General features: G+C 31.0%; 61 protein-coding genes, 2 tRNA genes and 2 riboswitches (1 of these 65 running past the window's edge). Of the genes, 50 read left to right on the forward strand and 13 right to left on the reverse strand.

The genetic code is table 11. The features are described 5' to 3' along the window. The 3 genes from M915_RS00005 to pyrE all read left to right on the forward strand — a co-directional run. On the forward strand, positions 1–915 hold a 915-nt coding region (locus M915_RS00005; protein WP_036728121.1), incomplete at its 5' end, for a stalk domain-containing protein. 103 nt (positions 916–1,018) lie between these two features. Next, on the forward strand, positions 1,019–1,720 hold the full coding sequence (pyrF, locus tag M915_RS00010; RefSeq protein WP_036728123.1) for an orotidine-5'-phosphate decarboxylase: 702 nt from the start codon (positions 1,019–1,021) through the stop codon (positions 1,718–1,720). A gap of 3 nt (positions 1,721–1,723) precedes the next feature. Continuing rightward, positions 1,724–2,353, forward strand: a complete 630-nt coding sequence (gene pyrE, locus M915_RS00015; RefSeq protein WP_036728126.1) for an orotate phosphoribosyltransferase — start codon at positions 1,724–1,726, stop codon at positions 2,351–2,353. A gap of 40 nt (positions 2,354–2,393) precedes the next feature. Here the strand turns inward: pyrE and M915_RS00020 are convergent, their stop codons facing one another. Continuing rightward, positions 2,394–3,251, reverse strand: coding sequence for a putative ABC transporter permease (locus M915_RS00020; protein WP_051259751.1), 858 nt, complete (start codon positions 3,249–3,251; stop codon positions 2,394–2,396). Between the two features lie 105 nt (positions 3,252–3,356). Here M915_RS00020 and M915_RS07340 point away from each other — a divergent pair, with 105 nt between their 5' ends. The 12 genes from M915_RS07340 to M915_RS00080 all read left to right on the forward strand — a co-directional run bounded on the left by M915_RS07340 (position 3,357) and on the right by M915_RS00080 (position 14,775). Beyond that, positions 3,357–3,746 carry a YkvA family protein gene (locus tag M915_RS07340; protein ID WP_081689711.1) on the forward strand — a complete coding sequence of 130 codons (390 nt, stop codon included), beginning with the start codon at positions 3,357–3,359 and terminating at the stop codon, positions 3,744–3,746. Continuing rightward, positions 3,733–4,341, forward strand: coding sequence for a DNA-3-methyladenine glycosylase (locus M915_RS00030; RefSeq protein WP_036728128.1), 609 nt, complete (start codon positions 3,733–3,735; stop codon positions 4,339–4,341). Before M915_RS07340 ends, M915_RS00030 begins: the two co-directional genes overlap by 14 nt. Before the next feature lie 98 nt (positions 4,342–4,439). Then, positions 4,440–5,261 (forward strand): energy-coupling factor transporter ATPase, encoded by an 822-nt coding sequence (locus M915_RS00035; protein ID WP_036728131.1) that lies wholly within the window; start codon positions 4,440–4,442, stop codon positions 5,259–5,261. After that, positions 5,252–6,118: an energy-coupling factor transporter ATPase gene (locus M915_RS00040; RefSeq protein ID WP_009222578.1), complete on the forward strand. Its 867-nt coding sequence runs from the start codon at positions 5,252–5,254 to the stop codon at positions 6,116–6,118. The genes M915_RS00035 and M915_RS00040 overlap by 10 nt, the downstream gene beginning before the upstream one ends. Further along, positions 6,111–6,908: an energy-coupling factor transporter transmembrane component T family protein gene (locus tag M915_RS00045; protein ID WP_009222577.1), complete on the forward strand. Its 798-nt coding sequence runs from the start codon at positions 6,111–6,113 to the stop codon at positions 6,906–6,908. Before M915_RS00040 ends, M915_RS00045 begins: the two co-directional genes overlap by 8 nt. After that, positions 6,905–7,636 carry a tRNA pseudouridine(38-40) synthase TruA gene (gene truA, locus M915_RS00050; protein WP_036728138.1) on the forward strand — a complete coding sequence of 244 codons (732 nt, stop codon included), beginning with the start codon at positions 6,905–6,907 and terminating at the stop codon, positions 7,634–7,636. Before M915_RS00045 ends, truA begins: the two co-directional genes overlap by 4 nt. Before the next feature lie 282 nt (positions 7,637–7,918). Then, entirely contained in the window at positions 7,919–9,718 is a 1,800-nt protein-coding gene (locus M915_RS00055; protein WP_036728142.1) for a DUF4153 domain-containing protein, read from the forward strand. Between the two features lie 71 nt (positions 9,719–9,789). Then, a complete protein-coding gene (locus M915_RS00060; protein WP_036728145.1) occupies positions 9,790–10,485 on the forward strand; it encodes a tRNA1(Val) (adenine(37)-N6)-methyltransferase in 696 nt (231 codons plus the stop codon). Further along, positions 10,486–11,298, forward strand: a complete 813-nt coding sequence (gene rsmI, locus M915_RS00065; protein ID WP_036728147.1) for a 16S rRNA (cytidine(1402)-2'-O)-methyltransferase — start codon at positions 10,486–10,488, stop codon at positions 11,296–11,298. After that, positions 11,291–12,235: a DNA double-strand break repair nuclease NurA gene (locus M915_RS00070; RefSeq protein ID WP_036728152.1), complete on the forward strand. Its 945-nt coding sequence runs from the start codon at positions 11,291–11,293 to the stop codon at positions 12,233–12,235. The genes rsmI and M915_RS00070 overlap by 8 nt, the downstream gene beginning before the upstream one ends. Further along, complete coding sequence (locus tag M915_RS00075; RefSeq protein WP_036728154.1) at positions 12,232–14,076, forward strand: ATP-binding protein; 1,845 nt, start codon at positions 12,232–12,234, stop codon at positions 14,074–14,076. The genes M915_RS00070 and M915_RS00075 overlap by 4 nt, the downstream gene beginning before the upstream one ends. 9 nt (positions 14,077–14,085) lie before the next feature. Continuing rightward, positions 14,086–14,775 carry a DNA alkylation repair protein gene (locus M915_RS00080; RefSeq protein ID WP_036728156.1) on the forward strand — a complete coding sequence of 230 codons (690 nt, stop codon included), beginning with the start codon at positions 14,086–14,088 and terminating at the stop codon, positions 14,773–14,775. Positions 14,776–14,853: 78 nt separating this feature from the next. Here the strand turns inward: M915_RS00080 and M915_RS00085 are convergent, their stop codons facing one another. The 5 genes from M915_RS00085 to M915_RS00105 all read right to left on the reverse strand — a co-directional run bounded on the left by M915_RS00085 (position 14,854) and on the right by M915_RS00105 (position 18,908). Then, positions 14,854–16,374 carry a helicase HerA-like domain-containing protein gene (locus tag M915_RS00085; RefSeq protein ID WP_036728298.1) on the reverse strand — a complete coding sequence of 507 codons (1,521 nt, stop codon included), beginning with the start codon at positions 16,372–16,374 and terminating at the stop codon, positions 14,854–14,856. A gap of 89 nt (positions 16,375–16,463) precedes the next feature. Beyond that, positions 16,464–17,282, reverse strand: coding sequence for a 2-amino-4-hydroxy-6-hydroxymethyldihydropteridine diphosphokinase (gene folK, locus M915_RS00090; protein WP_009222568.1), 819 nt, complete (start codon positions 17,280–17,282; stop codon positions 16,464–16,466). A gap of 10 nt (positions 17,283–17,292) precedes the next feature. Further along, positions 17,293–17,769: an HD domain-containing protein gene (locus M915_RS00095; protein WP_036728159.1), complete on the reverse strand. Its 477-nt coding sequence runs from the start codon at positions 17,767–17,769 to the stop codon at positions 17,293–17,295. Next, positions 17,766–18,320, reverse strand: a complete 555-nt coding sequence (gene folE, locus M915_RS00100) for a GTP cyclohydrolase I FolE (protein ID WP_036728300.1) — start codon at positions 18,318–18,320, stop codon at positions 17,766–17,768. Before folE ends, M915_RS00095 begins: the two co-directional genes overlap by 4 nt. A gap of 57 nt (positions 18,321–18,377) precedes the next feature. Then, positions 18,378–18,471: riboswitch (THF riboswitch) on the reverse strand. A 77-nt stretch (positions 18,472–18,548) separates the two neighbouring features. Continuing rightward, positions 18,549–18,908, reverse strand: coding sequence for a hypothetical protein (locus tag M915_RS00105; protein WP_009222565.1), 360 nt, complete (start codon positions 18,906–18,908; stop codon positions 18,549–18,551). Positions 18,909–19,044: 136 nt separating this feature from the next. Between M915_RS00105 and trhA the strand changes: the two genes are divergently transcribed. From trhA to secA, 11 genes are all read left to right on the forward strand, one after another. Further along, the gene (gene trhA / locus M915_RS00110) at positions 19,045–19,692 is read left to right on the forward strand and encodes a PAQR family membrane homeostasis protein TrhA (RefSeq protein WP_235043740.1); all 648 of its coding nucleotides are present in this window, start codon (positions 19,045–19,047) and stop codon (positions 19,690–19,692) included. A 55-nt stretch (positions 19,693–19,747) separates the two neighbouring features. Further along, positions 19,748–20,218: a glutathione peroxidase gene (locus M915_RS00115; protein WP_036728165.1), complete on the forward strand. Its 471-nt coding sequence runs from the start codon at positions 19,748–19,750 to the stop codon at positions 20,216–20,218. 103 nt (positions 20,219–20,321) lie between these two features. Beyond that, complete coding sequence (locus M915_RS00120; protein ID WP_036728166.1) at positions 20,322–21,143, forward strand: purine-nucleoside phosphorylase; 822 nt, start codon at positions 20,322–20,324, stop codon at positions 21,141–21,143. A gap of 9 nt (positions 21,144–21,152) precedes the next feature. Next, positions 21,153–22,205, forward strand: a complete 1,053-nt coding sequence (locus M915_RS00125; protein WP_036728169.1) for an S-methyl-5-thioribose-1-phosphate isomerase — start codon at positions 21,153–21,155, stop codon at positions 22,203–22,205. A gap of 11 nt (positions 22,206–22,216) precedes the next feature. Further along, the gene (locus tag M915_RS00130) at positions 22,217–22,858 is read left to right on the forward strand and encodes an L-fuculose-phosphate aldolase (protein WP_036728170.1); all 642 of its coding nucleotides are present in this window, start codon (positions 22,217–22,219) and stop codon (positions 22,856–22,858) included. 46 nt (positions 22,859–22,904) lie between these two features. Then, positions 22,905–23,387 carry an LURP-one-related/scramblase family protein gene (locus tag M915_RS00135; RefSeq protein ID WP_009222559.1) on the forward strand — a complete coding sequence of 161 codons (483 nt, stop codon included), beginning with the start codon at positions 22,905–22,907 and terminating at the stop codon, positions 23,385–23,387. A gap of 87 nt (positions 23,388–23,474) precedes the next feature. Then, positions 23,475–24,179, forward strand: a complete 705-nt coding sequence (locus M915_RS00140; RefSeq protein WP_036728172.1) for a hypothetical protein — start codon at positions 23,475–23,477, stop codon at positions 24,177–24,179. 93 nt (positions 24,180–24,272) lie between these two features. Further along, entirely contained in the window at positions 24,273–24,815 is a 543-nt protein-coding gene (locus M915_RS00145) for a GNAT family N-acetyltransferase (protein WP_036728181.1), read from the forward strand. Positions 24,816–25,109: 294 nt separating this feature from the next. Beyond that, entirely contained in the window at positions 25,110–25,370 is a 261-nt protein-coding gene (locus tag M915_RS00150; protein ID WP_235043741.1) for a hypothetical protein, read from the forward strand. A 58-nt stretch (positions 25,371–25,428) separates the two neighbouring features. Then, complete coding sequence (locus M915_RS00155; protein WP_036728182.1) at positions 25,429–26,112, forward strand: DUF4357 domain-containing protein; 684 nt, start codon at positions 25,429–25,431, stop codon at positions 26,110–26,112. A 549-nt stretch (positions 26,113–26,661) separates the two neighbouring features. Then, complete coding sequence (gene secA, locus M915_RS00160) at positions 26,662–29,400, forward strand: preprotein translocase subunit SecA (protein WP_036728183.1); 2,739 nt, start codon at positions 26,662–26,664, stop codon at positions 29,398–29,400. A gap of 28 nt (positions 29,401–29,428) precedes the next feature. Here secA and M915_RS00165 read toward each other — a convergent pair whose 3' ends face one another. Further along, on the reverse strand, positions 29,429–31,108 hold the full coding sequence (locus M915_RS00165; protein ID WP_036728184.1) for a M3 family oligoendopeptidase: 1,680 nt from the start codon (positions 31,106–31,108) through the stop codon (positions 29,429–29,431). A 263-nt stretch (positions 31,109–31,371) separates the two neighbouring features. Between M915_RS00165 and M915_RS00170 the strand changes: the two genes are divergently transcribed. Genes M915_RS00170 through M915_RS00190 form a run of 5 tightly spaced genes read left to right on the forward strand, consistent with a single transcriptional unit; the run spans position 31,372 to position 37,103 of the window. Next, on the forward strand, positions 31,372–32,376 hold the full coding sequence (locus M915_RS00170) for an ABC transporter ATP-binding protein (RefSeq protein ID WP_036728187.1): 1,005 nt from the start codon (positions 31,372–31,374) through the stop codon (positions 32,374–32,376). Continuing rightward, a complete protein-coding gene (locus tag M915_RS00175; RefSeq protein ID WP_036728189.1) occupies positions 32,376–33,317 on the forward strand; it encodes an ATP-binding cassette domain-containing protein in 942 nt (313 codons plus the stop codon). The genes M915_RS00170 and M915_RS00175 overlap by 1 nt, the downstream gene beginning before the upstream one ends. Beyond that, entirely contained in the window at positions 33,317–34,279 is a 963-nt protein-coding gene (opp4B, locus tag M915_RS00180; RefSeq protein WP_009222544.1) for an oligopeptide ABC transporter permease, read from the forward strand. The genes M915_RS00175 and opp4B overlap by 1 nt, the downstream gene beginning before the upstream one ends. A gap of 15 nt (positions 34,280–34,294) precedes the next feature. Beyond that, positions 34,295–35,215: an ABC transporter permease gene (locus tag M915_RS00185; RefSeq protein ID WP_009222543.1), complete on the forward strand. Its 921-nt coding sequence runs from the start codon at positions 34,295–34,297 to the stop codon at positions 35,213–35,215. Between the two features lie 55 nt (positions 35,216–35,270). Continuing rightward, entirely contained in the window at positions 35,271–37,103 is a 1,833-nt protein-coding gene (locus tag M915_RS00190) for an oligopeptide ABC transporter substrate-binding protein (RefSeq protein WP_036728304.1), read from the forward strand. 164 nt (positions 37,104–37,267) lie between these two features. On the opposite strand, the gene M915_RS00195 is transcribed toward M915_RS00190, so the two are convergent. Further along, positions 37,268–38,443 carry a tRNA(Met) cytidine acetate ligase gene (locus tag M915_RS00195; protein WP_036728191.1) on the reverse strand — a complete coding sequence of 392 codons (1,176 nt, stop codon included), beginning with the start codon at positions 38,441–38,443 and terminating at the stop codon, positions 37,268–37,270. A 77-nt stretch (positions 38,444–38,520) separates the two neighbouring features. Here M915_RS00195 and M915_RS00200 point away from each other — a divergent pair, with 77 nt between their 5' ends. From M915_RS00200 to M915_RS00255, 11 genes are all read left to right on the forward strand, one after another. Beyond that, a complete protein-coding gene (locus tag M915_RS00200) occupies positions 38,521–39,723 on the forward strand; it encodes an acetate kinase (protein WP_036728196.1) in 1,203 nt (400 codons plus the stop codon). A 110-nt stretch (positions 39,724–39,833) separates the two neighbouring features. Beyond that, positions 39,834–40,358: a YceD family protein gene (locus tag M915_RS00205; protein ID WP_036728198.1), complete on the forward strand. Its 525-nt coding sequence runs from the start codon at positions 39,834–39,836 to the stop codon at positions 40,356–40,358. Positions 40,359–40,360: 2 nt separating this feature from the next. Further along, on the forward strand, positions 40,361–40,540 hold the full coding sequence (rpmF, locus tag M915_RS00210; protein WP_009222539.1) for a 50S ribosomal protein L32: 180 nt from the start codon (positions 40,361–40,363) through the stop codon (positions 40,538–40,540). A gap of 176 nt (positions 40,541–40,716) precedes the next feature. Continuing rightward, a complete protein-coding gene (locus M915_RS00215) occupies positions 40,717–41,457 on the forward strand; it encodes a YebC/PmpR family DNA-binding transcriptional regulator (protein ID WP_009222538.1) in 741 nt (246 codons plus the stop codon). Further along, complete coding sequence (locus M915_RS00220) at positions 41,458–42,060, forward strand: flavodoxin family protein (RefSeq protein WP_051259754.1); 603 nt, start codon at positions 41,458–41,460, stop codon at positions 42,058–42,060. Continuing rightward, the gene (deoC, locus tag M915_RS00225; protein ID WP_036728309.1) at positions 42,056–42,712 is read left to right on the forward strand and encodes a deoxyribose-phosphate aldolase; all 657 of its coding nucleotides are present in this window, start codon (positions 42,056–42,058) and stop codon (positions 42,710–42,712) included. Before M915_RS00220 ends, deoC begins: the two co-directional genes overlap by 5 nt. After that, a complete protein-coding gene (lgt, locus tag M915_RS00230; RefSeq protein ID WP_036728204.1) occupies positions 42,702–43,439 on the forward strand; it encodes a prolipoprotein diacylglyceryl transferase in 738 nt (245 codons plus the stop codon). Before deoC ends, lgt begins: the two co-directional genes overlap by 11 nt. A 46-nt stretch (positions 43,440–43,485) precedes the next feature. Next, positions 43,486–44,232: a metallophosphoesterase gene (locus tag M915_RS00235; RefSeq protein ID WP_051259755.1), complete on the forward strand. Its 747-nt coding sequence runs from the start codon at positions 43,486–43,488 to the stop codon at positions 44,230–44,232. 106 nt (positions 44,233–44,338) lie between these two features. Beyond that, positions 44,339–45,733: a L,D-transpeptidase family protein gene (locus M915_RS00240; RefSeq protein ID WP_036728208.1), complete on the forward strand. Its 1,395-nt coding sequence runs from the start codon at positions 44,339–44,341 to the stop codon at positions 45,731–45,733. 14 nt (positions 45,734–45,747) lie between these two features. Continuing rightward, positions 45,748–46,464: a TraX family protein gene (locus tag M915_RS00245; protein ID WP_036728211.1), complete on the forward strand. Its 717-nt coding sequence runs from the start codon at positions 45,748–45,750 to the stop codon at positions 46,462–46,464. Positions 46,465–46,504: 40 nt separating this feature from the next. Further along, a riboswitch (FMN riboswitch) is annotated at positions 46,505–46,621 on the forward strand. A gap of 71 nt (positions 46,622–46,692) precedes the next feature. After that, positions 46,693–47,301, forward strand: coding sequence for an ECF transporter S component (locus tag M915_RS00255; protein WP_009222531.1), 609 nt, complete (start codon positions 46,693–46,695; stop codon positions 47,299–47,301). Positions 47,302–47,396: 95 nt separating this feature from the next. Here the strand turns inward: M915_RS00255 and M915_RS00260 are convergent. From M915_RS00260 to M915_RS00280, 5 genes are all read right to left on the reverse strand, one after another. Next, positions 47,397–47,473 (reverse strand) — tRNA-Ile (locus M915_RS00260). Positions 47,474–47,504: 31 nt separating this feature from the next. Continuing rightward, positions 47,505–47,579 (reverse strand) — tRNA-Trp (locus M915_RS00265). 64 nt (positions 47,580–47,643) lie between these two features. After that, positions 47,644–48,234, reverse strand: a complete 591-nt coding sequence (locus M915_RS00270; protein WP_036728215.1) for a helix-hairpin-helix domain-containing protein — start codon at positions 48,232–48,234, stop codon at positions 47,644–47,646. A 27-nt stretch (positions 48,235–48,261) separates the two neighbouring features. Continuing rightward, on the reverse strand, positions 48,262–48,957 hold the full coding sequence (deoD, locus tag M915_RS00275) for a purine-nucleoside phosphorylase (protein ID WP_036728217.1): 696 nt from the start codon (positions 48,955–48,957) through the stop codon (positions 48,262–48,264). 53 nt (positions 48,958–49,010) lie between these two features. Then, on the reverse strand, positions 49,011–49,934 hold the full coding sequence (locus M915_RS00280; RefSeq protein ID WP_036728220.1) for a ribonuclease H-like domain-containing protein: 924 nt from the start codon (positions 49,932–49,934) through the stop codon (positions 49,011–49,013). Between the two features lie 110 nt (positions 49,935–50,044). Here M915_RS00280 and M915_RS00285 point away from each other — a divergent pair, with 110 nt between their 5' ends. From M915_RS00285 to M915_RS07260, 8 genes are all read left to right on the forward strand, one after another. After that, the gene (locus tag M915_RS00285) at positions 50,045–51,190 is read left to right on the forward strand and encodes a cysteine desulfurase family protein (protein WP_036728230.1); all 1,146 of its coding nucleotides are present in this window, start codon (positions 50,045–50,047) and stop codon (positions 51,188–51,190) included. 4 nt (positions 51,191–51,194) lie between these two features. Next, positions 51,195–52,370, forward strand: coding sequence for a tRNA uracil 4-sulfurtransferase ThiI (gene thiI / locus M915_RS00290; protein WP_036728232.1), 1,176 nt, complete (start codon positions 51,195–51,197; stop codon positions 52,368–52,370). Position 52,371: 1 nt separating this feature from the next. Next, complete coding sequence (locus M915_RS00295; RefSeq protein WP_009222525.1) at positions 52,372–52,926, forward strand: LemA family protein; 555 nt, start codon at positions 52,372–52,374, stop codon at positions 52,924–52,926. Between the two features lie 11 nt (positions 52,927–52,937). Further along, on the forward strand, positions 52,938–53,795 hold the full coding sequence (locus M915_RS00300) for a TPM domain-containing protein (RefSeq protein WP_036728234.1): 858 nt from the start codon (positions 52,938–52,940) through the stop codon (positions 53,793–53,795). A gap of 298 nt (positions 53,796–54,093) precedes the next feature. Then, complete coding sequence (gene cmk / locus M915_RS00305; protein ID WP_036728246.1) at positions 54,094–54,744, forward strand: (d)CMP kinase; 651 nt, start codon at positions 54,094–54,096, stop codon at positions 54,742–54,744. Beyond that, entirely contained in the window at positions 54,734–55,312 is a 579-nt protein-coding gene (locus M915_RS00310) for a lysophospholipid acyltransferase family protein (protein ID WP_036728249.1), read from the forward strand. Before cmk ends, M915_RS00310 begins: the two co-directional genes overlap by 11 nt. Beyond that, complete coding sequence (locus M915_RS00315; protein WP_051259756.1) at positions 55,302–57,344, forward strand: bifunctional 4-hydroxy-3-methylbut-2-enyl diphosphate reductase/30S ribosomal protein S1; 2,043 nt, start codon at positions 55,302–55,304, stop codon at positions 57,342–57,344. The genes M915_RS00310 and M915_RS00315 overlap by 11 nt, the downstream gene beginning before the upstream one ends. Positions 57,345–57,480: 136 nt before the next feature. Next, positions 57,481–57,671 carry the beginning of an S-layer homology domain-containing protein gene (locus M915_RS07260; protein WP_051259757.1) on the forward strand. The gene runs 988 nt beyond the window's last position, so only the first 191 of its 1,179 coding nucleotides appear in the window; the start codon lies at positions 57,481–57,483; its stop codon lies off the right edge, out of view.

Consider the following 57,671-nt stretch of genomic DNA (forward strand, 5'->3'; position numbering starts at 1 on the left):
TCAGACAGCTATGGTAACTATAATATCAGTTTCAGCAGTTCTTACCAAGGATCTTTAAGCGGAATATATGCAACAGTTGCAGATTATAACGGATACAATAATGGATATAACAATGGATACGGAAATTACAAAAACCTATATTTAGTTGCGACAAAGAGTGGATATACTTCAGATAAGTATTATCTAAGCGGAGTTAATAATAATACTTCTTATGAAACAGCTAAGGAAGCAAAGGTAACTAATGCAAATCCGAATACATCATTTATTAACGGATATAATGTAAATGCAGGAGCTTCAGTTTCTGTTAAGGATAGTTCAGGAACAACACTTGGAACTGCAACTGCAGATGCAAACGGATATTTTGTAATTTATACAAATAGAGCATTGAAATCCGAAGAAACTTTAACATTTACAACTCATGTAAGTAATTCAAGTAAAGATGCAATTTCAACTTATAAAGTAGGTTCGGATACAACAAAGACAACGACTACATCAACTAAATTCAAGAGTGAATTTACTATTGGAAGCAGCAAGATAGAAAAAACAGTAGACGGAGTATCAACTCTAAAATATATGGATGTTGTGCCATACATTAAAGACGGCAGAACAATGATGCCGGTTCGTTATGTAGCAGAAGCTCTTGGATATACAGTAACTTATAACAAAACTACAAGAATGGCATCTTTTACAAATGGAAGTAATGTAGTTCTAATCAATATTGACTCTGATGAATTCTATGTAAATGGAGAAAAACATACTTTTACAGTAAAACCTGAAATAAAAGATGGAAGAACAATGCTTCCTATTTCTGAAGTAGGAAAGGCTCTTGGCTTGACTCACGGAAATAAAGGGGAAGGAAAAAATATTGAGTGGGATGCTGAAAATAAAACAGTAACAATTCAAAAAGATAAATAAAAAAATACCACAGAGAAATCTGTGGTTATTTTTTGCATAAAAATATAAAAGTATGTCAAAATTAGTTTCAAATATGGTAAAATCAATATAAAGGAGGCAGAATATGAATAGAGATGTAATAATAGCATTGGATTTTGAATCTAAAGCAAAAACACTTGATTTTCTTGATATGTTTGAAGATAAACTTTATGTAAAAGTTGGGATGGAACTTTTTTATAAAGAAGGTCCTTCAATTATAGAAGAAATAAAAAAAAGAGGACATAAGATTTTCTTGGATTTAAAGCTTCACGATATTCCAAATACAGTTGCCAAGGCGACAATTTCAATTATGAGTTTAAATACAGATATGATAAATTATCATATTGCAGGTGGAAGAGAAATGCTTAAAGGTGCGGTTGATGAAGCAAAAAAAATAAATAAAGATGTAGTTACACTTGGAATTACTATGCTTACATCAACTTCAGATGAAATGATGCACGATGAAATTTTAATTGATAATAAATATTCTGTAAAAGACACTGTAATTAAGTATGCCATGATTGGAAAAGAAAGCGGGCTTACAGGTGTAGTATGCTCTGCTCTTGAAGTTCCCAAAATAAAAGAAATATTGGGAGATGAATTTATTTGTGTAACTCCGGGAATAAGATTAAAAACAAACAGCAGTGACGATCAAAAAAGAGTTGTAACACCTGAAGATGCAAGAGAGCTCGGCAGTGATTACATAGTGGTAGGTCGTCCTATAACTAAAGCTGAAAATCCTGTTTCAGTATACAAGGAAATTAGAAAAATGTTTTTAGGAGAATAGTTTATGAAAGAAGTAGCAAAGATTTTACTTGATATTAAAGCTGTGACTTTGTCACCGAGAGCACCATATACTTGGGCATCGGGAATAAAATCCCCGATATACTGTGATAACAGACTTACTCTTTCCTATCCGAAGGAGAGAAAAGTTGTTGAAGAAGGTCTTAAAAAATTAGTTGAAGAAAAATTTCCGCAGGCTGAATACATTATGGGAACTGCAACAGCCGGAATACCTCATGCCGCAATAATAGCATCTGAATTAAATCTTCCTATGGGATTTGTCCGTTCATCAAATAAAGATCACGGAAAACAGAATAAAATAGAGGGAAAGATTATTGAGGGAGCAAAAACTGTAGTAGTTGAAGATTTATTTTCAACAGGAGGCTCTTCAATTGAGGCGGCTCTTGCTTTAAAAAGTGCAGGTTTTGATGTTTTGGGAATAGTTTCAATATTCACATATAATTTACACGACGCGGAGGAAAATTTTAAGAAAAATAATATAGTCCACTACTCATTGACAAATTTTGAAGAACTTTCAGATGTAGCTAATGAAATCAATTATATTGATGATGAAGAATTGAAAATGTTAGAGGCATGGAGAAAAAATCCGAAAGATGAAAGTTGGATAAATAAATAAAAAATAAAAGCTCCTTTTATATTTAAAGGGAGCTTTTACTCTATCTAATATCAGTTTTGGTTTTTTCTATAAATTCTTTTAAACGACTATGTTCACGTTTTAAGTTTGGAAATGCATTTAAAAGTCTCTTATGCCTTGGAAGATTAAACAGATTTGCTTTTAAAAGTTTATTATATTTATCTTTAATTCTGTCAAGTTCTCTATATTTTTCATTTTTATAATTTTTAAGCATTAGATCTACAGCAGGTTTATTTTCTGAAATAAATTCGATATCTTCTTTAATTTCAGTTGTTCTGATTTCAACATTTTCTATATTTTTAACCAATTTGCTGCTTATGTCATTTGAAATCACCTTTAGATTTGCTGCAATTTTATCAAGCTCGTAAAAGTGCTTTCTGAGTTTTAAAACCGTAAGTGCAGTTTCAGTAAGATCAATTAAAAATAAAATTATAATTATTGATGTAATTAAATTTGGAATTATAATCGGCAGACTCCAAAAATAATTTGAAGCATTTAAAATTATAGGGAAAATTATATAGCACATTAAAAGTCCGCCTATACCCCACATAATAGAATATTTGAGACAGATATATCCTTTGAAATTAAAAGGTTTGTCTGAATAGTCCCACCATTTCTTTTTAAATATCATTTCCAATATAATACCTGTAATCAATTCGACAAATGTTGCTGTTAACATAATTTCAAAAAATACAAGCATAAAATTTTTTTGAGGATATATAAAAATCAATATCAACATCAATCCGACGCCATATATTGGACATATCGGTCCGTTAAGGACTCCCGCATTCACATAATTTTTTGAATCAATGTATGTATAACTCACCTCAGTCATCCAACCTAAAAAAGCAAATATGAAAAAAAGCAATGTTTTTATCATGATTACCTCCTAAAATCAATTATAATATTATATAAATAATATCATATATTTGCTGTGAATAAAAATTTTTCTTTGGGGAATAGATATGTTGAGGTGATAGTTGTTATGAAAATACCTTTAAAAATATTATTGAGATTAAAAAAATCCGCAGAGAGAATTTATAATGACAAAGATAAATTTTCTGAATTACTTGAAAAAATTAAACACAGTAGATTGAACATAGATGAATTTTCAAAGATAAAATTTGAGCTTATTCTATTAATTTCAATGTGTTATGATTTTATAAGGGGAAGATATAAAAATATAAGAAAATCCGATATGCTGCTTATAATATGCGCATTCATATATCTTTTAAATCCGATGGATATAATACCTGATATGTTATTGGGAATAGGATTTTTGGATGATTTGACAATATTGACATATTTGATTTCAAAAATAAGATTGCAAATAAAAAATTATGAGAAATGGAAGATGGAAAATGAAGTTAAATAGGAATTTCTATAATAGAGATACGGATAAAGTTGCAAGGGAACTTTTGGGAAAAATTTTGGTTAGAAAATATAATGGAGTTACACTTGAAGCCAAAATAGTTGAAACGGAAGCATATCTTGGTTTTGATGACAGAGCCTCACATACATTTAACGGAAGAAGAACATTAAGAAATGAGGTTATGTATGGAAGAGCAGGACATTTGTATGTATATTTTACATATGGAATGTATAATCTTGTAAATGTGGTTACAAATAAAGTCGGATTAGGAGAGGCTGTACTTATAAGAGCGGTTGAACCTGTTAAAAATATAGATGAATTTTCAAAAAACAGATTTGGAAAAAAATTTAAAGAGCTTTCAAATTATCAAAAGAAAAATTTAACCAACGGTCCGGGAAAACTCACTATAGCCATGAAAATAGATAGAAATGATTATGGAAAAGATCTTTTAGGTAATGAAATATACATAAAAGACGGATATAACTTTGATTTTAAAACAATAAGTTCAAAACGCATAGGAATAGACTATGCGATGGAGGCTAAAGATTTTTTGCTTAGATATTATATTGAGGATAATGAATTTGTTTCAGTTAAATAATTTATTTCAGAGGATAAAATTTTATTAAATTAATAAATGTATTGAAAACTTTATTTGCTTGTAATAAACTATTAATTTAGAGGAATAAGGGGTAAATTATGATAGAAATAAAAAATGTAAGTTTCAAATATGATGAAACGGAAAATTCTGAATATATAATTGAAAATTTAAATCTAAACATAGAAAAAGGAGAATTTGTAGCTATACTCGGACATAATGGTAGCGGCAAGAGCACACTTGCAAAACTTATAAATGGACTTTTGTTACCTTCTGACGGAGATGTTTTTGTAGATGGAATGAACACTAAAGATGACGAAAATCTATGGAAGATAAGGTCTCTTGCAGGTATGGTATTTCAAAATCCTGACAACCAATTGGTTGCAACCGTTGTAGAGGAAGATGTTGCATTCGGACCTGAAAATTTAGGTGTGCCGTCAGATGAAATAAAAAAGAGGGTGGATTTTTCTCTTGAGGCTGTTGGAATGAACGATTACAGAAAAAATGCTCCTCATATGCTCTCGGGAGGTCAAAAGCAAAGAGTTGCAATAGCGGGAATACTTGCAATGACACCGGATTATATAATTTTAGATGAGCCAACTGCTATGCTTGATCCTGTTGGAAGAAAAGAAGTAATGGAAACTATATTGATGTTGAATAAGACACAAAATAAAACTATAGTATTAATTACTCACTATATGGATGAGGCGGCGAAAAGCGACAGACTCATAGTTATGGAAAAGGGGAAAGTTGTACTTGACGGAACTCCTAAAAAGGTGTTTTCAAATGTTAACGAAGTAAAAAAAATAGGGCTTGATGTTCCACAAGTTACGGAACTTGCTTGGGAATTAAAAAATAGCGGATTTGATATAAATAATGAAATTTTAAGTATAGATGAATTAGTAGGTGAAATATGGCATTAGTTGAGATAAAAAATTTAACTCATGTATATGGAATGGGAACAGCATTTGAAAAAAATGCCATAGAAAATATAAATTTAAACATAGAAAAAGGAGATTTCATTGGACTTATAGGGCATACCGGTTCAGGAAAATCAACACTCATACAACATTTAAACGGACTTATAAAGCCTACTGACGGCAGTATAATAATTGACGGTAAAAATATTTCTGATAAGAATGTTTCTTTAAGAGAAGTCAGACAAAAAGTCGGTTTGGTATTTCAATATCCGGAATATCAATTATTTGAGGAAACTATCGGTAAAGATATTGCATTTGGACCGATAAATCAGGGACTAAATGAAAAAGAAGTAGAGTGTAGAGTTAAAGATGCAATGGAATCTGTTGGACTTGATTATGAATATTTTAAGGATAAATCTCCATTTGAACTTTCCGGAGGTCAAAAGAGGAGAGTTGCAATAGCGGGAGTACTTGCAATGCAACCTGAAATTTTGATTTTAGATGAGCCGACTGCAGGTCTTGATCCTGCAGGTAGAGATGAAATTTTAGGAGAAATAGAAAAAATATATCATGACAGAGAAATTACAATATTAGTTGTTTCTCACAGTATGGAGGATATGGCAAGTATTGCAAAGCGAATAATTGTCATGAGCAAGGGACATGTTATGATGGATGATACCCCAAGAGAGATTTTTAAGAGAGAAGATGAACTTGTAAGTATAGGACTTGGAGTTCCTCAGATAACTTCTTTTATGAGAGAACTTAAAAAGAGGGGTGCGGATATAAATTCGGACTGTATAACTGTTGAAGAGGCGAAATTAGAATTAGAAAAGTTTTTAAGGAGTAAGAGAAATGCTTAAAGATATAACTGTCGGTCAATATTATCCCAGTAATTCAGTAATACACAAATTAGATCCGAGAACAAAAATAATAGTTATGCTGCTATTCATAGTGGGAATATTTTTTGTCAACAGCTATACTCCATATTTATTAGTGGGTGCATATTTATTTATGGTTATAAAATTATCACATGTACCGTTTTCAATGGTGCTAAGAGGAGTAAAACCGTTAAAATGGATATTGATAATAACATTTGTGGTCAATGTATTGTTTATGCCCGGGGATATTTTATATAAAATAGGTTTTATAAAAATTACAAGTCAGGGTATTCATATGGCAATAAAAATGGCAATAAGACTTATGTTGTTGGTAATGGGGACAAGTATGCTCACATTTACAACATCGCCTATTGAAATGACAGATGGAATAGAAGAACTTCTAAAGCCTATGAAAAAAATTGGTGTTCCGGCGCATGAAATAGCAATGATGATGACAATAGCTCTTAGATTCATTCCAACACTTGTTGAAGAAACAGATAAAATAATGAAAGCACAAATGGCAAGAGGAGCGGATTTTGAATCGGGTAATGTATTAAATAGAGCAAAAAATTTGGTTCCTTTGTTAGTTCCGCTATTTATAAATTCATTCAGAAGAGCGGATGAACTTGCAACGGCAATGGAAGCAAGGTGTTATAGAGGTGGAGAGGGAAGAACAAAATTTAAAGAGCTTTCTTATAAAAAAATAGATAGTATTGCATTTGCACTTAATCTTGCTTTAATTATAGTTTTAGTTATATGGAGATATATATGAATATTAAACTCATAGTTAGCTATGATGGCAGCAGCTATCATGGATTTCAAATACAACCTCAAGCAAGTACTGTTGAAGGCGTTCTGAAAAATGCAATAGAGGATACTGTAAAGCATGAAATAAAATTATATACAGCGGGACGAACAGACAGTGGAGTACATGCTATGGGTCAGTGTGTGAATTTTTACTCTGAAACTACAATTAATATTGGAAATTTGCCGAAAGTAATAAATTTTCATTTACCGGACGATATATCAGTTGTCGGTGCAAGTTATGTGGATGACGATTTTCATGCAAGATATTCCGCTAAGGGAAAATATTATAGATATGTGATATATAGAGGGAAATATAGAAATCCTCTATATAGAAATAGAGCTATGCACTTCCCCTATGAATTGAATCTTAAAAAAATGCAAAGTACACTTAATTATTTAATAGGGGAAAATGATTATAAGACATTTATGGGAAGACACGCCATAGTTAAAGACACTATAAGAAGGATAGATAAAATTGAAGTTGTTGAAGATGGAGATTTTATATATATAGATTTTTACGGCAAGAGTTTTTTGAAGAATATGGTCAGGATAATTGTCGGGACGGCGGTGGAAATTGCAAGAGGAAGATTTGAAGAAGAATATATGAAGTATGCGTTAAATAAAAAACATAGAAAGGCTGCGGGGCCTACTGCACCAAGCTATGGTTTATATTTGATGAAAATATATTATTGAGCCTTTACAGGCTCGTTTTTTATTTCATAAATTCTGTCAGATGGTTAATTCCGTTGTAAATATAAATTTCTATTCAAATAGAAAAGTAAAAATCACATGTTTATAATTTTGGACAAATTGTCTATTTTATGCTTGATTATGATTTAGATAATGTATTTTTGTTTAGAAAATGGTAAAAAAATATATAAAATACTTAGAAAATAGTTACAATGTGGTAAAAAAGATATTTTTTAATTGTTAAATATTACGTTTTGGTTTAAAATATTCTAAGATGGAGGTTTTATGAAAGTTATATATAAATTTAAAGATACAATAAATAAATCTTTTTATTCCATAAAAAGATTTCCGATAGCTATGCTTTGTATTTTGCTAAGTGCACTATTTTTTATAATTGGTGTAAACAAGGGAAGTTTTCCCACCGGGGCAGATAATGTAGGACTTGACTTGACATATACAAAAATAGGATATTTTTTATTAATGTCTTCGGCAACTTTTATATTTCTAAAATTATTTTCGGAGTCACTTTCAGCTAATGTAAGGAATGAAGAAGAATTAAAGAGATTTAGATTATTTAAGATTTTTGCATATGTTATAAATTTTCCGTTTTTATATGGAATTTATGAAAGAGTATTGTTTTCAGACAATGGACTGTTTTTATATGAGATAGGATACACTTACTTTGGGCTACTTTTATTTTTTGTAGTATCCTGTGCATATATATCCAAATTATTTTATCATAAGGATTATATAGCTTATGCATTAAAGATTATAAGTTCAGGAATAATATCAGTTTTTTATTCTTTGGTATTATTTTTTGGAATGAGTGTCATATATTATTCTTTTAAACATTTATTTGGCATTTCAATTTCTTTAGAAGTCTATTTTAATACCGCAATTTTGATATTTTTACCGTTTAATTGCGGAATATTCCTTTCAGGATTACCAAGGTGCAGAGATTCTTTTGATAACTATGAAATATCAAAACCGATTAAAATATTATTAGCATATATTTTAATTCCGATATTTACAGTATATGCCATAATAATTTATTTGTATTTTGCAAAGATTATTTTTATACGAGAAATTCCTTCGGGAATTGTGACAAATTTAGTATTATGGTTTTCAATACTTACTACAATTTTGTTGTTTATACTTGGAAAAATAAGAGATATATTTTTTGTAAATTGCTTTAGAAAAGTTTTTCCGATTGCAATGATTCCGCTTCTCGGTATGATGTTTTATTCAATAGGTATTAGAGTATATCAATATGGAGTAACTGAGAACAGATATTTTGTAATAGTTGGCGGAATATTTTGTCTTATATCAATGTTGTACTACATTTTTTACAATAAAAATTCAAATATAACAATTCCGGTTGTATTAAGTGCATTGATATTGTTATCATCAGTAGGACCTGTATCTGCATATAATGTTACGGCGTCAAATCAAAATGCCAGATTGAATAAACTTTTGTATGAAAATAATATGCTTAAGGGAGATAAAATAATTCCAAATTCAAATGTAGAAGAAGATGCAAAAGAAGAAATAATTGAAATTGTGAAGTATATGTCTAACAATCATAGAACATGGGAGTTAAAATACATTCCTAATGATTTTACGTTTGACAATGAAAATATTGAAAAGGTATTTGGATTTAAGCTTGATAATATTGAACAGGCAATAGAAAACGATGAAATATTTTATTATGAGCCTAATTCCACGTCAATTAATATTGAAGGATATACCAAATTAATGCAATTTGAATTCTATTCATCTGAGCCAAATACAAGTTCAATAGGAAGTTATGAAGCTACTTTAGATAACGGAAAAGTAACAATCAGATATATTAACAAGGACAATAAATTTGATTTAACTACATTTAATGTGAAGGATGTATTTGAAAAATTAAAAGCAATTAAAAAATCAAATGAAATAGTGGATCCTGAGGACCTTTCTATAGAAGGAAGAGAACAGGGAATAAATTATAAGATAATTTTTGTTGATTTGAGTCTTACAGGAATACAACAAAAAGATAGTTATTATTATTTAAAATTTTATTTGATGGCAGGAAAGGCAAATTAAGGGAAGTTTAATACTTCTCTTTTTTTATATAGTTGTATTTATAATATATAATTTTATGGTAAAATAATTTTATGAAAAGAGATTATGTACCCGGAACAAAATATATAATTTATCAAGATGAAAATAGTTTTAAATATGGCACTGATTCATTAATATTATCATCATTTGCAAAAGTAAAAGGCGTTTGTGCGGATTTTGGTAGCGGAACAGGAATTTTGTGTTTAAGGCTTATTGATAAAGCAACAAAATTTATAAATTTTGAAATAAATGAAAATGCAGTAAAGCTTTTAAATAAGTCCATAATAGAAAATCATCTTGATGATAAAATAATAAATTACAATATTGATATATCGGATGTTAAAAATTTTGTTTTACATCAGAGTGTGGATACAATAGTAATAAATCCTCCATACTACAATAGCGGAATGAGAGCCGGCAATGATACTATTGCAAAAGCAAGACATAGCGAGAGATTAGATGATTTTGTGAATGCAGCTAAGTATATGCTTAAAAATGGAGGAACTATCTATATTGTAATAGCGGTTGAAAGAATGATAGATTTGTTTATACTTCTTAGAGATGCAAGTATTGAACCTAAAAAAATTAGATTTGTAAAAAAGAATTTTAATTCAAAAGCGAGTTTAATTTTAGTAAAGGCAGTTAAACAAGCTAAATGTGGATTTAACATAGAACAAGACTTAGTATTGTATGAAAATGATAAAATTTCACATGACTTTGAAAAAATATATAATAACGAGGAGATATAGATGATATATTTTTGTCCTACACCAATCGGAAATTTAAAGGATATAACGGAGAGAACACTTGAAGTATTAAATTCAGTAGATATAATTGCGGCAGAAGATACAAGAGTTACCTTAAAACTTTTAAATAGTTATGGAATCAAAAAAAAGTTGATAAGTTATCATAAGTTTAACGAAGTTTCTCAATCTGAAAATATAGTTGAGCTTTCAAAAGATAATGATATAGCTGTTGTAACTGATGCAGGACTTCCCGGAATAAGTGATCCGGGAGAGGTGCTTGTAAAAAAACTTATAGAAGAAAAAATTGAATTTAAAGTTTTACCGGGTGCCAATGCTGCACTTACTGCACTTGTTTTATCAGGACTTGATACTGAACACTTTATTTTTTACGGTTTTTTGAATTCAAAGTCAAGCTTGAGAAAAAAAGAACTTGAAAATATAAAGGATTTAAAATTCACATTAATTTTTTATGAAGCACCACATAGATTAAAGGCAATGTTAGATGATTTATATGAAATATTTGAAGATAGAAAAATTTCAATTTCAAGAGAACTTACAAAAATGTATGAAACTACATATAGAGGATCATTGGAGAGTATATTAAATAATTTTGATGATATAACTTTAAAAGGGGAATTTGTAATTGTTGTAGAGGGATTTTGTAAGAAAAATGAAGGAATTGATATAAAGTCAATACTTGAAGCTAAAATTCAGTCGGGAGTTAAGAAATCTCAGGCTGTAAAAGATGTTTCAAAGGAATATAATTTATCTAAAAATGAAGTTTATAAAATTAGTTTAGAGGTTTTTAATGAGTAATTTAAAAGATATTGAAACTGAAATAAAAAATATTAATACATTGCTTAAAAATAAATATGAAGAAATTTTTTCTATGGATATGAATCAGTTCAGGACGGAAATTTTAAATAAGGCAGGAAAAATAAAAACTCTCAAGAAACTTTCAAGCGATGAGCTTTTAAAATTTGGACTTGTAGTTGGAGTAGACGGTTCTACAAACAGAGTTGGGGGAGCGTATCCGCACTATATAGAATTATTCCAAGCTCTTGCAAAACCGACGGTAGGAGAAAGAATTTTTTTAAATGAATGTTATACTCCGATGATAGACGGAATTATTGACAATAGGGAATTTGAAAATAAGAATAGAGATAAGATGCTTGCCGATATTGAACTTAAAGCTGCATTAAAATCAATAGAACAGCATAGACCTAAGATTTTGATGATGGACGGAGGTCTTATACGATATAAAATAAATAATAGTGACGGATATAATGAACTTATTGAAAATGCTGAAAAAAATGACGTTATTTTAGTCGGAGTTATTAAAGATTTAAAGACTAATATAATTTCACGTTCTGTAAATAGAGCCGAAAATATCTATGATAGAGAAATTTTATATGGCAGACTTTTAAAAGGAGAAATTTTTGAAGTTTTTGATGCATATAATAATAAGTTTCAGGAGGGAGGACTTGTGAGTGCATTTCTCAGAACTTCAAACTCTGCTATGATGGTAGGACTTGATTTAATAGAAAGTCAAAGAGAATATTTGACGGATATTGCAAATTTGGTATATACATTGACTCCGGAGAATTCAAGAGGAGTTCCTTTATGGCTTGATATTGTTGATAGTGAGGTTAAAATAACAGATGCTATAATAAAAGCTATGCTTGAAGAATATTTAGACAGAGATATATATGAAAGATTTTTTATATCGGAAAGAGATAGGAGAAGTTTATGAAAGTAGTTGGAATTACAACAGGACAAGAAGTATATATAGGTTCAAAAGATAGAAACTTTAGGATGAATGAGTTTTTAATCGTTGAAGATGAAGTTCAAGGAGATTTAGTAGGAGAAATAGTTGAAGCTAAAACTTTTAACAGATATATCCCGCTTAATATTGGTGGAGATTTCATTGATAATTCAGTTATTGAAAGTCTTAGAATTATGGGATATGACGTAAATGATGAAACTATATATATAGGTAGACTTCGTCTGTTAAAGGAAGCATTATATCCTGTGCTTACAGGTAGCAGTGTTAGGGTTCCGAAGTTTTCTGAAGTTAAAAAATTAATTATATCTACAAGTCCAAGTGACGGACTTTTGCTTGGGGTAATCAGAAATACGGATTCACTTACAGATGATATGAATGATGAGTATAAGAATTTAGTTGAAACATTTGAGTACGGAAAATTTTTAAATCAAAAAGATGTACCATATGTGTTTGATTATAAGTCAATGCACGAATATCCTCATATTGGAGTTTTTGGAGGATCAGGTTCCGGAAAGAGTTTCGGACTTAGAGTTGTTCTTGAAGAAATCATGCAAAAAAATATTCCTACAATTGTTCTTGATCCGCATTATGAAATGTCATTTAGTCAAAAATCAAGCGGAAATATCGTAAGAGATTATAATGATAAATTTTCGGCTTTGCAGATAGGTGTCGATATTGGAATAAAATTTGAAGAACTTACAGTTGCCGATATTAAAAATCTTTTGAATACGTCAAGTCAGCTTACTGATTCTATGAATAACACAGTAGATACAATTTTTGTAAGGGGGAACAATTATTTCAGCTTTTTTAATAAGCTAAAATATTTAATAGAAGCTCAAGAAGTTGGTTCAATTGAAAAAATTGATGAGAAGATTTTCTATGCAGAACAGGAAGAAAAAGAAGAATGGGAAGAAAAAAGAAAAATATTTTTAAAATATGATAAAACTTGTCCAATACAATCTGTAAAAGGAGTTATGTGGCGTCTTGCTAAATTATATAATGAGGGGATTTTTAATAGAGATATAACAGAACTTGTAGATGGACTTAAATCAGGTAACCTTATGGTTATACAAGGATCTACAAGGATTATACAAGTATTTTCTACATACTTATTGAATAAGTTGTATTATGAGAGAAGAGAATATAGAGAATCTGTATACAGAGCGGAAACGGCAGAATTTTTTCCGCCATTTATAATTGTTACGGATGAAGCACATAATTTCGCTCCAAAAGGATATGATACGCCTTCAAAATCTATTTTAAGGGAGATAGCACAAGAGGGGAGAAAATACGGTGTATTTTTAATTCTTGCGACACAGAGGCCGACTCTTTTAGATGAAACTATAACTGCACAATTAAATACAAAATTTATTTTTAGAACTGTAAGGGCATCCGATATTGATACTATTAGAGAAGAAACTGATATTTCTACCGATGAATCAAAAAGATTGCCATATCTCACAACCGGTGATGTATTTATATCATCTGCTAAAATGGGAAGAACTTCTTATGTCAGAATAAGAGCGGCACATACTCAATCACCTCATAAGGAAAATCCGTTTGATGAACTTTCAAGTATAAAACTGAAAGATAATGCTAAATTTTTAAATTATGTAAAAGAATATATGCCTATATCCACATCGGTAGACAGCCTTTCAATAATTAGGAGTATTTATGAAAAATATTCAGTAAATTATACAGTAGATCAATTTAATTTAAAATTGAAAGAACTTGAAAATTGTGGACTTATTGAAGTTGAAGAGACGTTTTTAGGTTCACAATATAAACTTAAAGATGGAGAAAATTAGGAGATATTTATGGATATAAATAAATATATAATGGACGAGCTTTTTAAAAATCAAGATTTAGAATATAGAGAATTTAATTCAAAATTGATTCCGAATGTGAATAAAGATACAATGATAGGTGTTAGAACCCCTATACTTAGAAATATTTCAAAACATATTTTAAAAAACTATAATTATGATGATTTTTTAAATAGTATTCCGCACAAATATTTTGAAGAAAATAATTTGCACGGATTTTTGATTGAAAGAGAGAACAATTTTGAAAAAGCGATTAAACTGATAGATGATTTTTTACCTGTTGTAGATAATTGGGCGACCTGTGATTTATTTTCTCCGGTAATTTTTAAAAAATATCCTGAAAAATCTTATGCGGAAATTCTAAGGTGGCTTGAGAGTGAACATACTTATACAAAGAGATTTGCTATAGTATCTCTAATGTCAAAATATCTTGATGAAAGATTTGAAACTGATATGTTATATAAGGTTGCAGAAATAAAATCGGATGAATACTATATAAATATGGCAATAGCATGGTATTTAAGTTTTGCACTTGTAAAGCAATATGATGTGGCAATTAAATTGATAGAAGAGAAGTCATTAGATAAGTTTGTTCAAAACAAGTCGATACAAAAAGCGGTTGAAAGTAGAAGAATAAGTGATGATAGAAAATTGTATCTAAAATCACTTAAAATTAAATAATATGCAAGAATTAAATAATAGATAATAAAGACAAATTCATTTAATTGAAACAAATTAAAAAGCAGCTTTAAGCTGCTTTTATCTTTTTTTAGTTATTGATCCGAAGAGACCTCTTGCTATTTCACGACCTATTGAGCGAGTCATTGTATTGAGGAATGAATCTACTCCTTTTGTGACTGCACTTTGAGTTTTTCTTCTCTGTCTCTCTTCATATTCTTGTTGTTTTTTAAGCTCTTTTTCTCTTTGAGCTTTAAGTTTTTCTTCTTCTCGTTGAAGTTTTAACTCTTCAATTTTTTGTGTTGTATTTATGATTTCCTGTTTTTGCTCAGTTAACTTTCTTTCCAAAATTTCATATGCGGATTCTCTATCCACAAGTTCTCTATATTTATAGAACAATTGAGAATTTGAAATTATATATTGATATTCGTCATCCGTAAGAGCATCAAATGATGAATGAGGCGGTAGAATAAGAGCCTTATTTGTAATTGAAGGAGCTCCGCTTTCATCAAGAAATGAAATTAAAGCCTCTCCGGTTTTAAGCTTTGTTATTTCCTCGGATATATTCATACTTGGGTTTGGTCTAAATGTTTCAGAAATTTCTTTTATTGCTTTTAATTCTCTTGGAGAGAATGCTCTCAGTTGATGTACTATTCTGTTGCCGAGCTGTGATGATACAGTTGATGGAATATCAAGCGGATTTTGTGTTATAAAGAATATTCCGACTCCCTTTGAACGAATGAGTCTTATGACCTGTTCAATTTTGTCCTGAATTAATTTAGGCGCATTATTGAATAGAAGATGTGCTTCGTCAAAGAAGAATACCAGTTTTGGAATTTCAGGATTTCCAATTTCCGGAAGAGTTTCAAATAATTCTGAAAGAAGCCATAACAGAAACATAGAATATAGTGTAGGGTTATTTATAAGTTTTTTGCTTGATAAAATATTTATATATCCTCTTCCGTCCGTATCTTTTTTAAATATATCATTTATGTCAAGAGCAGGTTCTGCGAAAAACATATCGCCCCCTCTGTCTTCAAGCATCAAAATTTTTCTTTGAATTGCACTTATACTTTGTTCAGTTATATTTCCATATAAGCTTGAATATTTATTCTTATTTTCCGCCAAGTAGTTTAACATTGAACGGAGATCTTTTATATCAATTAATAGAAGTCCCTGTTCATCTGCAACTCTAAAGGCGATGTTCAATATTCCTGTTTGCGTATCATTTAGTTCTAATATTTGTGATAGTAGGATAGGACCCATTTCTGATATGGTAATTCTTAGAGGAAGACCTTTTTCTCCATACACATCCCAAAGCGTTATCGGATAATTTTTAAACTCAAAGTTTTGCAAATTCAGTTCCGATATTCTTGAATTTAATTTGTCGTTCATTGTGCCGATTTTGCATAAATTTGCAAGATCACCTTTTACATCGGAAAGTATTGTCGGAACACCCAAATCGGAAAAATATTCACATAAGACTTTAAGAGTTACAGTTTTTCCTGTACCGGTTGCTCCACAAATTAAACCGTGTTGGTTTACTTTATCGCTTAATAAATTTATATCTTCATTTCCACGTGCAATCAATAGTTCCATGATAACCTCCATGTTAGTTCTTAATTTAGATTATAACATTAAACTGATAATAAAAAAAATAGTAAATAAAAAAACATCCTTTAACAAGGATGTTATGAGTTGGCTTTCAGTTCTTCAAATAAAACTCTCATGGATTTATTAAAGATTGGATGAATGTAATGAGCCGCTATATCACACATTGGCTCAAGGACAAATTGCCTTTCTGAAATATATGGATGAGGGATTATCAAATCCGGATGGTACATTTTAAAATCATCAAAGAATAAAATATCAATATCAACTGTTCTCGGGCCCCAATGAATTTCACGTTTGCGTCCGAGGTCAAGTTCTATTTTTTGTAAATGCCTTAGAAGTTCAAGCGGTTCATAGGTAGTTGAAATTTCAATAACTTGATTTAAAAAATCATTTTGCTGGGTATAACCCCAAGGTGCCGTTTTATATAATTTAGATGATTTTACGACAGTTGTGTATTCGTCATTTATCATTTCTACAGCACTTGCCAATATTTCATTTGAGTTACCCATATTGGAGCCTAAACCTAAAAAAGCAAAATGTCTTTTTCTATATATTTCAATAAAAATATTGTCTGTCGGAAGCATTACGGGAGCCCATGGCTTTTTTACTCTTACAAATACATCTTCCACAATTTCATATTTTTTTAATATGAATTGTGCAATTTCTTCAGCACAGGTTTCAATTAAGTCGTTTGATTTTGATTTAAAAAGTTTTGTTATATCTTCTGCCAGTATTCCATAGTGAACACTTTTTGTAAGGTCGCCTGTAATTGCACAATGCTGCAAATTAATTCCAAGTTTTAAATCAATCATAAATTTTTGACCAAGTGATTTTTCGGCATCAAAGACTCCGTGATTTGCAAAAACTATTAAATTTGAAATGTTTATATAATCCATGACTACTCCTTTAATAAGTTATTTTATGATTTTTCTTTTCAGAACTCCAGTTACAAACATCAGATGATATACAATCAAAACAATTTCTTGAAAGTTTATCAGCTTTATAAAAAAGACTTTCAAATGTAATTTCATCAGATTTTGTTCTGTGATTTTTTATTGCCGATAGTATTAGCATCTTATCATCAAGACTGAAGTTAGTATATTCAAGTGCAACCTTTGCAACATCACAAGATGCTATTTCGTGTCTTATACCTGATTTAATTTCTTCAATTCTGCCTAAATCATGAAGTATTGCCGCCGAATAAACCAAATCTCTATCTATATTAATTTTATTTTCGAGACATAAAATATAACAAATTCTTGCAACACTTAAAAAGTGCATCATATTATGTCTGCAATAAATTCTATCACGCTCTAAATACTCAAGTGTGCTTAATTTTTCTTTAATAAAATCTAAATTTAAAATTATATTTGTATTTATCATAAATTCATCAATCTATATGCTTCATTTCTAAGATTTAAATCTGTTTCTAAAATTCCTCTACTTATTGAAGTAACAGTTTTTGTACCGGGTCTTTTTACACCGCGCATATTCATACACATATGCTCCGCCTCTATAACAACAAGTACACCTTGTGCATTTAAGTATTCCATAATTGCATTTGCAATTTCAAGATTTAATCTTTCTTGTAGTTGAGGTTTTTTAGCATATACATCAACAGTTCTTGCAAGTTTTGAAAGCCCTGCTACTCTTCCGTTAGGCATATAAGCTATATGTACTTTACCCCAAAATGGAAGAAGATGGTGTTCGCACATTGAATAAAAGGTTATATCTTTTTCAATTACCATATTTCCGTCAACAAGTTCAAATGTTTTTGACAAATGATTTTCGGCTGTTTGACCAAGACCGCTAAAAATTTCTTCATACATACGAGCTACCCTTTGAGGTGTTTCAACAAGTCCCTCTCTTGAAGGATCTTCTCCTATTGCCTCAAGTATCATAGTAACTGCCTTTTCAATTTTTTTATTATCTATTTTAATCACCCTTTCAAAAAATAAAAAAAAGCATTGTCAAAGACAACACTTCCATAACAAAGCGGAAGCAATATATCATCGCAAAAAAAATTTTTTCGTTAGAAGACTACATCCCATTCTTCTACACTTAACGTGATATACTTACTCTTCGTCTGTGTAAATTATATCACGATAAGTCAAAAAGTAAAGTAAAATATAGACGCAAAAATCGGAAGGAATTAACCGGATTTAAATTTTATTTGTCGTGGTAGATGCTATGATAAATCCAATTATTATTGAGCATATAACATTTGATGTATTACATTTTTTTAGGATAAAGCATAATAAAATAGATAACATACTGTAAATTAAAAATGAAATTAAAAAATTTTTGACATATTTTTTATCGGATATTCCCACAGAAAGTTTAAATATCATTAGAGTAAAATTTACTATAATTGCTAAAAATGTAAGTGATAAATAAAAGATTAAAAACCATGTAAAATTAAAATTTGGTTCATAATTTAAATATGACATTATATATATTAAAGTTGATGTTACTATAAATAATATATTTACATATGGTGCAAGTTTTTTTATGTATTTCATGTTGTACCTCCACAGATATTATAGCATACAGCATCAAAAATTATAATGGCATTTGAAGATATAGCTCATAAGTGTTAAAATAAAATTAGGGAAGAATATTAAATTTATGAAAATAAAAAAACAGGGGTGATTGATGATGGAAAAAGCTAAGAGAGAAAATCTTATAATTGAAATATTTAACAGTGCAAGTCATGGCATCGGAGTAATTATAGGAATTGTGTTTCTAATCTTAATGATTTTTAAATTTGCAAGTATTATAAGCGCTTCAGAATTTGCAGGATATATAATTTATGCAAGTTGTTTTATATTTATGTTTTTGGCAAGTACATTGTACCATGGGATTCAGAATGAAAAAGCAAAGGGGATACTTAGAATTTTTGATCATTCTGCAATATTTTTCTTTATTGCAGGTTCATATACACCAATAATTTTAACAATATTGGAGGGAAAAGCTAAAATTTTATTTTTAAGCTTAATTTGGACTATTGCAGCAATAGGATTTATTTTTAAACTATGCACCTACGGGAAGTATGATAAGTTTAAAAAATTGTCGGTGTTCATATATGTGTTTATGGGTTGGATTTCAATTTTTATGATAAAGGAAATACTGCTAAAGACAAGTTTTACATTTCTAATATTGATAGTTTCAGGTGGAATAATATATACAATGGGAACTTACTTTTATAAGAAAAAATTACCGTTATATAATCATATAATATGGCATTTTTTCGTACTTGCAGCAGCAATTTGTCATCTTGTTGCCATATATAATTTTTTGCAATAGATAGTGTTAAAAATTATATGGGTATATTTATATCATAGAAAGTTGAGGTAAGTATATGATATATGATTTTAAGGTAAAAGATACATTTGGAGAAGAAGTTTCTTTAAGAGAGTATGACGGCTATGTAATGCTCATTGTAAATACTGCAAGTAAGTGCGGTTTTACTCCTCAGTTCGAAGGACTTGAGTTGTTATATCAAAAATATAAAGATAAAAAATTTGTAATAATAGGATTTCCATGTAATCAATTTGGAAACCAAGATCTGGGAAGTAATGAAGAAATAAGAACATTTTGCAGTTTGAACTACGGAGTGAGCTTTCCCATGATGGCAAAGATAGATGTAAATGGAGAAAATCAAGCTCCTCTTTATAAATATTTAAAGAGTGAAAAGAGGGGAGCATTGTTAAGTTCAATTAAATGGAATTTCACAAAGTTTTTAATAGACAGAAACGGAAATGTTGTAGAGAGGTTTGCACCTACAACAACACCTGAAAAATTGGAAAGTGAAATAGAAAATTTACTATAAAAAGGCTGAACTTGTGTCAGCCTTTTTTGTATGTGATTGCAAAGGATTTGAGGCTATGCTAAACTAAAATTGTAATAAAATAATAGAAAGAAAAGGTGATATCGTGAATTATGATTATGAATACTTTAAAGAGAGCGCTGATTATATATTATCAAAAATAAATTTCAGACCGAGTATAGGGATAGTACTCGGTTCGTGCTTAGGTGAGTTGTCGGATGAAATTGAAAATCAAGTAATAATTGATTATGATGAAATTCCCAATTTTTTAAAATCTACGGTTAAATCTCATGCAGGTAGGTTAATATTGGGACAGTTGAAGGGAAAAGATGTAATATGTATGTCCGGTAGATTTCACTATTATGAGGGGTATGAATTTGAACAGCTTGTAATTCCCATAAGAGTATTTAAACTGCTTGGGGTTGAAACTGTAATACTTACTAATGCTGCAGGTGCAATAAATATTTCTTATAATACAGGGGACATAATGTTGATAGAGGATCACATAAAATTTATGGGGTCAAGTCCTCTTAGAGGAAATAATTTTGATGAATTCGGTCCAAGATTTTTTGATATGTCAAATGCGTATGACAGAGAACTTAGAGAAATTGTGAAGAAGTCGGCAAAAGATTTAGGTATTAATCTAAAAGAGGGAATATATTTTTATGCAGAAGGTCCGCAGTTTGAAACGCCTGCAGAAATAAGAGCTATGAGAGCAATGGGAGCCGATGCTGTGGGAATGTCAACTGTAACAGAAGTGATAACGGCAATACACTGTAATATTAAAGTTATCGGATTATCCTTAATAAGTAATATGGCGGCAGGAGTTTTAAATAATAGAGTTACAGCCGAGGAAGTTGATATAGTGGCAAGTCAGTCGGCGGAAAAATTTAAGCGATTGGTAAATGAAATAGTAAAAAAAATTTAGAGGTAACTTATGATAAGACAAGATAACGATTTGGCATTTATGCTTAAATATGAAAATGTGGCGTGGTATGAAAACGGTGCAGTTAAAATTTTAGACAGAAGAGTATATCCCACAGAGATAAAATTTGTAACATGTCATAGCTATATTGAAGTTGCAGAGGCAATAGCAGATATGGTAACACAAAGTGCAGGACCATATACTGCTGCCGGTATGGGTATGGCACTTGCAGCCTACGAATGCAGAAATATGAAATGGGAAGATATTCTGAGCTATTTAGAAAAAGCATCATGCATACTAAGTCATGCAAGACCGACTACGGTTGAGCGCATGAAGAAAGTTACGGAAGGCTGCTTAAATGCTGTAAAAAATTTTGCAGATTCGGGCAGAGCATTTGATGAGATAATTTTTGAGAGAACACTTGAAAGCTTAAACCGAAGATATTTTACAATGAGCATTGTTGCAAAAAATTTAGTGAATCTATTTCCGGATAATGCATCTATAATGACTCAGTGTTTTGGTGAGACAATAGTGGGAACAATGCTGAGAGAAGCTAAGCAAAGAGGCAAGGACATAAAACTTTTTGTACCGGAAACAAGACCGTATTTTCAAGGAGCAAGGCTTACTGCAAGCGTTGCAAGGCAGCAGGGATTTGATACAACTGTAATTACAGATAATATGCCCGCATTTGTGATGAAAAATAATAAAATAGACTTGTTTACATCAGCTGCAGATGTTATTTGTATGGACGGACATGTTGTAAATAAGATAGGCACATATCAAATAGCGTTGTGTGCAAAATATCATGGAGTTCCATATTTTGTAACAGGAATACCCGATGAAAAAAATTCTGACATATCAAGTGTTACTATAGAGTATAGAGATCCGAGACTTGTACTTGAAGCAAGAGGGATAAAAAATACACTTGATGGAGTTTGCGGATACTATCCGTCATTTGACATAACACCACCGCATTTAGTAAGTGGAGTAGTTACTGACAAGGGAGTATATGTACCGTATAATTTAAAGAGGTATTTTGAAACAGAAGTAAAAGAATATTATTAAGAGGTTTTAGTATGTTGATGGAAAAAGAGAGAGAGCTTGTCGTTGAATATGGGAAAAAATTAATTACCCATGGACTTACAAAAGGCTCCGGTGGAAATATAAGTATATTTGACAGAGAGAATAAAGTTATGGCTATAAGCCCAAGCGGCATGAACTATTTTGAAACAAAAATTAATGATATAGTAATTATGAATTCAGACGGGAATGTGATAGAAGGCAATTTAAAACCGTCAAGTGAGTGGCAAATGCACTTGATATATTACAATAACAGAGAAGATGTGGACGCAATAGTACATACTCACTCAAAATATGCAACTGCAATTTCGTGTATGGGAGAAACACTTCAGCCTGTTCACTATTTAATAGCTCTTGCGGGGTTTGATGTCAAATGTGCAAAATATGCAACATATGGAAGTGTGGAACTTGCAAAAAATGCTTTAGAAGCGACAGAGGATAGAAATGCTGTACTTCTTGCAAATCACGGTCTAATAGCATTGGGTTCGAGTATAGAAGAAGCATTTTCTACAGCGGAACATTTGGAATATGTATCTGAATTATATTATCTGACAAAGCTGATTGGAGGAGGCAACCTTTTAACAAAAGAACAGCTTGAAGAAGTTATGAAAAAATTTAAAAGCTATAAATATAAATAAATGTAAAATTTGATATAATTTTTATACAATACATCAGGAGGACAATATGCATAACTTATATGTAAAACAAAAAGTTTTTAAGATTACCGATCATTATGAAGTTTTGGACTATAATCAAAATGCGGTTTATTATGTAGATCAGGATTTTAAAATTATAGGAAATACAGTGAATGTAACTAAAGCAGACGGAAGCGGAAATTTTGTTATTGATAGAGAAATTTTTACGCTTATGCCAAGATATAACGTAAAATTCAGTGATGGAAGATCATTTGTGATAAAGCAAAACTTCACATTTTTTAGAAAAGATATTGATGTTATCTCAGATGAGTACTCACTAAAATTGGAAGGCAATTTTTTAGACTTAAATTTTTCGATATATGATTCTGAAAGATTGGTCGGAGAAATCAGCCAAGAAATATTAGCGTGGGGAGATACTTTTGTAATAAGGGTAATTGAACCTGAATATGAGGAAGAATTACTTGCTCTTTTAATTGCAGTAGATGATATAAAAGATATGCAACAACATTGATTGGTATTTAAGGATTTAATAATAAGCTGAAAATACAGATAAAAATGGTACGATTAAAAAATAAATATGAATTCGGGGAAGATACTTATGAGTAAAAAACAACTAACACCGGAACAGCAAAGATTAGACTTAGATCTTATGATTATTGGGATTGTCACTTTTGCAGTTTTTGGAATATATGCAGTATACGGTACTCAAATGAAAGATTTCATTACAAACAGCAGTGTTAATTTGGTTTCAAGACTGTTATTTAATGCCGGAATACAGTTTGGAGTAGCCGGGTTAGGAATAGTCGCTGTAATGATTTTGAGAAAAGAAAGTTTCTATGAATATGGATTGAAAAAGAAAAATATTTTAAAATCAATACTTGGAACTATACTTTTTTTTATACCGTTGATTATTTATGAGTTTGCATCAGGAAACTTTAAGGGATACCGACCATTTTCAAGCATTTTAATAAGAGATGATGTAATATCCGGCGGTTTTCCGATAAATGTTTTGGGAATGTTATTAATTATTTTGACTTGGGGATTTTTTGAAGGAGTTAATTATGTAGTAATATCCGACAAAATTAATCAACGCTATCCTTTTAAGAATATTTGGATAAACTATGGCGCTATTATCTGTGCAATAATTTGTTTACTTTTTCATCCGATAAACACAAGCTTTTGGGGAATTATTGAACTGATTACTACATTTATTGCCATTTATGGAATGTTGGTTGTAAAAACTGAAACGGAAAATGCCTGGGGATGTATTTTTGCATTTTGCTTTATTTGGAATGCTCTATAAATTTCGGTTTGTAAAAAAAAAAATAAACAATTTAGGGTTATAGAAAAATGATATAGTTATAAAAATAGATATATGAATTTAGAGAGGTATTATATGATAAAAAATGAAAATTTAAAATTAATCATACCTACTATTGAATATGAAAAGGAAATACAAAACTTTAGACAAGAATTTATAAAATATGGCGGCTCTATGGACGGTTGCTTATCTTTACGAAAAATGGAAAATATTTCAGAATGGATAAAACAGGTGGAAGACTTTTCAGCATTAGAGACTTGTCCAAAAGGATTTGTTCCTCAAACACAATTTATTTGCTTGAGGGAAGCGGATAATAAAATTGTAGGCGTTATTCAGATTAGACACTATCTTAACGAATTCTTAGGACAATATGGTGGACATATAGGTTATTCAGTATGCAGTTCGGAGAGAAAAAAAGGCTATACGACCTTCATGTTACGAGAAATTCTTCCGATATGCAAAGAATTAGGTTTGGAAAAAATACTAATAACATGTTTAAAAGACAATGAAGCCAGCAAGAGAGTTATAATAAATAATGGTGGAATTTATGAATCAACTGTTTATGAACCAACTGAAAAAGTTAGTCTTGAGAGATATTGGATAGATTTATCTGATTGACAAATCGGCTTGTAGAAAAAAACAAAATAGGCAATTTAAGGTGATAGAAATATCGCCTTTATTATGCGAAAAACAAGTAGGTAAAGAATCAGAACACAACATTATTGAACTTGTAAGAATGAATATTTTGTATAGTTAGACAAATATGGAACTTTTAAAGATTGCATATAATAATAGAAAGTATACAAATTAGAATCTGAGGAGGTTGTTTAATGAAGAAAAATAAAAAAATGGATCTTAGCAATAGTGATTCCACTCATTGTTCTAATAATTGTGATCGGTTATTCAAGTTTTATGAAGAATCATAAATTTGTGTTGCCTGATAATTCAACGCTAAAATCTTCACAAATCAGCCCTGTATTTGGAACAGTCAAAGTTTCTGTTGATAAGGATACATCTGTAGTATTTGTTGATGTAGAAACAAAAGAGAAATTTACTATTGATTCTATTACGGATGGCTTAACTGAGAAGATTAAACTTGAAAAAGGACATTGGTACATCGTAGAAGGAGCGGGAAATATTACTGTATCTCCTGTGGTTGTGTGTATTGAATAGTAAGAAGCCCTTTATAAAAGTGATAAATAACAGGATAAGAACTGAAAGAAGGCAGATTATGGCAAAGGGAATAATATATTTAATGACTACAGTTGTTTCGGGACTTATTAAAATTGGTAAGACCGGAACAGATCAATTTGAAAATAGAATGAGATTTTTGGAAAGCAATGGATATGCAAATATTACCGGATTAAAGAGAGAATTTGCTATTGAAGTCGATGGATATGATGATAAGGAAAAACTTATCCATGATATTTTTAGTAAAAGCAGAATTGCAAATACAGAATTATTTGCGTTGGATATAGAAATAGCAAAATCTTTGTTATCTTCGTTAGACGGTAAGCAGATATATCCGAAAGACAAAAGCAAAAAAGAAGTGTTCAAAGAATCTACGGAAGAAATAAAATTGAAATCTGACACAGGATTTATTCCTGATGGCGAATATGTATTAAATCGCAATATCAGAGGATTTGGAAAGGTGAATGGTAAAGCTGTTGTAAAAAATGGTATATTTATTCTTTTGAAGGGTAGCATTTGCGGAAATACAGGTAAAGGTTATGTTCCTTCTATCAGAAAAAATGCAAAGATTAAGGATAATATATTACAAGAAGATGTTATCTGTAATAATCCATCTAGTGCAGGTTGGGTAGTTATTGGAAAATCCAATAATGGATGGATGGAGTGGAAAGATTTAAAAGGTAATTTTATTGCAGCATATAGAAATAAAGAAACAGATATGTAGAATAGTATAAAAATGTCATTTTAAAGATTCTCTATCACTTATGGAATAATAAGCATGGTTAAAAAATAAAAAGGCTAAAGCCTTTTTATTTTTTTTGTACTATTTAATTTGAAAAATTATGTGACAATTTAAAATGACCATCATGATTCATAAGCTCATCAAAGCTGTTTGTTTATACAATGTTTCCATTTTTATCACAAGTATACTGTCATATCGTTTCATATTTTTACTCATGCTATGTGTAATTGAAACAACAGTTTTATCTTTCAACTCCAATAGATTTTTCACGATGCCATCAGCAGTCTTGTTATTACCTGTATAATTAACTTGTCTATTTTATAAATCGGATGATAATTTTATATTCAATTCAAATTTATATTAATATTTGATAATTAATATAAAAAATGGTAAAAATCCTATAAAAAAGCTGTATTTTTTAACTATTTGAGTATATAATATATTTCGGTTAATTATGTAAATATTTCTTGTAATTGAACTTATATAAATTACGTGATAAAATATTAATTTAGGTAAAGAAAGGGTGGTAAAATGAGTTTTTTGGAGAAACTTTTTGGCTCCTATAGTGATAGAGAAATAAAAAAAATAGAACCACTGGTAAATAAGGTAATGAACCTTGAAGCAAGTATGGAAAAATTGTCTGATGAAGAACTTAAAGCTAAGACACAGGAATTCAAAAATAGATATAACAACGGAGAGTCATTAGATGAAATGTTGCCGGAAGCATTTGCGGTAATGAGAGAGGCGGCATGGAGAGTACTTGGAATGAAACACTTCAGAGTACAGGTAATAGGTGGTATTATACTTCACCAAGGACGTATTGCTGAAATGAAAACAGGGGAAGGTAAGACTCTTGTAGCGACACTTCCCGCATACTTAAATGCGCTTAGCGGTAAGGGCGTTCATATTGTAACGGTAAATGATTATCTTGCAAGCCGTGATAAGCAGTGGATGGGTAAAGTGTATCAATTTTTAGGACTTACTGTCGGTTGTATTGTTCACGATATGAAACCTGAAGAGAGAAAGGTTGCATATAATGCGGATATTACTTATGGAACAAATAATGAATTCGGATTTGACTATCTAAGAGATAATATGGTTATTTACAAAGAAGAGATGGTTCAAAGAGAGCTTAATTATTGTATAGTAGATGAGGTTGACTCAATATTAATTGACGAGGCAAGAACTCCGCTTATAATTTCAGGTCAGGGAGATGAGTCTACAGATTTATATATAAGAGCAAACAATTTTGTAAATACGTTAACTCGTAGAATAAAGACAGAGGATGAGTCGAACTTTGAGAGATTTAACAGAGAGTTTGAGGAAGAAACTGTTGATTTTGTAATAAGTGAAAAGGATAAAACTTCTACACTTACAGATAAAGGTATCGCAAAGGCGGAAAGATATTTTAATATTGACAACTTGTCAGATCTTGAAAATATGGAAATTTCTCATCATATAAATCAAGCGTTGAAGGCAGTAGGAAATATGAAGAGAGATATAGACTATGTCGTAAATGATGGAGAAATTATAATTGTAGATGAATTTACAGGTCGTTTGATGTATGGACGTAGATATTCAGAGGGACTACACCAGGCAATAGAAGCTAAAGAAGGTTTGGAAGTTAAGGCTGAATCTAAAACACTTGCTACAATTACATTCCAAAATTATTTCAGAATGTATTCTAAGCTTGCAGGTATGACAGGAACCGCAATGACAGAAGAATCCGAATTTAGAGATATTTATCATATAGACGTTGTTGAAATACCGACAAACAAACCTATAGCAAGAGAAGATAACAATGATTCAATTTATAAGAATGAAGATGCAAAGTTCAGAGCGGTAGTAAAAGATATACAAGCTGCACATGAAAAAGGGCAACCGGTTCTTGTCGGAACTATATCAATTGAAAAATCTGAAGAACTTTCAAAATATTTAAAGAGAGCAGGAATTAAACACAATGTATTAAATGCTAAAAAGCATGAACAGGAATCTGAAATTGTTGCTCAAGCCGGACGTTTTGGAGCCGTTACAATTGCCACAAATATGGCAGGACGTGGTACCGATATTGTACTTGGCGGTAATCCTGAATACATGGCAAAGGTTGAACTTAAAAAGCATGGAATGGAAGATGGAATTCTTGAACAGGTAGATTCATTTAACGAAACATCTGATGAAGTTATAGTTGAGGCAAGAAGACAGTATCAAGAACTTGTAAAGAAATTTAAAGTTGAAACTGACAAAGAAGCACAAGAAGTTGCGAATGCCGGCGGACTTCATATTATAGGAACTGAAAGACACGAATCACGTCGTATAGATAATCAGTTGCGTGGACGTTCAGGTCGTCAAGGAGACCCGGGTTCTACAAGATTTTATATATCCGGCGATGATGATCTTATAAGATTGTTTGCGGGAGATAGATTTAAGGACACTATGGAAAAGATAGATGCGCCTGAAGATGAACCTATCGAAGCCGGAATTCTTACAAGATTGATAGAGTCGGCACAGAGAAAAGTTGAAGGTAACAATTTTTCAATTCGTAAACATGTTTTACAATATGACGATGTCATGAATAAACAAAGAGAAGTAATATACAGGGAAAGAAGAAGAGTTCTTCAAGGTGAAAATCTTAAAGATGACATTGCACTTATGGTTGATGATGTAATTGAAAAGAATGTTGATTTCTATAATAAGGTAGATGAAACAGGAAATAGACATCTTGATTTTGAAGGTTTAGTTGGATTTGGAGTGAGAGAATTCGGATTTGATGAAGGATTCTTGGCAGATTTGAATAATTCGACAGTAGAACAAGTAATTGAAAGATTTAATACTCTTGCAAGAGAAAAATATACACAAAAGGAAGAAGAATTTGGTGACGAAAAATTTAGAGAAGTGGAAAGAGTTGTACTTCTTCAAGTAGTTGACCAAAAGTGGATGGATCATATAGATGCAATGGATCAACTTAGAAAAGGTATAGGACTTAGAGCGGTAGGTCAAGTTGATCCGGTAAGAGCATATGGACAAGAAGGCTTTGACATGTTTGAAGAAATGAATGAGTCCATAAAGGAAGATACAGTAAAAATGTTGTTCCATGTGGTAAATCCGGAGAGGGTACAAAGGGTTAGAGTTGCAAAAGAGGTTGAAACTGTAAATCCTGATAACGGAAAGAAAAAGCCTTTTGTAAGAAAGACTAAAAAAGTCGGAAGAAATGATCCGTGTCCATGCGGAAGTGGAAAGAAATATAAAAATTGTTGCGGACGAAATGAATAAAAGAAAAGCTCCTAATAAGGAGCTTTTTTTATATTTCAATTGCATTTAAAACTTCTTCAAGTCTTGGAGTGATTTTTTCAATAACATAGGTGGTCATAGGATTTTCAAGATTTCCTATTTTCATGAGGTTAAAGAACGAATCGGAACCTCCGGCTTTACAAAGAGTAATATATTCATCCAATGTCTTTTTAGGATAGTCAATATACTTTAAAAGATATTGAAAAGCACAAACTTGAGCTAAGGTATAGTCAATATAGTAGAAAGGAGAGTTGAATACGTGAGCTTGACCGAACCAGTAAGTTCCTTGATTTAAATAGTCATCATCATAGTCTAAATCAGGAGTGTACATAAGTTCCAATTCATGATATTTTTGTCTTCTTTCTTTTGGAGTTGCATTCGGATTTTCATATACAAAATGTTGGAAATGATCTATTGTAGCTCCATAAGGTATAAACAGTAAAGCACTCTTTAATGCGGAATATCTAAATTTATTGGCATCTTTTCCGAAGAATGAATTCATCCAAGGCCAAGTTAAAAATTCCATACTCATTGAATGAATTTCACAAGCTTCATAAGTTGGCCAAATATATTCAGGAAGAAGTTGATATTGAGACATAAAATTTTGAAAAGCGTGACCTGCCTCGTGAGTTATTACATCAATATCTCCTCTTGTTCCGTTGAAGTTTGAAAATATAAAAGGTGATTTATATTTATCAAAGCTTGTACAATATCCTCCTGCACGTTTTTTAGGCTTTGCAACTAAATCCATAAGTTCATTTTCAACCATAAAATCGAAAAATTTTCCTGTTTCGGGACTTAATTCCCGATACATTTTTTGAGCATTTTTAACTATGAAATCACAATCTCCATTCGGATTTGAATTTCCGTCTATAAAGTCACATGCAATATCAAAATATTTGAAATCTTCTATTCCAAGTCTTTCAGCTTGGGATTTTCTTATAGATACTGCTAAAGGAGTAAAAGATTTTAAAAGTTTTTCTCTATATTTTGCAACATCTTTATGATCATAATCTGTTCTCTTCAACAGCTTATATTGAAGCTCTACATAGTTTTCATATCCAAGAGCGTGAGCCATATCTGTACGAACCTTTACAAGTTCATCAAAGATTGAATCAAATTCTTCTTGATGTTTTTCAAAAAAAGCATTTTTTGCCTTATATGCTTCTCTTCTCAGTTCTCTGTCCGGATCTTGTAAAAAAGGCGGCATTTGAGTTATGGTATAAATATTTCCTCTAAATTCAATTTTTGAATTTGCTATAATTTTATTATATTTTGTAATCAACTCATTTTCTTTTTGCATAAATGGAATGGCAGCATCATTTAATACAAGATTACACTCTAAGAGATTAAAATAGTGTTTTCCAAAATGTTTTTCAAGTTCACTTCTAAATTTTGAATTAAAAATTGCCTTTGAAACTTCTGTGTTAAGAGTTTCAAAAATAGGAGTGTTTTCATCAAAAAAAGAATTTTCCGCTTCATAAAATTCATCAAGAGTATCAATTGTATGTCTTACAGATGCGATAGAAAATGTGGTTTCTAAATCCTTTTTAAATTCTGCAAATTCTTCAATAATTTTAATTTGTTCATCCGCAGAGTTTGCCTTATTTAGATTTTCTTTAACGTTATTAAAATAAGCTTTAACTTTATTTATATCAGGTCTTACATACGGCATATCTTTAAATTTCATATATAACCTCCTTTGAAATTATTAATTAAAGTATAACTCTTATAAGCAGTTAATTGCAAGTAAAACAATAATAAAAACTTGTTTAATTAAATGCGATAAATCATCCATTAAATCAATATATCATCAAATTAAATCGATAAATCAAATTATATTAAAAAGTATAAAATAAAATTTATTAAATTGATATTATGACAAATTCGTGGTAAAATTTCATTACAAGAAATTATTACTTTAAATAGTTACGTTGGAAAATAGGTGAAAAAATGGAAGGAAAAATAGCTTTATGCGAAATGAAGAATCTGCATACCGGATTTAGAATTAGGGATAATTATTATGATGCTGTTGATGATGTGAGCCTAACTCTATATTCAGATGAAGTTCTTGCAATAGTTGGAGAGTCCGGATGTGGAAAAAGCACATTAGCTACCACTATAATGGGGTTACATGATTTTAATTATACCAGAGTGTCAGGTGAAGTTAATTTTGAGGGGAAAAATATACTTGAACTCAATGAAGAGGAATATAACAAGATAAGAGGCGGAAAGATAGGAATGATATTTCAAGATCCTCTTTCAGCTCTTAATCCGCTACAAAGAATAGGTCAACAAATAGAGGAAGGACTTATATATCATACGGATCTTAATGCAGAGCAGAGAAAACAAAGAGCTTTTGAACTATTGTCAAGAGTAGGAATTGAAAAGCCTGAAAGAATATATAGACAATTTCCTCATCAGCTTTCCGGTGGTATGCGTCAGCGTGTTATGATAGCAATAGCACTTAGCTGCAAACCCAAAATATTAATAGCTGACGAGCCTACAACAGCTCTTGATGTAACAATTCAAGCACAGATTTTAGACTTGATATCAGATTTACAAAAAGAAATTAAAGCGGGAATAATACTTATAACTCATGACCTCGGTGTAGTTGCGCAAATGGCGGATAGGGTTGCAGTAATGTATGCAGGAGAGATAGTTGAACTTGCAGAAAGTGAAGAACTGTTTACAAATCCATTACATCCATATACCAAGAGTTTATTAAATTCAATTCCGCATCTTGATAAAGAAGATGATAAACTTCATGTAATAAAAGGTATGGTTCCGTCATTAAAGAACCTACCGCGAACAGGTTGCAGATTCTCTGAAAGAATTCCTCATATACCTCATGAGGCTCATGAAGAAAATCCTACACTTCACGAAGTTAGTCCTGGGCATTTTGTAAGATGCACCTGCTGGAAAGATTTTTATTTTGATGAGGAGGATGACAACTAATGAGTTTACTTGAAGTAAAAGACCTTAAAGTTCATTATCCTATAAGAGGCGGATTTTTCAATAAGGTAGTTGACCATGTATATGCGGTAGACGGCGTAGATATGGTAGTAGAAGAAGGTAAGACCTACGGTTTGATAGGGGAGTCTGGATCCGGAAAATCTACCATAGGAAAAGCAATTATAGGTCTTGAGAAGGCGACATCGGGAGAAGTAATATATAAAGGAAAAAACGTTCTTGACCCCAGGGTTAGAAAAGAACTGAAATATAATCAGGATGTTCAAATGATATTTCAAGACTCAATGTCAAGTCTTGACCCGAAAAAAAGGGTATTGGACATCTTAGCGGAACCCATTAGAAATTTTGACAATCTTAATGAAGAAGCTGAAAAGAAAAGAGTATTTGAATTACTTGAAATAGTAGGTATGCCGAAGGATTCAATATATAAATATCCATTTGAATTTTCAGGCGGACAAAGACAAAGACTTGGAGTAGCAAGAGCAATAGCCTGCAAGCCGAAACTTATAATTGCAGATGAACCGGTATCTGCGCTTGATCTTTCAGTTCAGGCACAAGTGCTTAATTATCTAAAAAAGATACAAAAAGATTTGAATTTGTCATATATATTTATTTCTCACGACCTCGGCGTAGTAAGACATATGTGTGATTATATTTATATAATGCATAGAGGAAGATTTACAGAAACAGGTTCCAGAGAAGATATATATAATAATCCTCAGCATATATACACAAAGAGATTGATAGCATCAATTCCTCAAATAAATCCTAAAGCGAAAGAGATTTTAAAGGAAAAGAGAGAATTAGTGGATAAAGAGTATGAACAGTCTTACTCTGAATATTACGATAAAGACGGAAAAGTATATACTCTTGAAAAAATGTCCGAGACACATTTTGTAGCACAGAAAAAAGGAGGTAATATCTAATGTGGAAAACAATACTTAGAAGAATACTTCTTATGATACCTCAACTTTTCATTTTAAGTATCTTGGTATTTATAATAGCAAAGGCGATGCCGGGAGATGCACTTACAGGTCTTATAGGACCTAAGGTAAGTCTTGAGGTAATAGAAAAGCTTAGACTTGAGGCGGGATATTACGATCCGTGGTATGTACAATATATAAGATGGATTACAAAGGCATTTCACGGTGATTTAGGAATAAGTTATAACTATAAATTACCCGTGCTTACAGTTATAGGACCTCGTGCGTTAAACAGCTTTGTACTGTCTCTTTTATCATTGATAATAATGTATATAATAGCACTTCCTGTAGGCATTTTTGCGGGAAAAAATCAAGGTTCAAGATTTGATAAAGGAGTAGTATTCTTCAACTTCTTTACATTTGCAATTCCATCATTTGTATTATATCTATTTGCAATTTTAATATTCGGATATAAACTAAAGTGGACACCTACGATAGGTTCAGTTGCAACCGGTCTTGCAAAGGGAACATTTGAATATTATTTAAGTAAATTACATCATATGATTCTACCTGCTTTGTGTATGGGAATATTAAGTACAACAGGAACAATTCAATATTTGAGAAATGAAGTAATAGATGCAAAAACATGTGATTATGTAAAAACGGCAAGAAGTAAGGGAGTTCCGATGAATAAAGTATATACAAAACACATATTCAGAAACTCGTTACTTCCGATAGCGGCATTTTTCGGATTTCAAATATCGGGACTTCTTGGAGGTTCGGTAATAGCAGAGGGAATATTTAACTATCAGGGAATGGGTAAATTTTTCTTAGAGTCGTTATTGACAAGAGATTACAGTGTAGTTACAGCACTGATATTAATATACGGACTACTTTTCTTACTCGGTTCATTAGTATCCGATATTACAATGACAATTGTAGATCCGAGAATAAGAATAGAGTAGGGGGAAGTCGGAACTATGAAACTTAAAAAGACAAAAAATAGTTTAGTGGAAGAAAACTTAAAGACAGAAAATCCGACAGGTTTTTCCGTTATTGCAAGAGAATTTAAAAAAGATAAGCTTGCAATGTTTTCGCTTATAGTATTGGTAGTATTTATAGTAACAGTTTTTGCGACTGCAATGACAATAGACTTAAAACAATTACAGGCAGTAGATATACTTAGAAAGTATGAACCGCCTTCATTCAATAACTTCTGGAATTTCTTCGGAAGAGATTCAGGTGGACGTAGTGTAATGGGATATGTAATTGTGGGAGCAAGAAACTCAATAACTATCGGCTTTGCTATTACAATAATTACAACATTGATCGGACTTATTACGGGACTTTCAATGGGGTACTATGGCGGTAAAGTAGATTCAATAGGGATGAGAATAGTAGACTTTATAGGAATTTTGCCGTCACTTATGATTATAATCGTGTTTGTAAGTATATTACCTAAATATGATGTGTGGCAATTTATATTGATTTTCAGTGCGTTTTATTGGCCGGGAACAACAAGACTTGTTCGTTCAAAGGCATTGTCTGAGGCGAGAAGAGATTATGTAAATGCATCAAAGACAATGGGAACAAGTAATCTGAAAATTATGTTCGGTGGAATACTTCCTAATATTTCATCAATAATAATAGTAGATTCAACTCTTGCGCTTGCAGGAAACATCGGTGTGGAAGTTGCACTTTCATATTTGGGATTTGGACTTCCGCAATCAGTTCCGTCGCTTGGAACTCTAATATCTTATGCATCAAAGCCTGAAATCATTCAATATAAATACTATGTGTGGTTGCCTGCAGCATTGATATTATTATTTATGATGCTTGCTATAAACTACGTAGGACAGGCATTAAGACGTGCATCGGATGCAAAACAGAGATTGGGTTAATTTGGTAATAAAGCTTTGGCTTTTTACGATAAAAAAAATAGGAGGGAATTATATTATGAAGAAGAATATTGCTAAGTTAGCTGGAATAATGGCTTGTGCATTATTGTTCACAGCTTGTGGAGATGTAAGCGGAGGAGGAGGTTCTTCAAAAGAGCCTACTGACGTAAAGCAAACAACATCTGCAATTGAAGAAAAATATCCTGCATTAGTTGAAAATGAAGGCGAACCTGTAGAAGGTGCAACATTAAAGGTTGCCATTGTATCAGATTCTCCATTTAAGGGAGTTTTTAATGGATTTTTATATACTGATGCGATAGACGATAACTTTATGAAGTATACAATGGACGGGGCTTTTCCTGTAGACGGAGACTTCAAATTAATTACAAACAGTGATGAAACACCTATAAATCTTTCATTTGATGAAGCTGAAAAAACAGTTACTTACAAAATTAATCCTAACTTTAAATGGTCTAATGGAGAACAAGTAACAACAGCTGATATTGTAAAGACTTATGAAATAGTTGCAAACCAAGACTATATAACAGCAGCACAATCTGCAAGATTTGATGAGTCAATGGAAAAAATAGTTGGTATTGTAGATTATAACCAAAAGAAAGCTGATAAGATTTCAGGACTTGAAGTTATAGATGATTCTACAATGAAAATACATTTAACAGAAATAACTCCGTCTGTGCTTTGGGGAGGATGTTTCTGTGGTGAATTTGTAAATGCAAAGCAATTTGAAGGCGTGGCAATGGATAAAATTATCGAATCGCCTGCACTTAGAAAAAATCCTCTTTCTTATGGTCCATACTTTATTAAAGATATGGTATCAGGAGAAAAAGTAATATTTGAAGCAAATCCATACTACTACAAGGGAGAACCTAAGATTAAGAACTTAGAAATGGAAATACTTCCACCATCTCAACAAGTAGCTGCTATAAAAGCAGGTAAGTATGACCTTGTATTTGGAACAAATGTTGATGTATTCCCTGAATTAATTGAACTTGACAACATCAATGTAGCAACAAGAATGGATTTATATATGAGCTATCTTGGATTTAAGCTTGGAACATGGGATGCTGCAAAAGGCGAAGTAGTTGTAAATCCGGAAGCAAAAATGGCAGATCCTAACTTAAGAAAGGCAATGGGATATGCAATAGATAATGATGCACTTGGAGAACAATACTACCATGGACTAAGATTTACAGCTGCATCACCTATACCACCACTATTTGCAACACTACATGATCCGGAAATTACAGGATATAAGTTGGACCTTGAAAAAGCAAAAACACTTCTTGATGAAGCGGGATTTAAAGATGTAAACGGAGATGACATCAGAGAAGATAAGAATGGAAATCCTTTAAAGATTAACTTGGCAATGATGAGCGGTTCAGAAATTCAAGAACCACTTTCTCAATACTATATGCAACAATGGAAATCTATCGGATTAGATGTAGAATTGGTTGATGGAAGACTACTTGATTTCCATAACTTCTATGACAGATTAGAAGCGGACGATGAAGGCATTGATTGTTACATGGCTGCATTCGGATTAGCATCTGACCCTGACCAAATCGGACTATTCGGAAAGAAGGCACCATTTAATATGGCTCGTTACACATCTGATGAATTACAAGCAGCAGTTGAAAAATTAGGTTCTGCAGAAGCTATGGATGATGCAAAGAGAGTAGAATTATATCATAATTTTGAAAAAGTATTTACAAATGAAGTGCCAATTATCCCACAAATGAACAGAGTAGACATTCTTCCTATAAACAAGAGAGTAAAAATGTATGACTGGAGATGGGATGACAGCGAAACAGGATTCACTTGGGCAAAGATTGAACTTGTAGCAAACGAACCTATAGCAAGTGGAAACTAATTAAAAATTAAACTACTTCAGAGAAATCTGAAGTAGTTTTTTTATATAATAAAATTTAAAAAGTTTAATTTTGCAGGTATTTAGAATATAAATATAGCATGCAAAATTAGAATGATTGTAAAATGAAATTATATTATTTCAGTTTTTATATTTAATTTATGATTTTAAATTATTATCGGACTTTTCAAATAGTCTTCCATAAAGTTTTTGTTTATCATCATATTATACATATTAGTTGCAAAAATTTCCTTTTCGGCAATTTGTTTGATTGTTGAGTTTTTGTTTAGAGAGTTTATTTTTGCAAATTTATCTATGAAAAAAATATTTTTATCTTTCAAAACTTTTAAAATTTCAGTTCCGTTTTTCCCTATTCCCAAAATTCTTATATAATTTGCGTTTAAAGCCTCAAATATAAAATCTTTTTTAATATCAAGTATAATTTGAGTTATAAGTCTTGATATTCTCGATTTGGTATATCGTTTTGAAGATACGGATTCTATAAAGTCATATATGTTTTTATTACTAAGGTATTTCATAAATCTGTTTTCAAGTCCGTTTTCATAATCGACATAATTTTCGTAGTTAATCTTTTGACTGAGCACTAAGAATTTAAAGATTTCAAAATATCTGTCTTGAAAATTATAAGAGCTGTTTTTAATTTCATCAAATGACTTTTTAGGCACTAAGTTTTCAATTGAATTCAGATTTTTATTTTCAATCAGCTTTCTTATACTGCTTGCAGATGTAAAATTATCAATTATTAAATCTGAGTTGTGACAGGTGTTTTTTCTTTGGATTACGGCAGGTTGAATATATGAATTTATATGTTTTAATGCTTTTAGATATTCTATGCCGAGTATGTTATTTGACTTTTTCAGTATTTCAATTTCCATGTCGTCTAAAAAATCATAGGACAGTTCTCTTGCTTCAAGATATGATTTTCCGGCTGATAAATAGTTTTTTAATTTTTCTTCAGAATTTTTTTTGTTGAGTTCTATCTTTTCATTTATTTTTAGAAGATTTTCCAAGCTGTCTTCAGCTCCAAAATATAAATAGTCTATTGAATCTAAGCTCTTAAGTATATTTATTGCACCTTTAGAAAAAATTTCAGCGTTTGATGTTGAAAATATAACGGGAAGTTCTAATACTAAATCTGCACCGTAAGTTAGGGCAATTTTTGTTCTGGTAAATTTATCTATTATCGCAGGAGTACCTCTTTGAGTAAATGATGAACTCATTATTATAACGGCATTTAGATTTTTTTCTTTTATTTTTTTCAGTTGGTATAGGTGTCCGTTATGAAACGGATTATATTCTGCTATTATAGCTGCGGTTTTCATAATAATTTCTCCAATATTTTATAATTCTAATAAATATGATATAATAAAATTAATAAAATTAAAAGTAGGAGGATCAAATGAAAATATTAGTTATTAACTGTGGTTCATCTTCACTAAAATATCAATTGATTGATATGGATGGAGAAAAGGTAATTGCAAAGGGACTTGTTGAAAGAATTGCTATAGAAGGCTCTCGTATAAAACACGAAACAATAGGAAAAGAAAAGAAAGTTATAGAAGAACCATTAAAGGACCATAACGATGCACTTAAGTTAGTTATGAACTCAATAGTGGATCCTGAATTCGGTGCAATCAAATCTCTTGATGAAATAGGAGCGGTTGGACATAGAGTAGTTCACGGCGGAGAAGATTTTGCACAAAGTGTTGTAATAGATGATAAGGTTATGGAAGCTATAAATAAAAATGTAGAAGTTGCTCCACTTCATAATCCGCCTAACATTATGGGTATTGAAGCGTGCAAGAGCTTGCTTCCTAATGTAAAGCAAGTTGCAGTATTTGATACGGCATTTCATCAAACAATGCCTCCTATAAATTATCTATATGCGATACCATATAAATTTTATGAAAAATACAAGATTAGAAGATATGGATTCCACGGAACATCTCATATGTATATAACAAATAGAACTGCTGAAATTTTAGGAAAAGATGTAAATGAAATAAATTTAATTACATGTCACCTTGGCAACGGTTCAAGTATTACTGCTGTTAAGAACGGTAAATCTTATGACACTTCAATGGGATTTACACCGCTTGACGGACTTGCAATGGGAACTCGTTCGGGAATAATTGACCCGGCAATAGTACCTTATCTAATGGAAAAGGAACATTTAAGTGCTGAGCAAGTAAATAATATTTTAAATAAAGAATCAGGAGTTCTCGGAATAAGTGGAGTAAGTTCAGATTTCAGAGATATTGAGGATGCTTGCAGTGAGGGAAATGAAAGATCAAAGCTTGCACTTGACATTTTTGAAAACAATGTAAGAAAAATTATCGGTGCATATATGACTGAATTTAAAAGCTTAGATGAAATTGATGCAATAGTATTTACAGCAGGTCTCGGAGAAAATTCTAAAGAGACAAGAGCAAATATTATAAACGGATTATCAGCATTTGGACTTAAGATAGATGATGAAGCAAATAATATGAGAGGCGAAGAAAGAATTATATCAAGTCCTGAATCAAAAATTAAGGTATTGTCAATTCCTACAAATGAAGAATTGATGATCGCAAGAGATACTTTAAGATTAGTAAAATAGTTTAAGGCGTAAATAAAGGTGAAGAATTTTTTCTTCGTCTTTATTTACGCAATTGACAAATTTCAATTATTAATGTATAATAACTTGCACTGGTTTTTTAGAGGTGAAATATGAAGCTTAATATAAAAGATTTTCTGCAAAGCCCTGATAAAAAAATGGAATTTAGCGGTAAGCTTGAACATCAACAAAGTGATTATGACATTTCAAATTTGAATTTAATTTTTCCGATTGAATATAGAGGAATTATTTTTGATTTAGAAAGTGAATTATTACTTGATTTGTCAATGAATTATAAGTATAATACTCATTGTGATAGATGTTTAAAACCATTGGTCAAAGAGCAAGTTTCCAATTTGAAAGGATATTTTGTGAAAAATTCCGATATGGAATATGAAGACGGAGCGGATATTCAATATTTTGAGCTTTGTGATGGTGAAATTTTTTTAGATGATATAATAATATCACAGGTAATTACGTCCATGCCCTTTAAAAATTTATGTGATGAATTTTGTAAGGGACTATGTCCGAAATGTGGTAAGGACTTGAATGAAGGCCTATGTGGCTGTGAGAAAACTAAGGATGTAGACCTGAGATTTGAAAAACTGATGAATTTGTTTAATGATGAGGAGGTGTAACAATGGCTGTACCAAAGAGAAAAACTTCAAAGCAAAGAAGAAATAAAAGAAGAGCATCTTCTTATAGATTAAATAAAACTACTATCGTAGAATGCCCAAATTGCCATGAGGCTAAAATGCCACATAGAGTATGTCCAAGTTGCGGTTACTATGATGGAAAAGAAGTTGTTGCAATGGATTAATTAAACTTCCTACGGGAAGTTTTTTTAGTTTAAAAATAATTAAGAGCACATTTTATGATGTGCTTTATTTTATGCTTTTGGTTAAGGAATAATTATTAATGAAAAAAAGATGTATGTATGATAAAATAAAAAGTTGTAATAATATAATAAAATAAAAATCGAAAGGTGGTAGGGTAATGTCAGGACATTCTAAATGGAATAACATAAAAAATAAAAAAGGCAAAGAAGACGCAAGACGTGGAAGAATTTTTACAAAGCTTGGACGTTATATTATGGTTGCAGTAAAAGAGGGTGGACCTGATCCGGAATACAATCCATCTCTAAAGGTAGCAATAGATAAAGCTAAAGCTGAAAATATGCCGAATGACAATATAGAAAGAGCAATAAAAAAAGGCGCAGGTGCCGATGCCGATTCAAATTATGAAGAAATAACTTATGAGGGATACGGACCGAGCGGAATAGCTATTATGGTAAATTGTTTAACAGATAATAGAAATAGAACAGCTCCGGATATAAGACATGCTTTTGATAAGTATGGCGGAAATTTAGGACAACCGGGTTGTGTTTCATTTATGTTTGATAAAAAAGGACAGCTTGGAATAGAAAAGACTGACAGCATAGATGCAGATGAGTTGATGATGAGTGCGATAGAGCTTGGTGCGGATGATGTAATTGATAGAGAAGATGTATTTGAAATATTAACGGCTCCTGAGGAATATCATGTGGTTAGAAACGGACTTGAGGAAATGGGGTATGAGTTCATTCATTCTGATATAAGTTATATTCCTCAAAATTATACGGCTCTTGAAAGTGAAGATGACATAAAGAAAATGATAAAGCTAATTGACATTCTTGAAGATAATGACGATGTTCAAGAGGTATATACTAATTGGGATAGACCTGAAGAGGAAGAATAGTTGAAAATTTTAGCCATTATGGGAAGTTCAAGAAAAAATTCCAATACTGATAAATTTCTTGAACTGTTTGTAAAAAAGTTTAAATTGCAAGAAGAAGATTTAGAAAAATATACTTTAAGAGACTTGAATTATGATGGATGTATTTCATGCTACGGCTGTGGGAGAGTTCCTAAGTGTGTAGTAAAAGATGACTTAACGGAAATATATTCTAAAATTGAAGAGGCAGACTTAATTATTGTGTCTACTCCGATTTATTTCAACTCGGTTTCATCATTGACAAAGCAGTTTATTGACAGAACACAGGTATATTGGTCGAGAAAATTTATATTAAAGCTTGGACCTATTAAAGAAAAATATGGAATTGCACTTATAAATGGGGGAGCATTTAATCAAGAAAATCAATTTTTAGGTTCGGAGCTTGTTTTTGACCATTTTTTTAAAGCTACAAGCTGCAAAAAGAATATGTTTGTAGAGGTCAGCAATACCGATAGATTTCCGATTAATGAAAATAACGATGAGTTTGTAAGTTTCTTAGATAGTATAAAATTAGATTTTAACATAAGTAATGTTTATAGACTTGAAGGAGGTATAAATGAAAATTGAAATAAATAGAATGATAGATCACACATTATTAAAACCGGAATCTACAAGAGAACAAGTTAAAAATTTGTGTGAAGAGGCATTAAAATACAACTTTAAATCTGTTTGTATAAATCCATATTGGGTTGAATATGCAAGTGAGATTTTAAAGGGAAGTGAAGTTGGAGTTTGTACAGTTATAGGATTCCCTTTAGGAGCAAATACAACGGAGTTAAAGGCATTTGAAGCAAGAGAAGCCGTTAAAAACGGAGCAGCTGAAGTTGATATGGTTATAAATGTAGGACTGTTAAAAAGTGAAGAGTTTGATGCAGTTGAAAAAGATATAAAAGCAGTTGTGGATGCCGCTGATGGAAGGGTAGTAAAAGTAATATTGGAAACATGTCTGTTATCAGATGAGGAAATAATTAAAGCTTGTAAACTTTCAATGAATGCAGGTGCTGATTTTGTAAAGACATCTACAGGATTTAGTTCTCATGGAGCAACAGCTCATCATGTAAAACTTATGAAGTCGGTAGTCGGAGATAATCTTGAGGTTAAAGCATCGGGAGGAATAAGAGATTTAAAGACATCACTGGAAATGATTGACTCCGGAGCTACAAGGCTTGGTGTTAGTGCGGGAATAGCAATAGTTAAGGAGTATTTAGATGAAAATTAATCCTATTGCATTTACCATATTTAATATAGATGTAAGATGGTATGGTATATTAATTGCATTGGGAGCTTTTCTTGCGATATATTTTGATGATAAATTGTCAAAAAAAGAAAAAATGTATAATGGAGTTGTCACAGATTTTGCAGCTGTTGCTATGATTTTTGGAATAATTGGAGCAAGAGCATACTATGTGATATTTGAATGGGAATATTACAGTACTCATCTAAATGAAATATTTGCAATTAGAAATGGCGGGCTTGCAATATATGGAGGAATACTCACAGGAATATTAGTCGGATATGTATTTAGCAAGTTAAAAAAAATTTCGTTTTTAAAATTTGCAGATGTAATTGTTCCGGGATTATCTCTTGCACAGGGAATAGGAAGATGGGGAAATTTTATAAACGAAGAGGCACATGGAGGACCGACAAATCTTCCGTGGGGTATATTAGTTGACGGAGTAAAAGTTCACCCTACGTTTTTATACGAATCTATTTTGGATGTATTAATATTTATATTTTTGTATAAATATCTATTTGACAGAAAAAAATTTGACGGTCAAATTTTTATGACATATCTATGTTTCTATGGAATGGGAAGATTTTTTATAGAAGGGCTAAGAACCGACTCATTATATATAGGAGTATTTAGAGTTTCTCAGCTTGTCAGTATAGTTATGGTTTTAATAGGAGCAGTTTATATTTTGTATAATAAAAAGAGAAGTAATTAACAGCTTCTCTTTTTATGTTTCGATTGGAATAAGTGATATGATAATAATGATTTTTTTAATATTTTTGATTTATATGTTTTATGAAGTTGCTGTATTTAAGACAAATAAATTAAAGATTAAGAGCGGTAAAGTCAGAGGTACTATAAGGATAGTTCAAATATCGGATTTTCATAATAATGTTTTTGTGAATTTAAATAGACTTAGAAAAGAAATAAATATTTATAATCCGGATTTTATTTTTTTGACAGGAGATATTGTGAGCAGAGGTACTTCAAAATATGCAAAAATAGATCTATTTTTAAATATATTTAAAGATTATAAAACATATTTTGTAGACGGAAATCATGAAATTGATAATGAAAATAAAAAAATATATGAAATTTTAGACAGATATGGAATAGTGAACTTAAGTGGAAAATGTGAAACTGTAAATATTTTAGACAATGATATAGCTATTTACGGCAATGGATTTGGAGTTGATAATGTAATAAATGAAAAATTAAATTTTAACAATTACAATATCTTATTATCGCATAGTCCCGAGAATTTTTTGAATAACCAAAAATTATATGATTTAGTTTTAAGCGGGCATAAGCATGGAGGACAAATCAGACTTCCGTTTTTAGGGCAAATTATAGATCATGGGCCTAAATTTTTTCCTAAATACAGCAAAGGACTTTATCAAATTGAGAATACAAATTTCTATATTGATTCAGGATTAGGACAGAGTATTTATATTAGATTTTTTAACAGAATTTCATATTCTCAAATAGAAATAGAAGATAATCCTTAATTTTAAGGATTATTTTTAATAGATTACAATATATTTACAACTTTGTAATTCTATTTACTTTAGTAAAAATTATTGTTAATATTTAATATAGTTTTAGGAGGAGAAGATGAGAAGGGCATTTAAGTTTTCGCTATATTTTATAATTTTTATTTTACTGTCAATTTATATTTTGGGATTTTATGTTTTCAGCAAAGTTTTTTTACCGAATTCAAGAATTAACGGAAAAGATGTAAGTTTTACAAAACTGTCAGAATTTTATAATACTTATAACTCAAATTATGATAAATTTGAGTTAACTCTTATAGAAAGAGACGGCAGGGAGCAAATAAAGGTATCAGATTTTGATTATAAAGATAAATTAGAACCGGGACAATCTATAAACCAAAAATCGTTTTATTGGGTATTTTATTTTCTTATACCGAAGGATTATGAACTTAAATATAAGATAACCTATGATAGAGAAAAACTTGAAAAATGTATAAATAAATTAAAGCTCTCTACTGATGAAATGATTCAGCCTAAAGATGCTAAAATAATTTTTAAAAATAATAAATTTATAATAGAAAAAGAAGTTTTGGGAAATAGAATAAATAGAAGATTACTTCTTAAAAAGATTTTAGATCATGTATATGATAAAAAAGAAATTATAAACTTGGAAGAAGAAAAGATTTATATATCTCCTAATTTGTATGCAAGTGATGTAAAGCTGAATAATTTGCTTGCTCAGATGAATAAACTGAATTCATTTGAAATAACATATAATTTTGATGATAGACAAGAAATATTGAAAAATGAAGAGCTTTTAAAGTTATATGTTGAAAATAAAGATGGTTTGCTTGTGCCTGATATAGATAAGGTAAAGAGTTATGTATATTTATTGTCCAACAAGTACGATACTTTTAGAAAAGACAGAAATTTTTATGCTACAGGAATTGGAATGGTCAGAACAAGCGGAGGAATTTATGGTTGGAGTACAAATATAGATGAGACTACAAAACAACTTGTAAAGGCGCTTGAAGAAACAAAAACTGTAACACTTGAACCTGTATATAAGTTGACAGCACAATCCAGAAAGAAAAATGACCTCGGAAGTGCTTATATCGAAATAGACCTTGCAAGGCAGCATATGTGGCTGTATAAAGATGGAAAGCTCATCATGGAAACGGATATTGTATCAGGAAATCCGTCAACGGGAAATGCAACTCCTACCGGAGTCGGCAAGATATGGACCAGGGAAAAAGATAGATTTTTAACAGGTGATGATTATAAAAGTCATGTAAATTATTGGTTGCCGTTTAATTGGTCGGGTTGCGGTTTACATGACTCTGACTGGAGAAGTGAATATGGAAAGGATTTGTATATCACTAACGGTTCTCACGGCTGTATAAATACACCGCCTGATCTGATGCATCAACTTTTTGAAAATACTTTTGTTGGAATGCCTGTGGTTGTATATGATTCAAATACTCAAATTATTCCGATAAATTCAGTACAAAGCTGATGAGAGGAGAAGTTATGGAGCGAAATAGAGGATTTAGTGGAAGTACCTTGAAAATTATAGCTATACTTACTATGTTGATAGACCATATAGGAGCAGGTATAGTTGAAAAAATGTATCCCGTTAATTCTGTTAATCTTCCTGCGATGTGGATGAACAGTGCGGGAAGAGTTGATATTATTTTAAGATTTATAGGGCGAATAGCATTTCCTCTGTTTTTATTTTTATTAATTGAAGGGTATACTCATACAAGAGATAAGAAAAAATATTTTATCAGGCTTTTGATTTTTGCATTTATATCTGAAATTCCATTTGATTTGGCTTTTAAAAATAAAGTTTTGGAATTTTGGGGACAAAATATATATTTTGAACTTTCTTTGATAGTTTTAATGTTATATTTAATGGAATATTTTGAAAATAATAAGCTATTGAAATTAAGCTTGTTTTTAATTACTTGTGTTGTCTCAACTCTTATAAGAGCGGATTATGGTTTTTTTGGAATAGTGGCAGCTTTTATACTATATGAATTGAGAGAGAATAGAAAAAATCAGGTTCTTGGAATTATTCCGGCATTTCTATTCGAGATGCCTGCCATGACGGTTTATCTCAGTATGATTCCGATTTATTTTTATAATGGGAAAAGAGGATTAAAGATGAAATATTTTTTCTATATTTTTTATCCGCTCCATTTAATAATAATTTATTTAATTAGAATTAACATTTTTAAAGTATAGGGTTGTAAAACGTTTATCAATATGGTATACTTACTTCAGTAAATATCTTCAGGGCGAGGTGAAAATCCTTGACCGGTGGTAAAGCCCACGAGTCTTTATGGACTGAACTTGTGAAATTCAAGTGCCGACAGTATAGTCTGGATGAAAGAAGGTTGCGATTTATTTTGCAATTATGCCCCGAAGAAGGGGCTTTTTTTAATGCCCAAATAAATCTTTGGAGGGTTATTTATGAACAGTGTAAAAAGTAGCGGTAGAAGTAGAGTTAAGGCGATTAGCAGAATTGGAATGCTTGGTGCAGTTGCATTTGTACTTATGTATTTTCAAGTTCCGCTTGCATTTGTAGCACCAAGTTTTATGAAATTTGATTTTTCAGATTTGCCGATTTTAGTTGGAGCTTTCACAATGGGACCTGTAGCGGCAGTTGCTATTTCAGCTTTAAAGAATGTACTTCACATTTTGATTCAGGGAACACATACAGGAGGTATAGGACCTTTATCAAATTTTATAGTTGGAAGTATATTTGCAGTTACAGCAGGGGTTATATACAGAGGTAATAAGACCTTTAAAAATGCGATTATCGGGCTTACAGTCGGAGTATTGCTTATGACAGCAAGTGCTGTTGTGTCAAACTATTTCTTTATATTTCCGCTTTATGCAAAATTATTTATGCCTATGGAAGCGATAATAGGAGCAGGTTCTGCAATCACTCCTAAAATAAACAGTTTATGGACTATGATGATTTATTCTATTATTCCGTTTAATCTAATTAAGGGATTTGTAGTTTCCATTGTAACAATACTTGTCTATAAGAAGATAAGTCCGCTTTTAAAAGGTTAATTTAATTAAAAAAGTAATCCGATGCTCTGCATCGGATTTTTTTATGTTTAAAAATAAAATTTGAAATAAAAAAAGTGCTTTCGCACTAAGTTTTATGGTGGACCTGGGAGGACTCGAACCTCCGACCTCACGCTTATCAGGCGTGCGCTCTAACCACCTGAGCTACAAGTCCTAAAAGAACCTTGTATTATACAAGGTTTATTTGGCAGGGGTAGCAGGACTTGAACCCACGACACTTGGTTTTGGAGACCAATGTTCTACCACTGAACTATACCCCTAAATTACTATTCACAATAACAAGGTATAGTTTAACAAAAAATTTTAATAATTTCAAGCATTATTTTAATTTACTGTAATAAGTTCTTTAATTTCATTGAACTTTTTTTCTCCAAATCCGGAAACGCTCTTTATATCTTCTATATTTTTAAATTGATTTTTTGTTCTGTAATCAATTATTTTTTTAGCCGTTTTTTCTCCGACTCCGGGTAGAGATGTCAGCATCTGCATATCCGCCGTGTTAATGTTTATTTTTTTATTTTCCGAGATGTATTCGGAGTCAGTATTTTCACCGAATACCGGTATGTAAATTTTATCTTCATCATTTAATTTTTTTGCAAGGTTTATATTATTAATATCAGCATCATCATACATACCGCCTGCCGCATTAACGGCATCAATAACTCTTGAATTTGCAGGAAGACTTATAAGTCCCGGGTTTTTAACTCTGCCACAGACGTGAACATATATTGTCGTATTTTCATCTTGTGTTTTAATGTCTTGTGATAGAGTTAGTACTTCGTTTAGATTTTCAGAGCTATCTATATTTTCTGATTTGCTTTTTTCGTTGTCTATATATATTTTAGCAATAAAAATTAGGAGGATAACGAGTATAGAAGCAATCATTTTAATTTGATTTCTATTTAAATTATTCATTACAACCTCCGAGACAAAATTTACAATTTAGATATTAAGTGCTATTTCCATCATATTAGTGAATGATTTTTCTCTTTCTTCCGATGTTGTTTCTTTATGAGTAACAAGAGAATCTGAAACGGTTAGTATAGTCAGTGCTTTCGCACCGTGTCTTTGTGCATTTGCATAAAGAGCATAGCTTTCCATTTCAACTGCAAGAATATTCATTTTAGCCCAATTTTTCCATTCTTCAGGATTATCATGATAGAAGATATCTGAAGATAGTACATTTCCTACATGAGGAGTAATACCAAGTTTTAAACTTGAATTATATGCTTTTAATAAAAGATCAAAATCTGCGAGCGCACTATAGTTTCCGTTTAAATTATATCCGCTTTGATAATTTGAATTTGTAGATGCTCCTTGTGCAAGTACAATATCAAATAGTTCCAAGTCTTTACTGTAAGCTCCGCAAGAACCGACTCTGATTAAATTTTCAACTCCATAGAATTTAATGAGCTCATAAGAATAAATTCCTATTGACGGAATACCCATTCCGCTTCCCATGACAGAAACTTCCTTTCCGTTGTAAGTTCCTGTATATCCAAGCATATTTCTAACATTAGTTACAAGTTTGGCATCTGTTAAAAAATTTTCTGCAATAAATTTTGCCCTTAACGGATCTCCTGGCATTAAAACTGTTTTAGCAAAAGCTCCATCTTTAGCATTTATATGTGGTGTCATAAAATCCCTCCTGAAAACATTGTATATTAAAAATTAAAGTCTTTCAAGACGGTTTATTGTATAATTTGTTGAGTAAGAGTTTTAGATAGATTTAATATATTTTCAAATAAAATATTGTTTAAATATAAAAGATAAACTCCTCTTGGAGCAGGAAATTCCGTTTTATTTTCTATATCGTAATAATCGCTTGAGAGAATATACTTACATTTTTTATCTTTGCTATAATAATCTTCTCGTATCTCAATGGTGTATGAAAAAATTTTGTTTCTTATTTCTAAATTTTTATTAAAAAGATTATAATTTAAGTTTTTATTGTAGCTTGTAGTTCCCTTTATGGTTAAAAAATTTTTATCAAAAAATATATCTTCAATTATAAAATTATGCTCATCTACATAAAAAATTGATTTATTTTCTATATAATTTATGATTTCAAGTGAATTTAAGAGGCATTCAACGTCGTCTTTGTTATGTTTTAAAATTGAATGGAGCAGCATTTCATTTTTGGTTTGCAAATAAGTTTTGTAGTTGTTACAAACTTCACCACCACTGATAAAGTCACTTCTATTTATGTTTAAAAATTCTTCTATATTCTTTTGTTTGTAGCTTTTTAAATTTAATATATGTTTAAATTTATTTACATAATTGTATAAATCAAAGCTGTTAATTGATAGAGGACTTAGATTATATTCTGTCAGTTTTGAGTTTATAAACGGAATATCAAATCTATTTCCGTTGTATGTGATGATATTTTTTCCATTTAAATTTAGAGATTTAAGTAAATTTAACTCTTCTTTTAAATTTTCTGCAAATAGCAGTTTTGTTTTAGTATTCTTGTCTATTTCTATTATTCCTATTAAAAAAATTGCATCGTATTTTCTTGACAGGCCTGTAGTTTCTATATCAAGCACAATACTATTTTTGAAATTTTTCAATATGTATTCATTTTTAATTTCTAAATCAAATAATAATTCTTTCATTTTTTTATTCACCACACTTTAAATTATCTTAATTGTACTCTATAATGTTTATATTGACAATAATTAGCTATTATAGTGAAATAAGGGTTAATTTTATTAAAGGAGATAGTATGATTTATTTAGATAATTGTGCAACTACAAAACCGAGGGAAGAAGTAGTTGAAGCTGTTGTTTCCGCACTTAAAGATGACTTTGCAAATCCGTCGTCACTGCACAGGTTTGGGCATGAAATAGAAAAAAAGATCGATGTTGCAAGAGAAAATCTTGCAAGGCTTGTAAATGTATCGCCGAGTGAAATATATTTTACATCCAGCGGAACTGAAAGCAATAATATTGCGTTGCATGGATTTATAAATAAAAATAAAAGACTTGGAAATAAGATAATAACAACAAAGATAGAACATGCATCTGTACTTGAACAACTTAGAAGTTATGTTGATAAGGGTTTTGAAGTAGTAGAGATAGGTGTAGATGAAAATGCAAATTTAGATTTAGACAACTTGTATAGGGAAATAGATGACAATACGATAGTAGTTGGGTTATTTCATGTAAATAATGAAATTGGAACTGTAAATCCTATCGAAGAAATAGTCAAAAAAATTAAATCTATAAACAAAAATGTGCTTGTTCACATAGACGGGGTTCAAGCTATTGGAAAGATAGATGTGGATCTTAGAAAAATAGGTTGTGATTCGTATTCTATGAGCGGTCATAAAATTTATGGTCCTAAGGGAATAGGAGCACTATATTTAAAATCAAATGTAAAGATAAATTCTCTTGTAATTGGAGGAGGACAGGAAAGCGGACTCAGATCCGGAACTGAAAATGTACCAGGGATACTTGGGTTCGGGATTGCAGCTAAGATTATAAAAGAAAATTTCTCTAAGGAGCACAATCATGCTGTAGAAATAAAAAAATATTTGATAAATTCATTAAATACCATAGGTGATATAAAAATTAACACTCCTGAAAATTCATCACCATATATAGTTTCGGTGTCGATTAAAGATACAAGAGCAGAAGTGTTGTTGCATTATTTAGAACAGGATGAAATATATGTATCAACCGCATCCGCCTGCACATCAAATGGAACACATAAGAGTCATGTGCTTGAGGCAATGGGGATTAAGCGAGAATATGCGGAAGGAACAATCAGAATATGCAGTTCAAAAGATATAACAATTGAAGATATAGATTTATTTATAGACAGATTGAAATTTTATGTTAATGAAATTAGAAGTATAATGAAAAGGTGATTAAGTGGATAGAGTTATAAGTATAAGCCTTGGCGAAGTAATGCTTAAAGGGAAAAACAGAAAAAATTTTATAGACAAAATAGTAGGACAAGTAAAAAGAGCAATAGCAGATATAGGTTATGAAAAAATATTTAATGATATGGGAAAAATTTATATACTTGCAGATTATGAGTCTTTTGAAAGTATAATAAAAAGAGTTCAGCATGTGTTTGGAATAGTATATATAAGTCCTTGTATAAGAATAAAGAGAAATTCGGATGAATTTGAGAAAGCTGTGCTTGAAGTTGTAAAAGAAGCTATGGAGAAAAATTCAGATATCAGAACTTTTAAGGCACATACAAAAAGGGCGGATAAAAATTATGAATTAAAATCAATGGATATAAATAATAAAATTGGGGGAATAGTACTTAAAAATACAGAGCTTAAAGTAGATGTTCACAATCCTGATTTATATGTATACTGCGATGTAAAAGAAGATATATATTTTTATACTCAAAGATACAAGGCGCACGGAGGACTTCCGATTGGAACAAACGGCAGAGGGCTGTTGTTATTATCGGGAGGAATAGATTCACCGGTTGCAGGTTTTTTAATGGCAAAAAGAGGAGTACAAATAGATGCTCTTCATTTTCACTCATATCCTTTTACATCGGATAGGGCTGAAGAAAAGGTTCATAACCTTGCGAAGATTTTATCGGCATATACGGGAAATCTTACAATATATTCAGTAAATTTGCTTCCGATTCAAAAGGAAATAAATAAAAATTGTCCGGAAGATGAAATGACTATAATATCAAGAAGATTTATGATGAGGATTGCGGAGAAGATTTCTGATAAAAATGGGTATAATTCGATAATAACAGGTGAAAATTTAGGACAGGTTGCATCTCAGACAATAGATGGGTTAAACGTAACAAATAGAATAACGGATAGACTTATATTTAGACCTTTGATAGGTTTAGATAAGGTTGATATTATGGATATAGCTAAAAAAATAGGAACATACGAGACATCAATACTTCCATTTGAAGATTGCTGTACAGTATTCTTACCGAAACATCCTTCATTAAAACCGAGATTATCCGATATTGAAAAGTCTGAAGAACCGCTTAATGTAGAAGAACTTGTTAATAATGCAATTTCTGAAATGAAAATTGTAAAGATTAAGCAGGAGGCATAAAATGAAGAAAATTATAGTTTTTATTTTAGCAGTAGTTGTAATTGTTGGAGGATTGTTAGTTCCGAAGTACAATAAACTTGTAACACTTGATAATGAAGTTGATGCAGCATATTCACAAGTTCAAGTGGTAATAAAAAGGCGTGCTGATTTAATTCCGAACTTAGTCGAAACTGTTAAAGGATATGCGTCTCATGAAGAAGAAACATTCCTTAAAGTAGTAGAGGCGAGAAATAAAGTTCAAAATGCACAAAATCCCGAAGAACTTTCTAAAGCGGATAATGAACTAACAAGTGCAATATCAAAATTAAATGTAGTAGTTGAAAACTATCCGGAGCTTAAAGCAAATCAAAATTTCTTGGATTTACAAGCTCAATTAGAGGGAACAGAAAATAGAATAGCTACAGAGAGAGGAAGATATAACGAAACCGTTAAGGAGTACAACGAAGTTGTGAGATCTTTTCCGATGAATTTATTTGCAAAAGCTTTTGGATTTGAAAAAAAGGGATATTTTGAGGCTAATCCGGAAGATCAACAAGCACCGGATGTTAAATTTTAGAGGATAAGACCATGAAAAACATTAGGAGATTTATATTTTTAACAGTTTGTTTGCTTTTATTTTCGACAAATGTATTTGCCGCAGCATCATTAGATAAAATATTGGTATCTCCATCAGCTGCAAGAGGTTGTGTATATGATGAGGTTAATATTTTAAGTGATGAAAATATAGAATATATAAACAATACCAATAGTGATTTGCAGAATAAGACAAAGGGACAAATTGCAGTTGTAATAATAAATTCTCTTGAAAATTATGATATTGAGCAGTATGCTACAAAGCTGTTTGAAAAATGGAAAATAGGTGATGAAAAACAAGACAATGGAGTTTTGATTTTATTTGCCATTGATGACAGAAAAATGAGGATTGAAACCGGATACGGAGCTGAAGGATTTATACCGGATGCTTATGCATCAAGAACAATAAGAAATATGGCGGAAATTTTCAAAAGAAACAGCAATGAATCTGACAAATCCAAAATGTATCAAGATGGAATAATGGAAGGTTATAATGAAATACTGTCACATTATGCAAAAGAGTATGGAGTTGAAATTGAAAATATAAAACAACCGATGTATGGTGAATACTTGGAATATTCTGAATATAAAAATGAAGATGAATTAACATTCAGCGAGGATATGATTATATTTGTAATTATTATATTGATAGTAATTACATCAAATATGATTAAACCTCGAAAAAAAGGAAAGCGACGCAGATATCATGACCATGATTTTTTTGGTGGAGGTTCGTTTAGAGGCTCATCAGGCGGTTCATTTAGAGGTTCGTCCGGTGGAGGTTCATTTGGCGGCGGTTTTTCAGGTAGAGGCGGTTCATCCGGCGGTGGCGGTGCCAGCGGAGGTTGGTAAGAATATAGAGGATAGGATTAAATATTTGAACCTATCCTTTTTTATTATTTTTATAAGTTCATTTAGATTTTTAATGATTTTCAGTGGAAGTATTTCAAAAAAATTTGAGCTTATTTCAGCACACATATTATCCTGTTTTTAAATATTATGTAAACAATCAGCTTGTTATTTTATATATGTTAAGTTATAATATTAAGCGTAGATTAAGTGTTTCTTAAAGAGTGAAGGGTATTACTATTTGTTGAAAAGAATAATTTTGAGATCACTGATATTTCAGTGATTTTTTTATGGAGGAATAATGTATTCAGTTGCAATAGATGGTCCTGCGGGCAGCGGGAAAAGTACAGTAGCAAAAATGTTGGCAAAGGAGCTTGACATTTCGTATATAGATACGGGAGCTATGTATAGAGCAATAGCATATAAGGCGAAAAAAAATTCGGCAATAACTGAAGAAGACATAAAAAAACTTCTTATAGAGACGGATATTGATTATAAAGATGGAAAGATTTATCTTGATGGAGATGATATCTCTGAAAATATAAGAACTGAAGAAATTTCTAAAATGGCATCCGATATTTCTAAGTATAAATTTGTGAGAGAATTTTTAGTTTTTATACAGCAAAAAATTGCAAAGAAAATTTCTGTCGTAATGGAGGGCAGAGATATAGGTACTGTTGTCCTTAAAGATGCAAAGTATAAGTTTTTTTTAACAGCAACGGTTGATATCAGGGCAAAAAGAAGATATGAACAGCTTTTAGAAAAGGGAGAAATTGCGGATTTTGAAATGATAAGAGAAGATTTAATTAATAGGGATTATAATGATTCTCACAGAGAAAATTCACCGCTAAAAAAAGCTGATGATGCGTATTTGGTAGATAATAGCAATTTGGATTTAAGGCAGACACTTGATTATATGTTAGATATTATAAGGGGTAAAAATGTTTTATAGGATAATCAGATTTATTTTATTCGTTTTTTTTAAAATCTTTTTTGGATTTGAGGTAATAGGGATTGAAAATTTGCCTGAAGATAGACCTCTTTTGATATGTCCCAATCATAAGAGTAATTGGGACCCTGCTTTTATAGATGCTTGTTTAAAACATAAGATATACTGGATGGCAAAAAAAGAGCTTTGGAGAAATAAGCTTGTAGGAAAGTTTATAGAGGCAATGGGAGCTTTTCCGGTTGATAGACAGACAGCAGATGTAAAATCTGTAAAAAATGCGCTCAGAATTTTAAAAAATGGTGAGATTGTCGGAATATTTCCTGAGGGAACAAGAGTAAGAAAAATAGATTATTCAATGGCAAAGCCGGGCGTTGCTATGATAGCGCATAGGGCAAGAACATTAATCGTTCCGATGTATATTGACGGGAATTATAAGCTGTTTAAAAAAATGAAACTTGTTATAAAAGAGCCAATTGATATAAGAGATTTGGAAAAACAAGATATAGAGCAATATGAGAGTATAGCTTCTGATATATTGAAAACCATTTACAATGGAGTTGATGGAAATTAAAGTAACAGTTGCAAAAAATGCAGGATTTTGCGGCGGAGTAAAAAGAGCTGTAAAGCTTGCTATGGATAATGCCGATGAGGGAGTATATTCTTTAGGAGAATTAGTTCACAACAGAAGAGTAGTAGACGATTTACGCAAGCTTGGGGTTAAGCAGATAGATAATGTGGATGGGATTAAAAATTCAAAAGTTATAATAAGGTCTCACGGTGTTCATAAGTCGGTAATAGATAAACTGAAAAATTCAAATAATGAGATAGTTGACTGTGTTTGTAAAAAGGTATCTATGATTTATGATATAGTAAATGAGAATTATAACAAAGGGTATAATATAGTTATATTCGGAATGAAGGAACATCCTGAAATTATAGGGATAAATTCATATTGTAATGATAGTGCAACTATAATAGAAAATGAAACTGATATTGAAAAAATTCCCGATGGAAAACTTTGTGTAGTATCGCAAACTACAAACAATGAAGAAAGATATAAAAAATTAATAAATCTTATAAAAGATATTTCAAAAGATGAAGTTTTAGTTTATAATACTATATGTAGTGCAACTAAAAATAGGCAACAGAGTGTATTGGAATTATCAAAAGAAGTAGAAGCTATGATTGTACTTGGAGGAAAAAACAGTTCCAATACTAAAAAACTTGCTGATGTTGCAAAGCTACACTGTAAAAATGTATATTTATTAGAGTCGATAGAGGACCTTGAATATAGTAAATTTAAAAAATTTAATAAAATAGGTATTGCCGCGGGTGCATCCACACCTGATTCGGTGATCAAGGAGGCTGTTAGTAGTATGGAAAATTTTGACAACAATGAAATGATGGAAGCGATTGAGAACTCTTTTAAGAAAATTAGAAGAGGAGAGGTAGTTGAAGGTGAAGTACTTTTCGTAAACGAAAATGAAGTTATGGTTAATATCGGATACAGATCCGACGGAATAATTTCAAGAGAAGAACTTTCAAACGACCCTGAAGTTAAACCATCAGATTTATTTAAACCGGGAGATAAAATCCAAGTTTATGTATTAAAGATTGATGATGGTGATGGTAATGTTGTACTTTCATCTAAGAGAGTGGAAAACATTAAGGTATGGGATGAAGTTGAAGAAAAATTCAACAACAAGGAAAGAGTAACTGCAAAAGTTAAATCAGTTGTAAAAGGCGGTTTAACTGCTGAATTTAATGGAGTAAATGCATTTATTCCTGCATCACATGCATCAGTTAGATTCCAAAGAGATTTGTCAAAATATGTTGGTCAAGAATTCGTATGTGATATTATAGATTTTGATAAATCAAAGAGGAAAGTCGTTTTATCAAGAAAGAATGTAGAAGCTGAAGAATTAGAAGCAAAGAGAAAATCAGTTTATGAATCTTTACAAGAAGGCGACGTAATAGAAGGAACAGTTCAAAGACTTACAAATTTCGGCGCATTTATAGATTTAGGCGGAGTAGACGGACTAATTCACATTTCAGAATTATCTTGGAACAGAGTAAAACATCCTGCTGATGTAGTAGCACCAGGACAAAAAGTAGAAGTTCAAGTTTTAACAGTAGATGAAGAAAAGAATAGAATTGCTCTTGGCTTAAAACAAACTACTAAAAAACCATGGGATATTTTTGTAAGCACAACACAAGTTGGAGATGTAGTTGAAGGTAAAGTAGTAAACCTACTTGAATTCGGTGCATTTATAAGACTTGAATCAGGAGTAGACGGACTTCTACACGTTTCTCAAATATCTAAAGAACATGTTGAAAAACCTGCTGATAAGCTTACTATGGGCGAAGAAGTTACAGTTAAAATTACTGACATTGATGAAGAAAACAAAAAGATTTCTCTATCAATGAAAGCATTAATTGAAGATGAAGAGCCTGAAGAAGTGGTTGAAGAAGTTGTTTCTGAAGAACCTGTTGTTGAAAAAGTTGAAGAAGAAGTAGTTGAAGAAAAAGTTGAAGCTCCAAAGCAAGAAGAATTTAATACAACTATCGGAGATCTTTTCGGAAATATTAATTTAGAAAATTAATGAATTTAAAATCGCAAGTTATCTTGCGATTTTTTATGCTCTATATTAGCTAAAAATTATTTTAATTACAGCTAATATAGAGCATTTTTATTTCTTATGAGCTATGCTTATGTTATAATAGTCATTGGAGGTTATTATGACAAAAAATACTAAAAAAATATTTGCTGCAACTTTAATTGGGGCAGTTTTAATTTCAAATACAGTATATGCAAAAGCTTTTAGTGATGTAGAACAAAATGGAGCCTATTCGTGGGTGTATTCTTCTTTGGATAAGTTATCAAATAGAGGAGTTTTCGGCGGATATCCCGACAATACTTTTAAGCCTTA

Source organism: Peptoniphilus mikwangii (genome assembly GCF_000468535.1).
Classification (GTDB): Bacteria; Bacillota; Clostridia; order Tissierellales; family Peptoniphilaceae; genus Anaerosphaera; species Anaerosphaera mikwangii.

What these genes read in the sequence shown, in the direction of transcription:
- pyrF (WP_036728123.1), top strand. Translation starts at nt 1,019, where the DNA reads ATGAATAGAGATGTAATAATAGCATTGGATTTTGAATCTAAAGCAAAA.
- pyrE (WP_036728126.1), top strand. Translation starts at nt 1,724, where the DNA reads ATGAAAGAAGTAGCAAAGATTTTACTTGATATTAAAGCTGTGACTTTG.
- M915_RS00020 (WP_051259751.1), bottom strand. Translation starts at nt 3,251, where the DNA reads ATGATAAAAACATTGCTTTTTTTCATATTTGCTTTTTTAGGTTGGATG.
- M915_RS07340 (WP_081689711.1), top strand. Translation starts at nt 3,357, where the DNA reads ATGAAAATACCTTTAAAAATATTATTGAGATTAAAAAAATCCGCAGAG.
- M915_RS00030 (WP_036728128.1), top strand. Translation starts at nt 3,733, where the DNA reads ATGAAGTTAAATAGGAATTTCTATAATAGAGATACGGATAAAGTTGCA.
- M915_RS00035 (WP_036728131.1), top strand. Translation starts at nt 4,440, where the DNA reads ATGATAGAAATAAAAAATGTAAGTTTCAAATATGATGAAACGGAAAAT.
- M915_RS00040 (WP_009222578.1), top strand. Translation starts at nt 5,252, where the DNA reads ATGGCATTAGTTGAGATAAAAAATTTAACTCATGTATATGGAATGGGA.
- M915_RS00045 (WP_009222577.1), top strand. Translation starts at nt 6,111, where the DNA reads ATGCTTAAAGATATAACTGTCGGTCAATATTATCCCAGTAATTCAGTA.
- truA (WP_036728138.1), top strand. Translation starts at nt 6,905, where the DNA reads ATGAATATTAAACTCATAGTTAGCTATGATGGCAGCAGCTATCATGGA.
- M915_RS00055 (WP_036728142.1), top strand. Translation starts at nt 7,919, where the DNA reads ATGAAAGTTATATATAAATTTAAAGATACAATAAATAAATCTTTTTAT.
- M915_RS00060 (WP_036728145.1), top strand. Translation starts at nt 9,790, where the DNA reads ATGAAAAGAGATTATGTACCCGGAACAAAATATATAATTTATCAAGAT.
- rsmI (WP_036728147.1), top strand. Translation starts at nt 10,486, where the DNA reads ATGATATATTTTTGTCCTACACCAATCGGAAATTTAAAGGATATAACG.
- M915_RS00070 (WP_036728152.1), top strand. Translation starts at nt 11,291, where the DNA reads ATGAGTAATTTAAAAGATATTGAAACTGAAATAAAAAATATTAATACA.
- M915_RS00075 (WP_036728154.1), top strand. Translation starts at nt 12,232, where the DNA reads ATGAAAGTAGTTGGAATTACAACAGGACAAGAAGTATATATAGGTTCA.
- M915_RS00080 (WP_036728156.1), top strand. Translation starts at nt 14,086, where the DNA reads ATGGATATAAATAAATATATAATGGACGAGCTTTTTAAAAATCAAGAT.
- folK (WP_009222568.1), bottom strand. Translation starts at nt 17,282, where the DNA reads ATGGATTATATAAACATTTCAAATTTAATAGTTTTTGCAAATCACGGA.
- M915_RS00095 (WP_036728159.1), bottom strand. Translation starts at nt 17,769, where the DNA reads ATGATAAATACAAATATAATTTTAAATTTAGATTTTATTAAAGAAAAA.
- M915_RS00105 (WP_009222565.1), bottom strand. Translation starts at nt 18,908, where the DNA reads ATGAAATACATAAAAAAACTTGCACCATATGTAAATATATTATTTATA.
- trhA (WP_235043740.1), top strand. Translation starts at nt 19,045, where the DNA reads ATGGAAAAAGCTAAGAGAGAAAATCTTATAATTGAAATATTTAACAGT.
- M915_RS00115 (WP_036728165.1), top strand. Translation starts at nt 19,748, where the DNA reads ATGATATATGATTTTAAGGTAAAAGATACATTTGGAGAAGAAGTTTCT.
- M915_RS00125 (WP_036728169.1), top strand. Translation starts at nt 21,153, where the DNA reads ATGATAAGACAAGATAACGATTTGGCATTTATGCTTAAATATGAAAAT.
- M915_RS00130 (WP_036728170.1), top strand. Translation starts at nt 22,217, where the DNA reads ATGTTGATGGAAAAAGAGAGAGAGCTTGTCGTTGAATATGGGAAAAAA.
- M915_RS00135 (WP_009222559.1), top strand. Translation starts at nt 22,905, where the DNA reads ATGCATAACTTATATGTAAAACAAAAAGTTTTTAAGATTACCGATCAT.
- M915_RS00140 (WP_036728172.1), top strand. Translation starts at nt 23,475, where the DNA reads ATGAGTAAAAAACAACTAACACCGGAACAGCAAAGATTAGACTTAGAT.
- M915_RS00145 (WP_036728181.1), top strand. Translation starts at nt 24,273, where the DNA reads ATGATAAAAAATGAAAATTTAAAATTAATCATACCTACTATTGAATAT.
- M915_RS00150 (WP_235043741.1), top strand. Translation starts at nt 25,110, where the DNA reads ATGAAGAATCATAAATTTGTGTTGCCTGATAATTCAACGCTAAAATCT.
- M915_RS00155 (WP_036728182.1), top strand. Translation starts at nt 25,429, where the DNA reads ATGGCAAAGGGAATAATATATTTAATGACTACAGTTGTTTCGGGACTT.
- secA (WP_036728183.1), top strand. Translation starts at nt 26,662, where the DNA reads ATGAGTTTTTTGGAGAAACTTTTTGGCTCCTATAGTGATAGAGAAATA.
- M915_RS00165 (WP_036728184.1), bottom strand. Translation starts at nt 31,108, where the DNA reads ATGAAATTTAAAGATATGCCGTATGTAAGACCTGATATAAATAAAGTT.
- M915_RS00170 (WP_036728187.1), top strand. Translation starts at nt 31,372, where the DNA reads ATGGAAGGAAAAATAGCTTTATGCGAAATGAAGAATCTGCATACCGGA.
- M915_RS00175 (WP_036728189.1), top strand. Translation starts at nt 32,376, where the DNA reads ATGAGTTTACTTGAAGTAAAAGACCTTAAAGTTCATTATCCTATAAGA.
- opp4B (WP_009222544.1), top strand. Translation starts at nt 33,317, where the DNA reads ATGTGGAAAACAATACTTAGAAGAATACTTCTTATGATACCTCAACTT.
- M915_RS00185 (WP_009222543.1), top strand. Translation starts at nt 34,295, where the DNA reads ATGAAACTTAAAAAGACAAAAAATAGTTTAGTGGAAGAAAACTTAAAG.
- M915_RS00190 (WP_036728304.1), top strand. Translation starts at nt 35,271, where the DNA reads ATGAAGAAGAATATTGCTAAGTTAGCTGGAATAATGGCTTGTGCATTA.
- M915_RS00195 (WP_036728191.1), bottom strand. Translation starts at nt 38,443, where the DNA reads ATGAAAACCGCAGCTATAATAGCAGAATATAATCCGTTTCATAACGGA.
- M915_RS00200 (WP_036728196.1), top strand. Translation starts at nt 38,521, where the DNA reads ATGAAAATATTAGTTATTAACTGTGGTTCATCTTCACTAAAATATCAA.
- M915_RS00205 (WP_036728198.1), top strand. Translation starts at nt 39,834, where the DNA reads ATGAAGCTTAATATAAAAGATTTTCTGCAAAGCCCTGATAAAAAAATG.
- rpmF (WP_009222539.1), top strand. Translation starts at nt 40,361, where the DNA reads ATGGCTGTACCAAAGAGAAAAACTTCAAAGCAAAGAAGAAATAAAAGA.
- M915_RS00215 (WP_009222538.1), top strand. Translation starts at nt 40,717, where the DNA reads ATGTCAGGACATTCTAAATGGAATAACATAAAAAATAAAAAAGGCAAA.
- lgt (WP_036728204.1), top strand. Translation starts at nt 42,702, where the DNA reads ATGAAAATTAATCCTATTGCATTTACCATATTTAATATAGATGTAAGA.
- M915_RS00235 (WP_051259755.1), top strand. Translation starts at nt 43,486, where the DNA reads ATGATTTTTTTAATATTTTTGATTTATATGTTTTATGAAGTTGCTGTA.
- M915_RS00240 (WP_036728208.1), top strand. Translation starts at nt 44,339, where the DNA reads ATGAGAAGGGCATTTAAGTTTTCGCTATATTTTATAATTTTTATTTTA.
- M915_RS00245 (WP_036728211.1), top strand. Translation starts at nt 45,748, where the DNA reads ATGGAGCGAAATAGAGGATTTAGTGGAAGTACCTTGAAAATTATAGCT.
- M915_RS00255 (WP_009222531.1), top strand. Translation starts at nt 46,693, where the DNA reads ATGAACAGTGTAAAAAGTAGCGGTAGAAGTAGAGTTAAGGCGATTAGC.
- M915_RS00270 (WP_036728215.1), bottom strand. Translation starts at nt 48,234, where the DNA reads ATGAATAATTTAAATAGAAATCAAATTAAAATGATTGCTTCTATACTC.
- deoD (WP_036728217.1), bottom strand. Translation starts at nt 48,957, where the DNA reads ATGACACCACATATAAATGCTAAAGATGGAGCTTTTGCTAAAACAGTT.
- M915_RS00280 (WP_036728220.1), bottom strand. Translation starts at nt 49,934, where the DNA reads ATGAAAGAATTATTATTTGATTTAGAAATTAAAAATGAATACATATTG.
- M915_RS00285 (WP_036728230.1), top strand. Translation starts at nt 50,045, where the DNA reads ATGATTTATTTAGATAATTGTGCAACTACAAAACCGAGGGAAGAAGTA.
- M915_RS00295 (WP_009222525.1), top strand. Translation starts at nt 52,372, where the DNA reads ATGAAGAAAATTATAGTTTTTATTTTAGCAGTAGTTGTAATTGTTGGA.
- M915_RS00300 (WP_036728234.1), top strand. Translation starts at nt 52,938, where the DNA reads ATGAAAAACATTAGGAGATTTATATTTTTAACAGTTTGTTTGCTTTTA.
- cmk (WP_036728246.1), top strand. Translation starts at nt 54,094, where the DNA reads ATGTATTCAGTTGCAATAGATGGTCCTGCGGGCAGCGGGAAAAGTACA.
- M915_RS00310 (WP_036728249.1), top strand. Translation starts at nt 54,734, where the DNA reads ATGTTTTATAGGATAATCAGATTTATTTTATTCGTTTTTTTTAAAATC.
- M915_RS00315 (WP_051259756.1), top strand. Translation starts at nt 55,302, where the DNA reads ATGGAAATTAAAGTAACAGTTGCAAAAAATGCAGGATTTTGCGGCGGA.